At 57.4% G+C, this 57,671-nt stretch carries 43 protein-coding genes (2 of these 43 cut by a window edge); 26 read left to right on the plus strand and 17 right to left on the minus strand.

Annotated features, from left to right (window positions below):
- Positions 1–538, plus strand: the 3' portion of a protein-coding gene (locus EP166_RS18265; protein ID WP_127559760.1) for a GGDEF domain-containing protein. It extends 416 nt beyond the left edge of the window; 538 of the gene's 954 nt are visible here — the last part of the coding sequence; the start codon falls outside the window, past its left edge; it ends in the stop codon at positions 536–538.
- On the opposite strand, the gene EP166_RS18270 is transcribed toward EP166_RS18265, so the two are convergent.
- The 5 genes from EP166_RS18270 to gshB are packed head-to-tail and all read right to left on the minus strand — an operon-like array spanning position 525 to position 6,747.
- Positions 525–2,816 carry an ATP-dependent DNA helicase gene (locus EP166_RS18270; RefSeq protein WP_127559762.1) on the minus strand — a complete coding sequence of 764 codons (2,292 nt, stop codon included), beginning with the start codon at positions 2,814–2,816 and terminating at the stop codon, positions 525–527. The genes EP166_RS18265 and EP166_RS18270 overlap by 14 nt on opposite strands.
- Positions 2,813–4,474 (minus strand): VRR-NUC domain-containing protein, encoded by a 1,662-nt coding sequence (locus EP166_RS18275; protein ID WP_127559764.1) that lies wholly within the window; start codon positions 4,472–4,474, stop codon positions 2,813–2,815. Before EP166_RS18275 ends, EP166_RS18270 begins: the two co-directional genes overlap by 4 nt.
- Positions 4,475–4,481: 7 nt before the next feature.
- Positions 4,482–4,910 (minus strand): Holliday junction resolvase RuvX, encoded by a 429-nt coding sequence (gene ruvX, locus EP166_RS18280; RefSeq protein ID WP_127559766.1) that lies wholly within the window; start codon positions 4,908–4,910, stop codon positions 4,482–4,484.
- The gene (locus tag EP166_RS18285; protein ID WP_127559768.1) at positions 4,907–5,794 is read right to left on the minus strand and encodes an energy transducer TonB; all 888 of its coding nucleotides are present in this window, start codon (positions 5,792–5,794) and stop codon (positions 4,907–4,909) included. Before EP166_RS18285 ends, ruvX begins: the two co-directional genes overlap by 4 nt.
- On the minus strand, positions 5,794–6,747 hold the full coding sequence (gene gshB, locus EP166_RS18290) for a glutathione synthase (protein WP_127559770.1): 954 nt from the start codon (positions 6,745–6,747) through the stop codon (positions 5,794–5,796). Before gshB ends, EP166_RS18285 begins: the two co-directional genes overlap by 1 nt.
- A gap of 384 nt (positions 6,748–7,131) precedes the next feature.
- Between gshB and pilG the strand changes: the two genes are divergently transcribed.
- The 8 genes from pilG (at position 7,132) to EP166_RS18330 (ending at position 19,898) form a co-directional block, all read left to right on the plus strand.
- The gene (pilG, locus tag EP166_RS18295) at positions 7,132–7,512 is read left to right on the plus strand and encodes a twitching motility response regulator PilG (RefSeq protein ID WP_028671183.1); all 381 of its coding nucleotides are present in this window, start codon (positions 7,132–7,134) and stop codon (positions 7,510–7,512) included.
- A gap of 68 nt (positions 7,513–7,580) precedes the next feature.
- Positions 7,581–7,958, plus strand: a complete 378-nt coding sequence (gene pilH / locus EP166_RS18300; protein WP_028671182.1) for a twitching motility response regulator PilH — start codon at positions 7,581–7,583, stop codon at positions 7,956–7,958.
- A 10-nt stretch (positions 7,959–7,968) separates the two neighbouring features.
- Complete coding sequence (locus tag EP166_RS18305) at positions 7,969–8,505, plus strand: chemotaxis protein CheW (RefSeq protein ID WP_127559772.1); 537 nt, start codon at positions 7,969–7,971, stop codon at positions 8,503–8,505.
- Between the two features lie 221 nt (positions 8,506–8,726).
- Positions 8,727–10,817: a methyl-accepting chemotaxis protein gene (locus EP166_RS18310; protein ID WP_127559774.1), complete on the plus strand. Its 2,091-nt coding sequence runs from the start codon at positions 8,727–8,729 to the stop codon at positions 10,815–10,817.
- 94 nt (positions 10,818–10,911) lie between these two features.
- On the plus strand, positions 10,912–11,766 hold the full coding sequence (locus EP166_RS18315) for a CheR family methyltransferase (protein WP_246026344.1): 855 nt from the start codon (positions 10,912–10,914) through the stop codon (positions 11,764–11,766).
- A gap of 18 nt (positions 11,767–11,784) precedes the next feature.
- Entirely contained in the window at positions 11,785–18,333 is a 6,549-nt protein-coding gene (locus EP166_RS18320) for an Hpt domain-containing protein (RefSeq protein WP_127559776.1), read from the plus strand.
- Positions 18,334–18,340: 7 nt separating this feature from the next.
- Positions 18,341–19,390 (plus strand): chemotaxis protein CheB, encoded by a 1,050-nt coding sequence (locus EP166_RS18325; RefSeq protein ID WP_127559778.1) that lies wholly within the window; start codon positions 18,341–18,343, stop codon positions 19,388–19,390.
- A 37-nt stretch (positions 19,391–19,427) separates the two neighbouring features.
- Positions 19,428–19,898: a chemotaxis protein CheW gene (locus EP166_RS18330; RefSeq protein ID WP_127559780.1), complete on the plus strand. Its 471-nt coding sequence runs from the start codon at positions 19,428–19,430 to the stop codon at positions 19,896–19,898.
- Between the two features lie 283 nt (positions 19,899–20,181).
- Here EP166_RS18330 and EP166_RS18335 read toward each other — a convergent pair whose 3' ends face one another.
- Complete coding sequence (locus EP166_RS18335) at positions 20,182–23,034, minus strand: class I adenylate cyclase (RefSeq protein ID WP_127559782.1); 2,853 nt, start codon at positions 23,032–23,034, stop codon at positions 20,182–20,184.
- A 333-nt stretch (positions 23,035–23,367) separates the two neighbouring features.
- On the opposite strand from EP166_RS18335, the gene EP166_RS18340 reads away from it, so the two are divergent.
- From EP166_RS18340 to cdd, 4 genes are all read left to right on the plus strand, one after another.
- A complete protein-coding gene (locus EP166_RS18340) occupies positions 23,368–24,102 on the plus strand; it encodes a response regulator (protein WP_127559784.1) in 735 nt (244 codons plus the stop codon).
- Entirely contained in the window at positions 24,102–25,538 is a 1,437-nt protein-coding gene (locus tag EP166_RS18345) for an ATP-binding protein (protein WP_127559786.1), read from the plus strand. Before EP166_RS18340 ends, EP166_RS18345 begins: the two co-directional genes overlap by 1 nt.
- A 91-nt stretch (positions 25,539–25,629) precedes the next feature.
- The gene (gene deoD, locus EP166_RS18350; RefSeq protein ID WP_127559788.1) at positions 25,630–26,346 is read left to right on the plus strand and encodes a purine-nucleoside phosphorylase; all 717 of its coding nucleotides are present in this window, start codon (positions 25,630–25,632) and stop codon (positions 26,344–26,346) included.
- A complete protein-coding gene (cdd, locus tag EP166_RS18355) occupies positions 26,343–26,747 on the plus strand; it encodes a cytidine deaminase (protein ID WP_127559790.1) in 405 nt (134 codons plus the stop codon). The genes deoD and cdd overlap by 4 nt, the downstream gene beginning before the upstream one ends.
- 127 nt (positions 26,748–26,874) lie before the next feature.
- On the opposite strand, the gene EP166_RS18360 is transcribed toward cdd, so the two are convergent.
- From EP166_RS18360 to EP166_RS18405, 10 genes are all read right to left on the minus strand, one after another.
- A complete protein-coding gene (locus EP166_RS18360) occupies positions 26,875–27,621 on the minus strand; it encodes a TrmB family transcriptional regulator (RefSeq protein WP_127559792.1) in 747 nt (248 codons plus the stop codon).
- On the minus strand, positions 27,618–28,337 hold the full coding sequence (locus tag EP166_RS18365; RefSeq protein WP_127559794.1) for a ferredoxin reductase domain-containing protein: 720 nt from the start codon (positions 28,335–28,337) through the stop codon (positions 27,618–27,620). Before EP166_RS18365 ends, EP166_RS18360 begins: the two co-directional genes overlap by 4 nt.
- 71 nt (positions 28,338–28,408) lie before the next feature.
- A complete protein-coding gene (locus EP166_RS18370; protein WP_127559796.1) occupies positions 28,409–28,831 on the minus strand; it encodes a YgjV family protein in 423 nt (140 codons plus the stop codon).
- Between the two features lie 104 nt (positions 28,832–28,935).
- Positions 28,936–30,399, minus strand: coding sequence for a 4-hydroxy-3-polyprenylbenzoate decarboxylase (ubiD, locus tag EP166_RS18375; protein WP_127559799.1), 1,464 nt, complete (start codon positions 30,397–30,399; stop codon positions 28,936–28,938).
- 486 nt (positions 30,400–30,885) lie between these two features.
- Positions 30,886–31,266, minus strand: a complete 381-nt coding sequence (locus EP166_RS18380; RefSeq protein WP_127559801.1) for a gamma-butyrobetaine hydroxylase family protein — start codon at positions 31,264–31,266, stop codon at positions 30,886–30,888.
- A 45-nt stretch (positions 31,267–31,311) separates the two neighbouring features.
- Positions 31,312–32,655 carry an ATP-dependent protease ATPase subunit HslU gene (hslU, locus tag EP166_RS18385; RefSeq protein WP_127559803.1) on the minus strand — a complete coding sequence of 448 codons (1,344 nt, stop codon included), beginning with the start codon at positions 32,653–32,655 and terminating at the stop codon, positions 31,312–31,314.
- An 11-nt stretch (positions 32,656–32,666) separates the two neighbouring features.
- Positions 32,667–33,185 carry an ATP-dependent protease subunit HslV gene (hslV, locus tag EP166_RS18390; RefSeq protein ID WP_127559805.1) on the minus strand — a complete coding sequence of 173 codons (519 nt, stop codon included), beginning with the start codon at positions 33,183–33,185 and terminating at the stop codon, positions 32,667–32,669.
- Positions 33,186–33,334: 149 nt separating this feature from the next.
- Positions 33,335–33,973 carry an SPOR domain-containing protein gene (locus EP166_RS18395; protein ID WP_127559807.1) on the minus strand — a complete coding sequence of 213 codons (639 nt, stop codon included), beginning with the start codon at positions 33,971–33,973 and terminating at the stop codon, positions 33,335–33,337.
- Between the two features lie 2 nt (positions 33,974–33,975).
- Positions 33,976–35,661: an arginine--tRNA ligase gene (gene argS / locus EP166_RS18400; protein WP_127559809.1), complete on the minus strand. Its 1,686-nt coding sequence runs from the start codon at positions 35,659–35,661 to the stop codon at positions 33,976–33,978.
- Between the two features lie 351 nt (positions 35,662–36,012).
- A complete protein-coding gene (locus EP166_RS18405; protein ID WP_164744007.1) occupies positions 36,013–38,217 on the minus strand; it encodes a primosomal protein N' in 2,205 nt (734 codons plus the stop codon).
- A gap of 178 nt (positions 38,218–38,395) precedes the next feature.
- On the opposite strand from EP166_RS18405, the gene rpmE reads away from it, so the two are divergent.
- Together rpmE and EP166_RS18415 are read left to right on the plus strand one after the other, a co-directional pair.
- Positions 38,396–38,611, plus strand: coding sequence for a 50S ribosomal protein L31 (rpmE, locus tag EP166_RS18410; RefSeq protein ID WP_127559813.1), 216 nt, complete (start codon positions 38,396–38,398; stop codon positions 38,609–38,611).
- Between the two features lie 219 nt (positions 38,612–38,830).
- The gene (locus tag EP166_RS18415; RefSeq protein WP_127559815.1) at positions 38,831–40,078 is read left to right on the plus strand and encodes a malic enzyme-like NAD(P)-binding protein; all 1,248 of its coding nucleotides are present in this window, start codon (positions 38,831–38,833) and stop codon (positions 40,076–40,078) included.
- An 84-nt stretch (positions 40,079–40,162) separates the two neighbouring features.
- Here the strand turns inward: EP166_RS18415 and EP166_RS18420 are convergent, their stop codons facing one another.
- Positions 40,163–42,550, minus strand: a complete 2,388-nt coding sequence (locus EP166_RS18420) for a penicillin-binding protein 1A (RefSeq protein ID WP_164744008.1) — start codon at positions 42,548–42,550, stop codon at positions 40,163–40,165.
- A gap of 321 nt (positions 42,551–42,871) precedes the next feature.
- Here EP166_RS18420 and EP166_RS18425 point away from each other — a divergent pair, with 321 nt between their 5' ends.
- From EP166_RS18425 to EP166_RS18475, 11 genes are all read left to right on the plus strand, one after another.
- Positions 42,872–43,948 carry a pilus assembly protein PilM gene (locus EP166_RS18425; protein WP_127559819.1) on the plus strand — a complete coding sequence of 359 codons (1,077 nt, stop codon included), beginning with the start codon at positions 42,872–42,874 and terminating at the stop codon, positions 43,946–43,948.
- Positions 43,935–44,498 carry a PilN domain-containing protein gene (locus EP166_RS18430; RefSeq protein WP_127559821.1) on the plus strand — a complete coding sequence of 188 codons (564 nt, stop codon included), beginning with the start codon at positions 43,935–43,937 and terminating at the stop codon, positions 44,496–44,498. Before EP166_RS18425 ends, EP166_RS18430 begins: the two co-directional genes overlap by 14 nt.
- On the plus strand, positions 44,495–45,139 hold the full coding sequence (locus EP166_RS18435) for a type IV pilus inner membrane component PilO (protein ID WP_127559823.1): 645 nt from the start codon (positions 44,495–44,497) through the stop codon (positions 45,137–45,139). Before EP166_RS18430 ends, EP166_RS18435 begins: the two co-directional genes overlap by 4 nt.
- Positions 45,136–45,678: a pilus assembly protein PilP gene (locus tag EP166_RS18440; protein WP_127559825.1), complete on the plus strand. Its 543-nt coding sequence runs from the start codon at positions 45,136–45,138 to the stop codon at positions 45,676–45,678. Before EP166_RS18435 ends, EP166_RS18440 begins: the two co-directional genes overlap by 4 nt.
- Positions 45,679–45,705: 27 nt before the next feature.
- A complete protein-coding gene (locus EP166_RS18445; RefSeq protein ID WP_220432633.1) occupies positions 45,706–47,910 on the plus strand; it encodes a type IV pilus secretin PilQ in 2,205 nt (734 codons plus the stop codon).
- A 9-nt stretch (positions 47,911–47,919) separates the two neighbouring features.
- Complete coding sequence (gene aroK, locus EP166_RS18450) at positions 47,920–48,459, plus strand: shikimate kinase AroK (protein WP_127559826.1); 540 nt, start codon at positions 47,920–47,922, stop codon at positions 48,457–48,459.
- Positions 48,443–49,534, plus strand: coding sequence for a 3-dehydroquinate synthase (aroB, locus tag EP166_RS18455; protein ID WP_127559828.1), 1,092 nt, complete (start codon positions 48,443–48,445; stop codon positions 49,532–49,534). Before aroK ends, aroB begins: the two co-directional genes overlap by 17 nt.
- A gap of 82 nt (positions 49,535–49,616) precedes the next feature.
- Complete coding sequence (locus EP166_RS18460; RefSeq protein ID WP_127559830.1) at positions 49,617–51,107, plus strand: hypothetical protein; 1,491 nt, start codon at positions 49,617–49,619, stop codon at positions 51,105–51,107.
- 291 nt (positions 51,108–51,398) lie between these two features.
- Complete coding sequence (gene gltB, locus EP166_RS18465) at positions 51,399–55,898, plus strand: glutamate synthase large subunit (RefSeq protein WP_127559832.1); 4,500 nt, start codon at positions 51,399–51,401, stop codon at positions 55,896–55,898.
- Positions 55,899–55,915: 17 nt separating this feature from the next.
- A complete protein-coding gene (locus tag EP166_RS18470; protein ID WP_127559834.1) occupies positions 55,916–57,334 on the plus strand; it encodes an FAD-dependent oxidoreductase in 1,419 nt (472 codons plus the stop codon).
- Positions 57,335–57,453: 119 nt separating this feature from the next.
- Positions 57,454–57,671: the start of a hypothetical protein gene (locus EP166_RS18475; protein ID WP_127559836.1), read on the plus strand. 1,576 nt of this gene lie beyond the right edge of the window; only the first 218 of its 1,794 coding nucleotides appear in the window; it begins with the start codon at positions 57,454–57,456; its stop codon lies off the right edge, out of view.

Consider the following 57,671-nt stretch of genomic DNA (forward strand, 5'->3'; position numbering starts at 1 on the left):
GGTGAGTAAGATTGAATTGCAAAAAGCCAATCAGCGGCTGAAGGAGTTTTCGCGCAAGGATGGTCTGACGGGCTTGTTCAACCGTGGCTACTGGGAGCACCAGTTGTTGCAGGAGTTCAAACGTCAGCAACGGGCCCAGCAACCGACTTCGTTGATCATGATGGACATCGACCATTTCAAGGCCGTCAATGACACACACGGGCACACTATTGGCGACGATGTGATTCGCATGGTCGCCTCGGTGATTCGCGATACATTGCGCGCAACGGACCTGGCCGGGCGTTACGGTGGCGAGGAGTTTGCGGTCATTCTGCCTGATACCACTGGTGAGGATGCGGTTATTCTGGCCGAGCGGTTGCGGGTGCATGTTGAGGAGCAGGTGCTGAAATCTGAAGACATGAACTTGCAGGTGACCATTAGCCTCGGCGTCGCCAGCTGGAACGCTGAGCTTTCATCACACTCCGAATGGATCAGCCTGGCCGATCAGGCGCTGTATCAGTCAAAAGATCTGGGCCGCAACCGCGTCAGTCTGGCGTAACCTCTAACACCTCCTCGCGCCGCCGCATCACCACCAGCCAGTGCGGCGGTAACCAGCCGTTGCGGTAGTACTCAGCGAATCGGTCATCTAACAGCCAGATATCCCCCTGATCCGTTTCGGTGCGCACACAGCGACCAGCCGCTTGCAACACTTTGTGCAGGCCGGGGTAGCGGTAGGCAAAATCGAAGCCGGGCTGGCCCTGCCGGTCCAGGGCGTGGCGAATGCGATTATTGAGCTCGTTGACCTGTGGCAGGCCGGGGCCTACGACCATAACGCCGGTCAGTGCATCGCCGGGTAGGTCGATGCCTTCCCCCAATACCCCGCCCAGGGGCGCCATGACCATCAAACCCTGTTCATTTCGTAGCCGGTCGAGTAACGCCAGTCGCTCCAGTAAAGTGGCATCGCGGGTGGGCGCCATCACGGTGGGGTCATCAGCGAACGCCTCGAATACGCCGGCCATCTGCTGGTAGCTGGAGAAAAAGACCAGTGCATTGCCTCGGGTCTGGCGACGGAATTGCCGGACCAGGGGGAGGACGGTGTCTTTCAGGCCAGCGCGGTCGCGATAGCGCGTGGACACATCGGTAATCAGCGTGACTCTGAATTGCTGTGGCTGAAACGGCGAGGGCAGCGTCAGCGGCACGGCATTGGCGAGGCCGGTCATGGCCAGACTGTAAGGCCAGGGGGTCAGGGTGGCGCTGAAGCCGGTAACCGAGTTAACCAGGTCGTGCTTTTGGGTCAGCAAGCGCGATGGGTTCAGGCACAGTATCTCTATGCGTTTGTCGTCGATAGCGCGGCTCTCACCGCCCTGGTAGCGCCAGCAGAAATCCTCTGGCTGGGCCAGTTCATCAATACGGGTGAAGCGACCCGCCTCAAAGATCAACGCTTCCCAGGCGGGCCCCGGCTCCCAGAACGGTGCCTCCCGAAGCAGACGAGCACTGGCCTGCAGCCAGGTGCGCAGAGCCAGGACCAGCGCCTCGGGCCGTCGCTCGCAGAGGCCATTCTGATCATTCAGGCAGCGTTGCAACGCCCGCCGCACCGGCTTCAACGCCGCTTTCACGTTCGCCGGGGCTGCGTCATTCAAGGCCGCTAGAGAACGGCCGGAAAAGGCGGCGCTGAACATGGCCCGGCCACGGTCGATCAGGTTGTGGCTTTCATCAATCAACACCGCGACCTGGTTGTCCACTTCCCGGAGCAGATAGGGCTGAACGGCAGTGGTGTCGTACAGGTAATTGACGTCACCGACTACCAGATCCGCCCAGACGGCCCAGTCCTGGCTCAGGTAATAGGGGCAGATCTGATGTTCCTCTCCCAGGCTGGTCAACGTTGCCTGATCCCAGATACCCTGCTCCAGCAGCGCCGGGCGCAAGCGCTGGCGTTTGTCGAAGTAGCCACGGGCGTAGGGGCAGACCGATCCGTCGCAGGGTGTAGTAGGGCTAAGGCACAGGCGCTCCTTGGCCTGCAGGTTCAAGGTAATCAGGTCGGTAGTGTCGAGGTTCAGCGCCCGAATGCTGTCGAGCACCAGGGGCTGGCCGGTGTTTTTCATGGTCAGGTAATACACGCCCTGGTGATGCCCCTCACCCAGTGCTTTCAGGCTGGGAAAGAGCGCTGCCAGTGTTTTGCCGGTACCGGTAGGGGCTTCGATCAGGGCATTGCGCTGCAACGCCTGGGCCTTGTAGACGGTTTCGGCCATGCTGCGTTGTGCCGCGCGCATCTGGCTGAAGGGAAACCGGGCCCGGGCCAGGGCAAGATCCCGGCGTTGCCGGTGTTCGTGCAGTTGTTGCAACCAGTGATCGTAGCGGGCCAGGTGCCCGGTCAACCGGTCGAGCAGGGCCTCCCGCGTCCAGTGTTCATCCTCATGCCATTCTTGTTGTGTCTGACTGTGCACGTAGCATAGCCGCACCGTCCATTGCGCCTGTTCGGGGCGGGGCAGTGCCCAGAGCGCCGCGTAAATTTGTGCCTGGCGCTGATTCAACGCCCGTGCCGAATCGGGTAGCTCTTCCGGCGAAATGCGCAGTGTTTTGATTTCTTCTATGCCGCTGATCCAGGCGCCATCAATACGGCCGCTGAGGGTCAGATCAAAGTCCGGGTGTTGCCAGTCGAGGCTGACGGCTTGCTCGGGTCGATAGCCTGGTGTGCGGCGTGCCTGGGTTAGCTGATGGGTTTCCCGGCCTTCGAGTGCACTGGGGCTGGCGCGGAAGCTGCTGACCAGATCGCCTTCGTCCAGGCAGAACTCGGCCAGGGCACGAACCGAGATGCGAAAGTGGGGCCTTGGGGTCATGGGGTTGTGTCATCCGCAGGCGTTTCCGGTTCGGCGCCGGTGGTGTACTCGACGTACCAGACTTCGGCGGGAATACCCGCTTGGCTGAACACCCCCAGCCAGTCCCGCTGGTTATCCTGCAGACGATCACCCGGCCCTTTGATTTCGATAAAACGATAGCCGTCCGAAAGGAACTGAAACAGGTCGGGAAAGCCGGAACGGTGACGCTTCAGGTCGAGCCAGAGGTGCTGGAATATCGGGACCCAGTGGTTCCAGGGAACCACATCGAAGCATCGCAGTAACAACTCTGAACTCAGCCCGCCCCAGCCAAAGAAGGGATTTTGCAGGCCGGTTTTATTCTGGCTGTAGAGCACCAAGTGCCGGCGTGCCCGGGTTTGAGTCAGGGTCTGGTACAGGTGGTGCCGGTCTGTGCCCCGACGTTGTAGAAAGTCTGGTTGGTAGAGGTCGGCCGGGCCCGATTGAAACGGGTGGTGAAAGGCGCCGGGTACATCGGCAAACAGCCATGGCCAGTGCACCAGCGTGAAGATGGCCAGTGGCAGCTGATTTTCCAGCCAGACGGCATCCTCGAGTTGAGTACAGGCCAGTTGCTCGACACTCATGGCAGCCGGTGGCCATTGGACGCGGTTTTCGATGACAGTGGGTGCTAACACACTCAGCACCGGTCGTTTGAGTTTGCGCGCCAGGCGCGGCTGAAAGCGGGGTCCAAAGCGGGCTTCGCTGGCATCCTGCGGGGCGTCCAGAATCGGCTGCAAGGCGTCCCAGCAATCTGTGTAGCGCTCCTGTTTGTACAGCAGGCGGCACCGACGCTCGCGCGCCGGGGGTGTTTCGTTGGTGTTAAACAGCGCGAGGGCCAGCGACCAGTGCCCGGCTTGCTCAAGCCGATAGCCGAGCTGGTTCATCAGCCGAAAGGCCCGGTCCTGAACCCGGGGCCGCCAATCGGTGGCTAGGCAGGCCTGGGCAATCGCGGGTAATGGATCTGTTGACTTGGTTTCGGTGGCCTCGTAGTACTGGTCGCGCAGGTCCATCAGATGCAGTGTCTGGTCGATGTCGGCCGGGTCCTGAAACCAGCGCTGGGCGCGGTTAAGCGGGTAGCGTTCGTAACGGAAGACGCCGAGATCCGACAGCACAAAGTCGGTCAGGCTCTGGCGGCCATTGCCAAAGTACATCAGTTGCAAACGGCGCAGGGTGGCATCGTGGCAGCGGGCCACCAGAGGCTCGGCCAGCTGCCAGTCGTCTGGCGAGCCGGAATCGGGCATTTTGGCGAGATGTTCAAGCAAGGCCGCCTTGTTGAGGCGCGGGTCCGGGCACCAGGGTAATTGCCTGAGATCGGGCAGGGTTAGCAAGCGGGCGATGTCCAGTGCGGTAAGCAGGGGCGCTGGATCCAGCAGGCCGGTCTGAACCAGCTCGGCGACGGCCGGTTCAATGGGGCCTACGTCCGCGTAGCTCAGCCGATTGACCCTGAATACCGGCCCCTTGCGCGTGTACAATCGCACCAGCAAACGGGCGGCCGGCTCGCTCAGTTCACGGAAACGGGTTAAAAAGCTCTGGTCGGCCGGCTCCAGCAGGTCGGGGTAGCGTTCGCTGACGGTGCTGACCAGTTGGCGGAAGTTGTCTAGATAGTAGCCCTCGGGCAGATCGATTTGCTCGGTCACAGGCATACTGGCATCACGTTGATTGGCTGAGAAAGGTTTCCAGAATCAGTTGAGCGGCCAGACTGTCGATGTCGGCCTGGCGCGCCCTGGACAGACTAGTCCCTTGCAAGCCCAGATGGCTTCGGGCTTCGCGACTGCTGAGCCGCTCATCCACGGCTTCTGCGGGCAAACCATAACGCCCGTGCAGCCGTTTGCGGAACTTGTTGGCGCGGGTGCCCATCTCGCTGTCGGTGCCGTCCATGTTGTACGGGATGCCGACGGCGAAGCCGACCGGGCGCCACTCGGCAACGAGTTTGTCGATGACAGGCCAGTCTGGAATGCCGTCGCGGGCGCGCAGGCTGGTGATCCCTGTGGCAGTGCCAGTGATGGTCTGGCCGGCAGCGACGCCGATCCAGGCCAGGCCAAAATCAAACCCCAGCCACTGACCGTCTGGCCGCGTCACGACGCTTCCCGGCTGAACTGATTGTCGGTGCGGAATTGCCAGGTGCGGATGATTTCCAACTGGTCGTATTCCTGCGCCATCTCGGTGCTGAAGGGTTCAAAGGGGGCTGCCATGTGGACGATGCGTTTGGCGGCCTGATCGAGCAGGGCATGGCCGGAACTCTGAGTGACCTCGACCGAGGCCAGGCTGCCATCGGCCCGCATCTTGACGGCCAGTCGGACACTGCCAGAAAGCCGCTCCTGACGGGCAGCCTGCGGGTAGTTCTGGTTGCCAACCCGCTCGACTTCTTCCAGCCAGTTAAAGACATAGGCGGCATCCAGCGATCGACGCGCCGAGACGGCGGTCAGGGTTCGGACACGGGGCCGCTTGGCGTAGGTTTGGCGGCTTTCATCGAGCATGGCCCGCAGGGTAGCGACGTCGTTGATCTGGCTGATCATCAGTGGGTCGTTACTGGCCAGTTCCTCAACCGGAGGGGCTTCTTCCTCGGCCCGGTCCAGAGCGGCGCGGCTGGTGTCAGTCCGGGTGGTCAGAATGCGCTTGCGCGCCGCTTCCAACTCGGCAAAATTCAGCTGCTGCACTTCCGGTGTGGTGCGAAACACCTGGTTGTCTTCGATCTCGGCCTGTTCGGTTGAGGTCAGGCGTGCCGCTTCATCCTGAGTACCGCTGCCTTGCTGATCGGCATCGGCCAGAAAGTCGGCTTCGTCGAGCGGTGTTGGCTCTGTGCGGCTGTGTTGTGCCAGCGTGACATCCAGGGTTGGCGGAATGGAACGTGCTTCGGGGGCAGAGAACCCGACCCCAAAGATCAACAGGGCATGCAAGCCAAGCGCCAGAAACAGCGTAAAGCTGAGTCGATCGACAGCGCCTACGCTAGCAACGGTCGCCATCAGGCCATTCCTCGTTTCCGGGCGATCAGATCCATCAGCTTGCCACCGATGTCGGTGTCGTACGCGGCATCGATCTCGCGTATGCAGGTCGGGCTGGTTACGTTGATTTCAGTCAGGTAATCGCCAATGACGTCAAGGCCAACAAACAGCAAGCCACGTTTCTTGAGCTCGGGGCCGACCTGGGCGGCAATCCAGCGGTCGCGCTCGGTCAGTGGCTGGGCACGGCCAGTGCCCCCGGCGGCCAGATTGCCGCGGGTTTCGCCCTTGGCCGGCAGGCGGGCCAGGCAATAGTCGACGGGCTCGCCGTCAATCAACAGAATGCGTTTGTCGCCATCCTTGATCTCTGGCAGGTATTTCTGGGCCATGGTTTGCGTCTTACCGTGTTCGGTCAGTGTTTCAATAATGACGGATACGTTGGAATCGTCGGGTTTCAGTCGAAAAATGGAACTGCCGCCCATGCCATCCAGAGGTTTGAAGATGACATCGCCATGCTCTGCGTGAAAGGCTTTAAGCAAGCCGGCGTTGCGAGTCACCAGGTGTGGCGGTGAACAGTCCGGAAAGGCCGTGGCAAATAACTTTTCGTTACAATCGCGCAGCGCCTGCGGCTTGTTGACGATCAGCGTGCCCGCCTGCTCGGCCCGTTCCAGCAAATAGGTGGCATAGGTGTATTCGTTGTCGAATGGCGGATCCTTGCGCATCAGAATAACATCAAGATTCGCTAATGGCGCGGCTTCGGACGTTCCGAGCTCATAAAAGTGATCTGGGTCACGAAATACGCTTAAGGGCCGCATCAGGCCCTTGGCTTGGCTGTTCTCCAGAAAAAGGTCGGCCGGGGTCATGTAAAACAGCTCCCAGCCCCGGTCCTGCGCGGCCCAGAGCATGGCAAGTGAGCTGTCTTTTTTATAGGTGACGGTCTCTATCGGGTCCATCACGATGCCGATCGTTAATTTCATGTCTAGCCTCGGGTTATCATTGGCTGGTATGGTAATAGATGATTGGTATAGCAAAAACAACTTTCTTTACAGCCGTTTATAGCGGATAGCTAGATTCTGTGATAAAAGTTCTAGCCACAGTATTAGACAGCCAGTAACAGAGCGTCCGGGCATGACAGTGGTCGACGATACACCCCGATTTTGGCTGTCGGGGTGGGAGCGTCGTGTTAGCAGGGGCGGTTTTTGCTACGCAGCAGGTTACAGGTAACCTGGCCTGCGAGCGTTAAACAGCACATCAGTGCCAGCATGGGCCAGACATGCGGGCTCAATCACTGGTACGCTAACTGCAGCCCGGTACCCGATATACTGGTACTCAAAATATAGCTTTCAACCCTGGGATGACCTATGGAAAACAGCTTTGAAAGCCTCAAGGTGATGGTCATTGACGACTCCAAAACCATCCGGCGCACAGCGGAGACGCTGTTAAAGAAAGTCGGTTGTGAGGTGATCACCGCGACGGACGGCTTCGACGCACTCGCTAAAATAGCCGATACCAAACCGGACATTATTTTTGTGGATATCATGATGCCCCGACTCGACGGGTATCAAACCTGCGCACTGATCAAGAACAACAGTGCCTTTAAAGAAACGCCGGTTATCATGCTGTCCAGTAAGGATGGCCTGTTTGATAAGGCGAAAGGCCGCATTGTCGGCAGCGATCAGTATCTGACCAAGCCGTTTGGCAAGGAAGAGTTACTGGGCGCAATTCGGGATTACGTAAAATAATGATCGCATGCTTCGGCTGAGCGGTTTGTTGTTGTTGATTTACTGATTAAAAAATAAACGGGTGGACCATGGCACGGATTCTGATTGTAGACGACTCTCCTACTGAGACCTACGCGTTTCAGGGCATGCTTGAAAAGCATGGTCATGAAGTATTGACGGCTGATAATGGAGCCGATGGAGTCGCTCTGGCACGTCAGGAGTTGCCGGACATTGTGTTGATGGACATTGTAATGCCTGGTCTGAATGGCTTTCAGGCGACCCGGCAGCTGACCAAAGGCGCCGATACCGCCCACATTCCAGTGGTGATTGTCACCACCAAAGATCAGGAAACTGACCGGGTTTGGGGTCGTCGGCAGGGTGCCAGTGGTTACCTGGTCAAGCCGGTCGCCGAAGATCAACTGTTGTCGACCGTCGAGGCTGTACTCGCCGGCAACCTCCAGGACTGACGGCACACTCATGGCCGACATGACTCCGATTCAGCTACTGCGGGACATCGCGCTGCGCTGTCGTACCCAGGCCGCAGGCCTGCCCGAGCAGCAGGAAGTGCGGGAAACCTGGAGCGGCATCGGGTTTCGACTGGGTGATCACTACTTCGTCGCGGCTATGGATGAAATTACCGAAATCCTGAATGTCCCTTCAGTAACCCGCCTGCCAAACGTCAAACCTTGGGTTCAGGGCGTATCCAATGTCCGCGGCCGACTGATCCCGGTGATTGACCTGGACCTATTTTTCGAGACGCCCAGCCAGGAATCCATGCGTAACCGTCGGATCCTGGTGATCGAGCAACATGACCAGATCGACGGTCTGATTGTGGATTCGGTAGAAGGCATGCAGTACTTTCCGGTGGATGATTTTTCCGGCGATGTCCCGTCATTACCCGAGACAATAAAACCCTTTGTGCGGGGCCACTACGTCCGCGACAGCCAGATCTGGACAGTGATCAGCATGGAGGATCTTTATGAACACGACGTTTTTCAGGAAGTGGCGGTCTGACCGTCACCGGGTGTACGGATGCTGCCAGCGCGATTCAGGCCGCACGCCCCGGGGAAAGTTGGGCTGGAAGGGGGTCGCTTGAGCACCGTTCCGCAAGCCTGTACTTACGATACATGCAGTTACGAAGCATCATGTAATTACGAAACTGATAATTACACGACTCACAATCAGAACGATTTTATTTCAGAAGCACAGCCTGAGGCCGAACTGGAGTTCGAACGATGAAACAAAGAGCCGGAAATTTACTAACCATCCTGGGCACCAACCGCCTGCTCAGTATTCTGCTGGCCGCGCTGCTGGTCGTGGTACTGGGCCTTTTTGCCGTGGTGTACCAGAATTTCAGATTGGGCGCCTTCGACCAGGAGTTGCTCGAGCACGCAGGTGAGATGCGAGTACTGTCGCAGGAAATCGCGAAGAACTCCTCGGAAGCTTCAGGCGGTCAGGAGCAGGCCTTTGGGCTGCTGCAGCGTTCACGTGCCGAATTCGAGGTGCGTTTTAACTATGTGCAACAGGGCAATTCCATTACCGGTACACCGGCTCTGGCACAGCACGCTCCGCAAGTCGATATCAGCAGTCTTTCGCGTATCTGGAGTCGTGTGAGCCAGAATTCGGATTTGATCGTTGAATCCCAGGAAACCATTCTTGATTTGCACGAAACCGCCAACACCCTGTCCGAGCGGATTCCCGAGTTGCAGGTTGAATACGACGAAGTCGTTGAAATTTTGCTGGAAACCGATGCCGGTGCGGGCCAGGTTGCCGTAGCCCAGCGTCAGGCCTGGCTGGCTGAACGGATTGTCCGGTCGATTAACCGGGTTCTGGTGGGTGGTGAAGGTGCTGTGATGGCGGCCGACTCCTTCGAACGCGACGCGGCACTGTTCCAGCGCGTTCTGGACGGCATGCTGAACGGTAACGCCAACCTCGATATTGAGCGTGTAGACGACATTGAAGCGCGTGAAGCGCTGGATGAAATTGCCAATCTGTTCCAGATCGTATCCGGCTCGGTCACACAGATCATGGCAACGTCTCCCGAGTTGTTCCAGGTGCGTGAAGCAGCCTCCAACATTTTCACCGACTCTCAGGTATTGCTTGAGCAGGCGTCTACCCTGGCTGGCCAGATTCAACAATCGGCCGATACCCGGCCACTCAGCAACGCCCTGGTGATTTACGCCCTGGGTGCGCTGGCACTGGTGCTGATTGCCATTGCGGTATTCGTGGTAATTCGCGATACGCAGAAAGACTTGCGTGAAACCGCCGAAACCAATGAGCAAAACCAGAACGCCATTTTGCGACTGCTGGATGAGCTGGCCGACCTTGCTGACGGTGACCTGACCACACAGGCGACGGTAACCGAAGACTTTACGGGCGCCATTGCCGACTCCATTAACTTCGCGATCGACCAGATGCGTCAGTTGGTATCGGCCATTAACTCGACGGCGGTTCAGGTATCGTCGGCCGCCCAGGAAACGCAGGCTACGGCCATGCACCTGGCTGAAGCCTCCGAGCACCAGGCGCAGGAAATTGCCGGTGCCTCGGCGGCGGTGAACGAAATGGCGGTGTCCATTGACCAGGTATCTGCCAACGCTGCTGAATCAGCCGCGGTGGCCGAGCGGTCGGTTGCGATCGCCAAGAAAGGTGCCGACGTGGTGCAATCGACCATCAACGGCATGGATAACATTCGTGAACAGATTCAGGAAACGTCGAAGCGTATTAAACGACTCGGTGAATCCTCGCAGGAAATTGGTGACATCGTATCGCTGATTAACGACATTGCCGACCAAACCAACATTCTGGCTTTGAACGCCGCCATTCAGGCCTCCATGGCCGGTGATGCGGGTCGGGGCTTTGCGGTGGTAGCGGACGAAGTACAGCGCCTTGCAGAACGGTCCTCAGCGGCAACGAAACAGATTGAGGCGCTGGTAAAAACCATTCAGAACGACACCAACGAAGCCGTTATCTCGATGGAGCAAACGGTGGCCGAGGTGGTCCGGGGCGCGCGCCTGGCACAGGATGCGGGTGTTGCCCTGGAAGAAATCGAATCGGTATCGAAGAACCTGGCCGACCTGATTCAGAACATTTCCAACGCGGCCCGTCAGCAGGCTTCATCAGCTGGTCACATTTCCAATACGATGAATGTTATTCAGGAAATTACCTCACAAACCTCAGCCGGTACCACTGCAACGGCGAAGTCGATTGGTAACCTTGCTCAGCTCGCGAACGACCTGCGCTCCTCGGTGGCCGGTTTCAAACTGCCGGACAGCGACGACGATCTGGACATGCTGGGTGCCCCGGAACTGGACGATGAGGTCGCTTAACGGCGGCCAAATCGGGTTCCCAGGGGCATCGGGACGCGTGGCTGTGTTTATGGCCATGCAGCGATGCACCGCTGATTGTGAATGAGGCTGTAACGTGGTGACCCAGAGCGCGTCCGTACATCAGGCTCCTGAATTAAGTGACCGTGCCTTCTTCACCTGGCAGGAGTTGCTTGAGGAGCGTCTCGGGTTGCAGTTGTCGGAACAACGACGCAGCTTTCTGAAGACCAGTCTGGCTATTCGCATGCGTGAGCTGGGGTTCACTGATTATCTGGATTACTACCGCTATATTCGCAGTGGTGATGCCGGGCTGATTGAATGGAATTGCCTGATCGACCGGGTAACGGTTCAGGAAACCCGTTTCTTCAGAGACCCGGCGGCGTTCGCATTGGCCCGTGATTTTCTGACGCGTCGCGTCCATGAAGTCACCCGGCCGCTGAGTATCTGGAGTGTTGGTTGTTCCACCGGTGAGGAAACCTACAGCCTGGCGATGATGACAGCCGATCTGTTGCGGCGTGAATGTGATCAGATCCGGCATTTTGGCGTGACCGGAACCGATGTGTCCTCCCGGGCCCTGGAAACAGCCCGTCAGGGTGTGTACCCGGCCCGGCGGGTTGAAATGTTGGATAAGCGCCTGATCGAGCGGTTTTTTTCGCCTCAGGTAGGGCAATACCGGGTGGCGCCAGCGTTGCAGGAAAGGGTGTGCTTTACGCGCCTGAATGTACTGGAGCTGTCTCGCTCACCAATGAAAGAGCTGGACCTGATTTATTGCCAGAATATGCTGATTTATTTTCGCAAGTGGCGCCGCAAGGAAATCGTGTCTGAACTGGCCAAACGACTGGCCAAAGGCGGCATGCTGGTGCTGGGCCTGGGTGAAGTTGTGGACTGGAAGATGCCTGAACTGACGCGCGTACCCGGTGAACGGGCGTTGGCCTACTTGAAACACAAATGAATACAAAGGGGTACAGGCATGGCAGAACGCCGTGATTATGTTGCACTGGAATGGGTCAAGGGAGAGATCTTCGATACGCTGAAACAGGCGCGTCAAGCCCTGGAAGCGTTCGTTGATACGCCCGAAGATACCACTCGTCTTCAGTTTAGCCTGGCCTACATCCATCAGGTAAACGGCACCTTGCAGATGGTCGAATTCTTCGGTGCAGCCTTGCTGGCCGAAGAAATGGAGCGTCTGAATCAGTCGATTGTGGACGGTGATATCCCACCCAGCCAGGATAACCTGGCATTGCTGATGCAAGCCATTCTGCAATTGCCGAATTATCTCGAGAAACTCAAGCGCGGCCAGAGTGATCTGCCCGTGGTCATTTTGCCGTTGCTGAATGATTTGCGTGCGGCACGAGGCGAGCCCTTACTCTCGGAAACGGCTCTGTTTACGCCGGATCTGTCCGCCTCACGCCGCTTTGTTGGTGAGCCGGATACTCAGAGCATTGGCCAGTCGAGTGTGGTTCAACTGCTGCGTAAATTGCGCCAGATGTACCAGCTGGCATTGCTCGGGTGGTTGCGCAACGAGGATGCTGACAACAACCTTGAATACCTGGGTAAGTCGGTTCATCGGCTGGTCGGTTTAACCGAGCGCACTCCCATGGGCGCGTTGTGGCAAGTGGCGGACGCCTTTATTGCCGCGATGAAAGCCGGGCGTATTGAACGGTCTGCGGCCATTACTCTCATTTTGCGGCATCTCGACGGTGCCATGAAGCGATTGCTTGCCGACCCCAGTGGTGTGGCCGGGCAATACCCGCATGAAGATCAGCTTAAAAACCTGCTGTATTACCTGGCCAAGATAGACGCCACGGGTCTCAGCCGGGTGCAACATATACAGGACAGCTATCACCTCAGTCAGGCTTTACCCAACGAAGCGGAAATTGAAACGCAACGCCAACGTCTGTCAGGGCCCGATCGTGAAACGGTGGGCAGTGTGGTTTCGGCCCTGCTTGAAGAGCTGGCAAGGCTGAAAGATTCACTGGATCTGATGGTGCGCACCCGGGTTACCGAGTCGCGTCGTTTGTCCGAGCTGGAGCCCGGCATCAAGCAAATGGCCGATACCATGGCGGTATTGGGCCTAGGCAATCCGCGTCGGGTGTTGAATGAACAGCTTGACCTGATCAAATCCACGCAGCAGGACCCTGAGCTGAAAGACGACGGTGTGCTGATGGACATCGCCGGAGCACTGCTTTACGTAGAAGCCAGCCTGTCCGGCATTGCCAGTGACGCCAGTTTTGAGCGCGACGAATACGATGACGGCCTCGATGGTGCTCAGGAGGCGGTAGTTCGCGAAGCGCGCAATGGCCTGGAGCAGGTTAAAGACGCCATTGTCGAATTCATCGGGTCGCACTGGGATCACAGCAAGCTGGAAGCGGTACCTCGGGAATTGAGCGGCATTCGTGGCGGTCTGGTGATGATACCGCTGGAGCAGGCGGCTACGGTTCTCAAATACGCACAGGACTACGTTGAAGACCAGTTGCTGGGGAACAAGCGCACGCCGGAATGGCATGAGCTGGACGCTCTGGCCGATGCCATTATGGGTGTCGAATATTACCTTGAACGCTTGTCCCGTGATGGCAGTGGCACCAATCTGGATATTCTGCAGCGTGCTGCTGATTCAATTGCCAAGCTGGGTTACACCGTAAATCTATTTCCCGAAGTTGACCCCGCCCATGAAATCAGTGCCGATGACGCGGAGGGTCCCGCCGACGCCGACGACGACTTCCCTGATTTGTCCCTGCAGGAACTGGAACTGGGTGATACGGGCGACGCTGCCGATGACGAGCTCGACATTGAGGCGATCGACGACTTCGAGACCCTGACCGACTGGGACGACGATATCGAAGCCAGGCCGGCAACTGAAGATGCTTTGCCTACGGCTGAAGTTGAATCCGGTGACTGGTTGTCACTGGAGGAAGACGAGGAACTGACCGAGCCCGACGATAACGCCATTGCCGACAGCGGTGTACCGGAAAGCCCGGCAGAGGCAAACCCGGTCGAAGCCGGGGCACAGGAAGCCGACGACGATGATCTGATAGACGACGACATCCTCGAGATTTTCATTGAGGAAGCCGCTGAAGTTCTGGAAGCCATTCATGAGTTCTTCCCACGGTATAAGGCCGATCCTTCCGACAGTGCCGCACTGACTGAGTTCCGCCGTGCCTTTCATACCCTTAAGGGCAGTGGCCGTATGGTCGGCGCCAGTGTGGTCGGAGAAACCGCCTGGTCGATCGAGAATATGCTCAACCGCCTGATCGAGGGCAGCATTTCCCATTCGGATGACCTGGTACGGGTGATCGAAGAGATCACCGATGAAATCCCGGCGCTGATGACGGCGTTTGAAAAGAAACTCAAACCGGATACGACCCGGGCTGACTATCTTGCGGCCATCGCTGATGCGCTGGCCAAAGGTCAGCCGGTAAGCTGGGGCGAGGCGTCTGCCGAAACGCCTGAGTCGGCCGAACCGGTCGACGTTGACGTTGAAATAGAATTGCCACAGGCCGATGTAGCCGACGCGTCAGACGATGAGTCACAGTGGACCGATTTTGACGAACTGCCAGTGGCCGAGCTTGAGGAGACCGACCTCGAAGACCTCGATTCTGACCGCTTTGAAATTGAAAACAGTGACGCCAGCACCGATACACTTCTGGAGATATTTCAGGCTGAGCTTGCGAGTCATCTCGACTACATCGATCAGTACATCGAAGAGGCGGAATCGGCCTCTGTGCTACCGGATTCGCTGCAGCGGGCCCTGCACACCATTAAGGGGTCAGCGCACATGGCCAGCGTTGAACCGGTGGCGGTGCTGGTACAACCGCTCGAACAGCTGGTTCGGGACATGCAGGAACGCGCCAAAGTCGCCGATGGCGGTTTCCTGTCATTGCTGAGCGACGGCGTTGCACTGATTCGCCAGGCCTCTTTGGGTGAGCCGGTCGACACGGCGGGCTTTGAAGCCCAGGTGCAGGATGTTTATAACCGGGTGCTGCGTCTGGACCCCAGCCAGGAACCGGATGATCCGGCCCTGATGTCCATTTTCATGTCCGACAGCATGGACCTGGTGTTGGGTGCCGAGACAATTCTGAACCGCTGGCGCGATACCGGAGAGCCGGATGCCGACGTTGATGCGCTGATTCGGGAGCTCAATACCCTGGCACTGGCGTCTCAGGCTGTGGATCTGATGCCGGTAGCCGATCTCAGTCATAATTTGGCGCAACTGGTTGAGGGTGCCCGGAGCGAAGCCTGCGAGGCTGACGAACGTTTCTTTGAACTGGCCAATACGGGCCTGGAATCGCTGATTTCCATGATGGACCGTCTCGCGGCGGGCCAGAGTATTCGTCAGGATGCGTTGTTTGTAGAACGGCTGCACCAGTTGTTGCCCGATGCAGAAACATCCCCACTAGAGTCGGCCGTTTCCAATAAAGATCAGGTCGATTCCATGATCCGCCAGGACCTTGAGTCCGCGGCTGAATCAGCGCCTGCGCCCATGCCAGATTTCGAGGCGGCACAGCGCTACCGGGTGGAAGGTGATGCCGAGCTGGTGGACATCTTCCTGGAAGAAGCGAACGACATTCTCGACAGCATTCAATCATCGCTCGAAAAATGGCGGGAAGACACCGATAACACCCTCGAAGTGGAAAGCCTGCAACGCGATCTGCACACCCTAAAAGGGGGTGCGCGTATGGCCGAGATTTCACCGTTGGGTGACCTGGCGCATGAACTCGAGTTTTTGTACGAGGGGTTGGCGCAAGGCAAGTATCAGGCCTCGGAAGGTCTGCTGGAATTGATTCAGCAGTGCCACGACCGCCTGGCGGTTATGGTCCAGGACATTGAATCGAGCATGAGCTGCGAGTCGGCTCCGGATCTGGTTGCGGCCATTAATCATTTCCGCAAGCATCCGGGAGCCCCCGCACAGCCTGTCGACATGACACAGGCCCGGCCCGAGAGCAAACCGGAACCCGAGCCCGAACCGCCGATGCCGGATAATGAGCCGGATGAAGTCCTGCACATCGAACCGGAAGGGCCTGAAGCCGAATCCGAGGTACCCGCTCCGGCACCCGTGGCGGAACTGGACGCCGATGTCGATCTCGACATATTGGAAATCTTCATCGATGAAGCGGGCGAGTTACTGAACGAGCTCGAACAGGCCATTGAAGACTGGCAGGCGGAGCCCGGCAACGAAACCCATGCGGATGAAATGAAGCGCGTATTGCATACGCTCAAAGGCGGCGCCCGTCTGGCTCGACTGAAAGAGCTGGGCGACCAGAGTCACGAATTCGAAACCTTTATTGTTCGTGCCCAGCAAAACAAGGACGCCCTCGACGAAACCTTCTTCAACAACATACTGTCCCGTCAGGACCAGTTGGTTCAGGGCGTCGAAGCCATGAACGCGCTGCTTGATGGCCATTCGAACAGTGGAGCCGGGTTTGGCCCCAGTGTGATTCAGATGGCCCGGGACCTTGAGGAAGATGGCTGGGATGATCCCGATCACCCCATTGTCGGTGACAGCGCTGAACTCCCTGAATCCGAAGTGCCAGCCGTGACGGAGCCCTCGTCGGAAGGCAATACACTGCCCGCCACCGACAGCCGTGAATCGAGCACCAATGTACTGCCTTTCAAGCGAAAGGAAGCTGAACGCAAGGCAGATAGTCGGCGCGCCCAGCCACAGGAAACCGTTAAGGTTAATGCCAACTTGCTCGAAGGGCTGGTGAACCTTGCCGGTGAGACCTCCATTGCCCGTGCGCGTCTTGAGCAGGAAGTCAGTGACTTTGGTTTCACTCTGGGGGAAATGGATTCGACCATTGACCGCCTGCGTGAGCAGGTCCGTCGACTCGATATGGAAACTGAAGCCCAGATTCTGTTTCGCCAGGAGCGGGCCGAGGAAACCAACTACGAAGATTTCGACCCTCTGGAAATGGACCGCTACTCCCAGATCCAGCAGTTGTCGCGCTCGTTAATGGAAGCGACCTACGACCTGACCGAGCTGAAAGGCTCACTGACCGACAAAACCCGGGATGCGGAAACCCTTTTATTGCAGCAAAGCCGTATTAACACGGAACTGCAGGAAGGCCTGATGCAAACCCGCATGGTGCCGTTCAACCGGCTGGTACCCAGGTTGCGCCGTATTGTTCGCCAGGTTGCCGGTGAACTGGGCAAACAGGTCGACTTTATCGTCGGCAATGCCGAAGGCGAAGTAGACCGGACGGTTCTGGAGCGGATGATTTCACCGCTCGAACACATGTTGCGCAACGCGGTTGACCATGGCATTGAGGAAGCGGACCAGCGTCTGCAATCCGGTAAAACGGTGAAGGGCTCGGTGCGACTGGATTTGTCTCGCGAAGGCGGCGACATCGTCTTGCGACTGTCTGACGACGGCGCCGGCATGAACGTTGACCGCATTCGCAGCAAGGCCATTGAGCGGGGCCTGATGGCGGCCGATGCCGACCTGAATGACCGTGAAATTCTGCAGTACATTCTCGAAGCCGGCTTCAGTACGGCCGAGAAAGTCACCCAGATTTCAGGCCGCGGTGTCGGTATGGACGTGGTCAACTCGGAAGTCAAACAGCTCGGTGGCAACATGGCCATCGATTCCCGCCTGGGTGAAGGCTCTCAGTTCACCATCCGCCTGCCGTTTACCGTGTCGGTGAACCGTGCACTGATGGTCAACATTGAAGAAGACCACTACGCCATTCCGCTCAGCTCGATCGAGGGCATTGTGCGGGTCACGCCGAAGCAGCTGGCGGAATACTACCGGCCCGATGCACCGCTGTTTGAATATGCCGGAGGCCGCTACCGCCTGGAATACATGGGTGGTCTGTTGCGAACCGGAGCCACGCCCAACGTCGAGGGTCTGACTGCACCGGTACCACTGGTGCTGGTGAAAGGCAGCGATGAACACCACTCTATGGCGCTGCATGTTGACCGCCTGATGGGCAGCCGTGAAATCGTGGTAAAAACTCTGGGGCCGCAGTTCAGTACAGTGCCCGGGGTATCCGGTGCCACCATTCTCGGTGATGGCTCCGTGGTGGTGATTCTGGACCTGGCGGCTCTGATTCGTAGCTCGCTGGCCATTGAGCACTCCCGGGTCACTGCGTTGCCGACCCCCAAATCAGCCATTTCGGCACCGGAAAAACCGGTCCGCGATAAAGACAGCCCTTACACCGTCATGGTGGTGGATGATTCAGTGACAGTGCGTAAAGTGACCAGTCGCCTGCTGGAGCGCCAGGGCATGGAAGTGATTCTGGCCAAGCACGGGGCGGATGCTGTTGCCCAGTTGCAGGATAGGGTGCCGGATATCATGCTGCTCGACATCGAGATGCCCTATATGGATGGCTTTGAAGTGGCGTCGAGAGTGCGTCACGACAGCCGCCTAAAGCAGATTCCGATCATCATGATTACCTCCCGGACCGGTGCCAAACACCGCGAGCGAGCGCTGTCGATTGGGGTGAACGAGTACATGGGCAAGCCTTTCCAGGAAGGCCCACTGGTCGATGCCATCAAGCGTTTGCTGGGCATAGAGGCGTGAACAGACCATGAGTGCGGTGGCGGCGACCGGGGCAACCTCCCAGCATAGCCGGGTCGGCATCATCGCCGACACCCCCCTGGTCCAGCATCTGTTGCAGGATGTTGTGGTCGGGGCCGGTTATGACGTTGCCGTCAACACCGACCCGGATCGACTGAAACCCGCCCTGATGCATAACGAAACCATCCGAGTCTGGGTGGTGGAGCTGGAAAACCACGATCAGTGGGACGACTTCGTGCAGTCGCTGCTGGAAAGTACCGAGTCGCCCATTCTGTTTGGCGACGGAGTGATTCCCGCCCGCACCCATGAAGACTACCCGCGCTGGCAGCGACGCATGCAGGAAAAATTGCAGGCGCTGGCACCGGCTGCCCAGCCAGCGGCAGAAGCTCCGATATTTGATCTGGAGCGATTGCGTGCTACCCGGCCACCACCGGTATACTCTTTGCCGGAGTCACTGCAACAGGCACCCAAAACGGAGCTTGGGCCCATTTGGGTGCTGTGCGCTTCGTTGGGCGGACCCGAGGCGGTTAAACAGTTTCTGGATGTGCTGCCAGCTGAAGTACCGGCGAGTTTCCTGTATGCACAGCACATCGATGCGGGCTGTGTTGATGCATTGCAGCATTCGATTGGCCGTCACACACAATTGAGTCTGGTGCATGCCGAGCATGGCCGGCAACTGGAAAACGGGCATGTCTATCTGGTCCCAGTGAATCATGAGATCCGGTTTACCGATAACCATGGCATTGTCTGGCAAAATAATCCCTGGTCTGGGCCTTACGGCCCCAGCCTGGATCACTTGCTGACCAATGTTGCCGCACAATTTGGCGCACGCGCGCATGCGATCGTTTTCAGCGGCATGGGCAGCGATGGTGCCATCGGTGCGGCCGATATCCGCGCAGCCGGTGGCACTGTCTGGGTGCAATCTGCCGACAGTTGCGTACAAAGTTCGATGCCCGACTCTGTGCAGCAGGTCGGCGCTGCCGATGACCGGGGAACCCCGGTGGAACTGGCCGAAAAACTATTGATCTGGCTGGCTGAGCGTGTAACTCAGGTAGCCTGAAGACAGTGCCGCAGGCGTGGCAACAAGGTGAATAACGATGAAAACAGTAGCGCAAACCGATCAGGACGCCATTGTCGCCAGTCTTCTGGTGCCCATGCAGCAAAAGAATCTGCTGGTACCGAACGTCTCCATTGCGGAAGTGGTGCCGCGCTCCGAACTGGAACAGGCTGACAATGCGCCGCCCTGGCATCTGGGGCATCTGCACTGGCGTGGCGAACGTGTACCGGTGATCAGTTTCGAAGTCGCCAACAGCCAGGTTCGCGGGCAGGATGTGCGCGATGCCCGTATCGCCGTATTCAACGCGGTATCGAACCAGGCTAAAAGCCGGTTTTTTGGCATGCTGATTCAGGGTATTCCGCGCATGGTCAAGCTCGGTGATGCCGATGTCCGCGAAGACGGCCAGGCAACCAAAGCCCAGGCGGAAAAAATGGCCGTAATCACCCAGCTGGGTAAAGCCAGCATTCCCGATCTGGAATACCTGGAAAGCCTGGTGGCGCGGGTTAACTAATCAGCTTGAGTTTCGAAGGGCGGGTTTTATTGGGAGGCAATGGTCCACAGCGGCCACCGCGGATGTCCCTGTGGGGTCGGCGTAGATCCTTCCCTGGAGCCTAGACCGCATGATATGAATCCCCTCCCTGGGATTCACCCTTCGGGCTCGCTGCGCTCATGCTAAAACGCTCCTGGCTTTTTAGTCCCTGCTGCGGACTTCCCCGCAGGAACATCCCCGGCAGCCGCTGCTTATCGTCTTTGGTTCATCCAATAATTAAGCGATTGCCAAGCCGTCACGGCCATTAGAGCAGTTTCATTGCATCGTTAATGCGCTGTTCCAGGCGCAGTTTGGCGCGCACATAATGCAGCGTCTGCGCCTGTCCATAGAGCAGGCCCGCAATAATCCGGTCGGATAGGGCGAGGTCGGTGATGTACATGGGGTAGCGCAGCCCCTGGGCTCGCAACCCGACAATGTAAGACGCGACGGCGGTGTAAAACCGGTCGCCCAGTTCCAGGGTACTGAACTCCTCCTCGTTGCAGATCATCTGGTATTCGTACTGTCCCTCACCGTGCCGGTCCATAAACGCCTGAATGTTGATGAAGCGGTTTTCCTGCAGTAGCCCCTGCAGGCGCTGGCGCTTTAGTACCGGCAGCTTGCTGCCTTCCTGGGTAATTTCAAAACAACTGATGCTACGCTGATTCAGGTGAATGGCGTCTTCTTCACTGCGCTGGCGGTGCTCCGATATTTTCAGAAAGCGCAGCAAGGGTGCCAGCAGCGTTGACGCATTAAAATAGGGCTGGGTGAACCGCAGTACGGACGCCTGTTCATCGAGTAGATAGACCGTCGCCTGGCGGCCCGTGACCTGAAACACCACCAACAGACCTCCATCGGCTGGCTGGGCCGACAAGACAACTTTCAAATGATTGCGATGCGTTTCAAACAAGCGGTCCGGGTAGATTGGGCAGCGTTCGACCTGCTCGGTTCCCAGCCAGTCGATCAGGGCAGTTTCGGTATCGAAACTGACGGGTCTTAGTTGTTTGTCGCCCAGTTGCATGCCCTGAAACTGGTCGCCCAGATTAAACAGAAATCTGAGGCTGGGGCCATGGTGAGCGCGGTCAGCGGCTGTGATGGCATCGTCAAACAGATCCTGGACCCGTTTGCCAATTGACTGGGGGCGAGTCTGGTTGTGGCAATAGGCCCGAATCTCGGGGCGCCGGTTGATCTTCTGCTTGGTCAGGCGCGTCAGCAGGAACTGCAGTGCCTGGGTTAGTGCATCGGCCTGGGCAAAGCGTTCGACGGTGATTTCTCCCCAGGAGTTTTCAACCACCACATCCAGAGTACCTACCAGATTCTCGCGCAGTGCGCTGAAGTCGAGGCTGTTGCTGCGTTCGGATATTTTTTGCAGACCCCGGCGAGTCAGATGTTGCAGCGGGTCGTAACCCAGGTTGATAAAGAGGAGAACCCGATCAATCTGCGCCGGTTGCGAGTAGGTATGGTGGGGCTTGTCGAGGCTAGCCTTGGGCAAAACCTGGCGCAGGGTGGCCAGGGTTTTGCGCACTTCGAATTCCGTTGCCTGGCCCTTCTGGCTGAAGATGGGAATGTGCAGATGGGCGTCGAGCAGGCCGTTGAGATGGCACCATAGCAAGGCTTCAAGAAGGCCGGGCGCTGACTTCAGAGGTGTTTCCTGGTCTATATCCGAGTCTGGCTCGCGTGTGTAGACGGCCCAGAAGTTGTCACCCTCGGGACGCTGGCTCGGGCGTTCGTAGATGCGCACTTTCTCATAGCTGAAGTCGACGTCCTGGCCGAAGCGTATGAAGTCGATCTTGCCGCGACGCCGGTCAAAAGCAGCGTGCAACTTGCGGCTGATGATCAGCAGATCCTGTTGGCTCATCAGGTGATTGCTCTGATGCTCAGCGGCAAACTGAGTCAGAAAACGGTAGCTGTGGGTCAGTTCGCTGACAAGAAGTTTGCGCTCACGCATCACATCGGTCACCGACCAGTTTCGGTGCGAATCGAGATGCGCTACTTCAGCGCCGGTCCAGCCCCATTCATTGATCAACTGTTGCATCAGTTGGCGTCGCCAATTCTGTACCCGGGCCGGTCGGCTCAGCGCGATGCCGACCTTGAAATAGAAACAACGGCGCACAAGAGCCAGACGATCATTCTCTCCCCGTTCTCTCAAATAGGTTTCAATGCGCCGATAGAGTTGAATATAAGGGTCGAGGTCATTCAGCGTCAGAAAGTTGTTGTAGATCGCAGACTTGAACTGATGCGCCAGGCTGGTGACCGTTGGGAACTCCCGCGCGTAGATTTCCAACAGCAACAGCTTCAGCACAGATTTGTGCGGTGATTCGATGCCTTTGTACAGTTGCCACATGCCCGCACCAATAAACTCGCCCGGTGGCAGCGAGGGTAGAGCGCCGAGGTTGATCTGTTCGTCGCGGCGAATCAGGTTTTTCGACTGATAGTGCTCAAGCAGGGCCTCATGATCGGCCTCTCGATCACTGGGTACCAGCCACCAGGCGGGCAGGGCGCCGGCTAGCCATTGGCCGGTGCGGTAGAATTCGTCGAGCAGCAAAAAGTGCTGGGTTGAACCGCAGTTCTCCCCGGTCAGGGATCGCTGATCACTGCCCTGAAAGCGCTGGGCGTTCATCAGAAAAATGTGGACTTCCAGGTTGAAGCCTTCCGCCCAGGCGCTGATCGCACGGGCTTTTTCTTCCAGCAAGAGGATCTGGCTGCGATCCAGGTCGGGTTTGTAACACAGCCAGAGATCGAGATCCGAGGTGGTCGACTGGGCTATGCTGCCACTGGAGCCCATCAGGTAGAGACCCATCAGCTGAGCGCTGTAGTTACGCAACTGAGAGGCCTTCAGGGTTCGGTTAAAGGCCAGCGCCAGCGTAACCGCAGCGTTCGAGGGTTGGTATTGCACCAGTCCTGATGGAACCGACGGGTCTTCTAGGTAGCCGGGCAGACCGGGCAGATGTGTGTGAAACAGTACCGGCAGCAAGTCGAGACATTGTTGCTGGCGCACCTGAAGGCTGTCACGCAGGCGGGCAAGGCGACCTTCATTCACCGTCAGAAAGCGGCGCTGTGTTTCAAGCAAGGCTTCACGGGTGGCATTGTCAGGCGTCAGAACGGTACTGGTTTCGGTCACGGAGTTGGGCTCTGCAGCAAGGCACGGGTCGGCTCATTGGGTTTGGAAAGCCGATAACGGAAATGCTTCCATTGAGTTATCGGCAGAACGTGAATTACTTCAACAATCAGTGTAGCCGAAACCCGGTGTTATCCTAAAGTGGTGGGCAGCAGTTTGTCGTCTAGGGAGCCCCGGGGGAGTTATTCAGAGGCTCCCTTGCTGTTATACTTTGTTACAAAGGCGACTAGGCTGAGGGAGTACACTCTGGCCTGCGTCAGCCATCGCCGATGCGTGGCGACCGTGATTCGGTGGCGCATTGATCGAACCCAGTCTTGCCAGTGAAGTGGATCAGAGATGCAGACAGAACAACAAAAGCGCATCCTGGTTGTGGACGATGATGAAGACATCCGCGACCTGTTGAAAGAATACCTTGAGAAAAACGGTTTCTCGGTCATAACAGCGGCTGATGGTCAGGCCATGCGTCAGTTCTGGCCCGCCCAGCGGCTCGATTTGATCGTGCTGGACATCATGATGCCCGGTGACGACGGTTTTACTCTGTGCAAGGAGATTCGCGCCCGTTCCCGCATTCCCATCATCATGCTGACCGCCGGTTCAGACGAAACCGACCGCATCATCGGTCTTGAACTGGGCGCTGATGATTACGTGGGCAAGCCTTTTAACCCCCGCGAGTTGCTGGCCCGCATCAAGGCCGTACTGCGGCGCTATGAGGAAGGTGCCGAGCACCGAACAGGCTTGGATGGCCAGCAGCGGCTGCGATTTGGTAGCTGGACACTGGATGTGACCAACCGCGAGCTGACCAGCCCGGAAGGTGATGTTCAATCGTTGAACGGTGCCGATTACAATTTACTTCAGCTGTTTTTATCACGCCCGGGCGAAGTGCTCAGCCGGGATGACCTCAGTCTGCATCTGCGTGGTCGGGATGCCAGCCCCTTTGACCGCTCCATCGACGTGCAAATCAGCCGTCTGCGCGGGCGTCTGAATGACGATGGCAAATCCCCTCAAGTGATCAAGACCGTGCGGGGCGCGGGCTACATTCTTACCGTGCCGGTCGTCGTGGACAACGGTTAATGCTGCGTTTTACGTCTCTGTACAGCCGATTACTGGTGCTGATGGTGCTGGGGCTGATCAGCGCGTTTGCCATCAGTAACTATGTCTGGCTGTATTACCTCGAACATCAGCGCGAATCCCAGGCCGAATCCATGGCCCGTGATCTGGCCTTTTCCATGGGCTCTACGATCGAATTCATTCGTGCCTACCCAACCGAGTACCGGCACCTGATCATCAATCAGCTCCGGGACATGGGCGGGTCGAGGTTTCTGGTATCGGTCAACGAATCCTTTATTGACGTAAGCCCGGTGCGACCCTCTGGCGCCAAAGACCGATTTCTGGCCACCTTCAATCTGGCGATTGAAGAGAAGCTGGGTCAGCGCTTATCGGGTTTGCATGTCACCTTTGCCGACCCGCGCCTGTTGAATGTCTACAAGAACGATGTGTTGCTGGTCGATTTGCCACCCCGATGGGCCCAGAACACTCTGATACTGGAGCCTGACCCGCCGCAGGTGGTTGTCGCCCAGGTTCCCATCGGTGAAGACGAATGGCTGTACCTGGCCGGTTTGCTGCCGGATCCGTTCTTTTTCGACCAGACCGAATACCTGGATCGCGGGCAACTGCTGTTTCTGGTGATTCTGATGTTAATTCTGGTGGTGATTCTCTGGGTCGTGGTGCGCTGGCTGACGCGTCCGCTGTCGAATCTGGCCGCTGCCGCTCGGGAGCTGGGCACCGATATTCATCTGGCGCCTCTGGCTGAAACCGGTACCCGCGAAGTGAAGCAGACCGCTCGGGCCTTTAACCTGATGCAGGAGCGCGTGCTTCGCTTTGTGGACGACCGGGAGCGGATGTTTTCGGCTATCTCCCACGACCTAAAAACCCCCATTACCCGGTTGCGCTTGCGCGCGGAAATGATGGAAGAGTCGGATGCCAAACCCCGGATGATCAAAGATCTCGATGAGCTGGAAGCCATGGTCAAGGGGGCTCTGGATCTCGGGCGCAGCACCGACGTGCATGAAGACACCCAGCCAATCGACATTAATCAGCTGGTACGCGAGCTGGCTGAAGACCTTGAGTTGCTCGGGTACGACCCGGAAATTCGCGGCGAAGCCCGGCGCCCCTATTTCGGCAAACCTCTGGCCTTGAAGCGGTGCTTGTCCAACCTGGCGCATAATGCGGCTTTTTATGGGACTCAGGTGGGTATTGATATTGTCGACAGCCGCCACGAACTGAAGCTGTACATCGTGGACAATGGTCCGGGCATTCCCGAAGAAAAACTGGACAGCGTATTCGAGCCCTATGTGCGCCTGGAGACCTCCCGCAACCGCAATACCGGCGGGGCAGGACTGGGCTTGAGCATTGCCCGCAACATCGCTCACGCTCATGGTGGCCAGCTGCGTCTGCGCAATCGCATCGGTTCGGGTCTGGAAGCGGCCGTGTTGCTGCCACGGCGTTAGTGGGACAAGCCTGAACACGGGCTTGGCTTGACGGCGTCAATTGGCTATAGTCACAGAACTTGAACGATTGGTCAGATTACAAGAGGTGCTCATGTCCACTCCCCACATCAATGCCAAACCCGGCGATTTCGCTGAAACCCTGCTGATGCCGGGTGACCCGCTGCGCGCGCAGTACATCGCCGAGACCTTTCTGGACGATGCACGCCGGGTAGCGGATGTCCGTAACATGTATGGCTATACCGGCACCTATAAAGGCAAGGCGATCTCCATCATGGGGTCCGGCATGGGCGTACCATCGATGTCGATTTACGCCAAGGAGCTGATTACCGACTACGGCGTGAAAAACATCATTCGCGTCGGCACCTGTGGCGGGGTAGCGGCAGACATCAAACTGCGCGACGTCATCATCGCCATGGGTGCCAGCACCGATTCAGGCGTTAACCGACTGCGCCTGCGCGGCTTCGATTTCGCCGCCCTGGCCGATTTTGGGCTGATGGAAAAGGCCGTTGCGGCAGCCCGTGCTGCCAGCATTCCGGTGCGCGTTGGTAACGTATTCACCTCGGACCTCTTTTACTCACCCGACAGCGAACTGATGCCAGCGCTGGAAAAGATGAATATTCTCGCCGTCGATATGGAAGCGGCCGGTCTCTATGGTGTAGCCGCCGAATATGGCGCGAAAGCCCTGACGGTCATGACCGTCAGCGATCACATCATTCGCGGTGAAGCGACGTCAGCGGAAGAACGCCAGACCACCTTCAACGACATGATCAAACTGACGCTGGAAGCAACGCTGAGCATTGATGAATGAGCCAACCCGAGACTGAATTGAAGGCGGCTGCGAAAGCCGTAGCGGCCAACGCGTACGTACCTTACAGCCAGTTTCCGGTGGGTGCGGCCCTGCGAACCCGCAGTGGCGAGGTATTTTCAGGCTGCAATATCGAAAATCGCTCTTATCCACTGGGTATGTGTGGTGAACGCAACGCCATTAACACGGCCGCGGCTACCGGTGTACGCCCCGGTGAGATTACCGAGTTGGTGGTCTTTATGCCGGGCGAGCATTTGTTCTCGCCCTGCGGTGGCTGCCGCCAGGTAATCGCCGAATTCATGCCAGCCGATGGTGTGGTTTGGGCGACCAATGATGGCGAAGCCTATAAGCGCTGGACGGTGGCGGAACTGTTGCCGGATGGGTTTAGTTTCGAGGGGTTGTGAAGCCGGCTTGGGGCTGTCACTCAAGTTTCGGAGTTTGGGTCGCCTTAGAGGTGTTAGCACACCCGGCGACCGTCGCTAATTCCCAGGCGAACTCCGAAACTTGAGTGACATCAATAGCCTGTCGACTCTACAAACTTTCCCACAATGTATTAAAAATAACCTGCTGCGTATTGGCGATGGTCGGCGAATTGATGACCACGGCCGTCGGCAAGTCACCATGACTCAGTGAGATCATCGCCACCTTGGGCGGGTAGATGGCAATGTAACTGCCGGCCCGGTCACTGGAGGGTTCGTTGATCCACTTCCGGTCGGCCAGTGCCGCTTCTTCACCGCCTTCACCAATGGCGATTACCTTGACCTTGATGCCCATCTTGACCCGCTGGCGGGTGTAATTGGGGAATGGGCGATACAGGTATTTCCGGATCGCTTTGGCTGAATAGATGCAGTAGCTGCGATTGTCCTGTTCGCTGACGGTGGAGAGGATGTCTTTCAGCACGAGTTCGATGCCGTCATCCCCTTCGTAATAGTGCACATCGGCATTACCGGTGGCCGGACGCAAATGGCTCAGTTCGGGAATGACTTTGTCGTCCAGCAACTCCAGCGCTTCCGTCACCTGCTGCTGGTGATTGAGGGCCAGTTCCCTGAGGCGTTGTGGCGGCTCGGCACTGAAATGCCGGCGTTTGCCCTTGGGAAAGTAGCTGACCACGCCCTTCTGCTGCATGCGTTTAAGCAGCTCATGCGTTGTTCCCCGATTGATGCCAGCGCGATCGGCGATGTCACGGATCGAGGCCGGACCCGATTGCAGCAGTGCCAGATACAACCGGGTTTCCCGGGGCTCCAGTCCGAAGATCTGCAGGACTTCGGCCGTGTTCATTGAGCCTCCCTCGGGGCGAACATAAAGACGTCGCTGAGCATGGCATCGCGACGAAAACCTTTGCTGCATAGGCTATCGAGCACGGTATAGACCATGGCGGGCGAGCCGCAGCATATCGCCTGGCACTGGTTAAGATCGCTGTGGTCGCCCAGAATGCTGTGCACCAGCATCTGGTGTTTGTCGTCCCAGTGGCTGTGTTCGGAGATCAGCGCAGAAACGTGAATGTTATCGTGCAGGTCGGCCCAATTCTCCGCTTTTTGCAGCATGTATAGCTGACTCAGCCGGTGCCCCGACCAGTACAGATGGATGGTGCGTCGGGTGTGCTGTGCGAGAAGGTCTTCAACAATGGATTTAACTTGGCTGAAGCCGGTTCCTGAAGCGATCAGTAACAGAGGGCCGTTTTCCTCCGGCAATACCTCGAGCCGGCAATCGCCACCCGCGGGGGCGAGTTCAACGGAGTCGGTATCTTTCAAATGGTCAATCAGGGCATCCGCCTGATCGGTACCCGTTTGAATATGCAGTTCCACACAGGGGCTGCTCGGGCTGCTGGCGATGGTGTAATACAGCGAGGTGAAACCGGGAACCATGAGCTCGGTAAATTGACCGGCGCAATAGGAATAGGAGGTGAGCGGCTTAAGTTGAACCATCCAGACACCGCCGCTGAGTTTTTTCAGGTCATGCAGGGTGGCAGTCGTGGTCGCGGACGCTTGAGACACTGGGCGGCTCCGTTTGGTTAATGTCAATGGACATTATACACAACTGAGCAAGCCCGGTGGAACCCTGGCTGTCAGGCCGCCAGGCGGTGTTCTGTCGCCGTCTCTTTCTGGTCGATCAGGGTAAATGCCTTTGGTTGAGCACCCCCGAATTCGACGAGAATCTGCTGGGTCTTGTTCAATGTCAGTAGTTGCGGCCAGATATCAGCCAGAACCGTCTGCACATAGGTATCACCAGCGGCAAACTCAACGGAGCGGCTCACGGTAGTTTGCCGCGACAGTTGCCACAGGTGCACCACATCGATCAGCACGATAAAGCCGTTCAGAATCGCCACCGGCCAGGAGCCAATCAGCAGACCATAGCTGGCAAAGGAGCCCGCGCCGACCAGATTGATCCAGCGCAGCTTGCGAATGTCGCTCATCATCAGGGAAATGGCGATCAACGCCGAGCCCAGGTAGCCGTAGAGCTCCAGCCAGTTCAGTTCCAAACCGTTCATCAATGTGCCTTGAGTTATAAAGTTGACTTAATGGTCAGGATTATAGGGGCAGATGATGTGCGATCCAAGAGGTCAGGTTGAAACACTGTGTTCAATAGTTGGCACTAAAACCCCAATTCCTGCATCAGAGTGTCAACCCGGGCAGACACTTGCGGGTCTTTAACGATGGCCCGACCCCATTCCCGGTCGGTTTCGCCCGGCCATTTGTTGGTTGCGTCCATGCCCATTTTGGACCCGAGGCCCGCCACCGGGCTGGCAAAATCCAGGTAGTCGATCGGTGTGTTGTTGATCATCACCGTATCGCGACTCGGATCCATGCGGGTGGTAATCGCCCAGATCACATCGTTCCAGTCCCGGGCATTCACATCGTCGTCCACCACGATCACGTACTTGGTGTACATAAACTGACGCAGGAAAGACCAGGCACCCATCATCACCCGCTTGGCGTGGCCGGGGTACTGCTTCTTCATGCTGATGATCGCCATGCGGTAAGAGCAGCCCTCGGGCGGTAGATAGAAGTCGACTATTTCCGGAAACTGCTTCTGCAGAATCGGCACGAACACTTCATTCAATGCCACGCCCAACACCGCCGGTTCATCGGGTGGCCGGCCGGTGAAGGTGCTGTGATAGATCGGGTCGGTACGGTGCGTCAGCCGCTCAACGGTAAACACCGGGAAGCGTTCCACTTCGTTGTAATAACCGGTGTGGTCACCGTAGGGCCCTTCATCGGCCATCTCATCGGGGTGCAAATAGCCTTCGAGAATAATCTCAGCGCTGGCAGGCACCATCAGATCGTGCGTCTTGCATTTGACCAGCTCGGTTCGGCTGTCGCGCAGCAAACCGGCAAAGGCGTATTCGGACAGAGAGTCCGGTACCGGCGTCACCGCCCCCAGAATGGTCGCAGGGTCAGCCCCCAGCGCCACGGCAATCGGAAACGGCTCGCCGGGCCGCTCTTTCTTCCAGGCCTGAAAATCAAGCGCCCCACCGCGATGCGACAACCAGCGCATGATCAGTTTGTTCTTGCCAATCACCTGCTGACGATAGATCCCCAGATTGGTACGGCCGCCGTTGGGGCCCTGGGTAATCACCAGCGGCCAGGTCACCAGCGGCGCGGCGTCTTCCGGCCAGCACGTCCAGATAGGCCATTGCGACAGGTCCACATCAGGCCCTTCGAGCACCACGTCCTGGCATACCGCTTTACGCACGGTCTTAGGCGCCATTGACAGCACTTTTTTAACCAGCGGCAGTTTATCCCAGGCGTCTTTCAACCCCTTGGGCGGATCAGGCTCTTTCAGATAGGCGAGTACCTTGCCGATTTCACGTAAGTCGGCCAGCGATTCAGCCCCCATACCCATGGCCACCCGTTCGGGCGTACCAAATAGATTACCCAATACCGGAATGGTGTAACCCGTCGGGTTCTCGAACAGCAGTGCCGGGCCTTGCTGACGCAAAACCCGATCGCACAGATCGGTCATTTCAAGATGAGGGCTGACCGGCTGAGTCACGCGGCGCAATTCACCGCGCGCTTCCAGCCCGGCGAGGAAGTCTCGGAGGTCTCGGTATTTCATCGGGTCCGGTATACCTGCTAAAAAAAGGAAAGACCGAATGCTAATGCATTGGCGGCAATATGACGAATGTGATGGGGGTGTCGTGTTCTGAGTTAGAAATTCGGTGATCAACTGTCTTCTTCGTCAACTCATAGTGTTGTGCCGGGAGGGCCACCGGGTGCGTCTACTGACGGCACGCCGTAAACCCTTCCCTGGGGGCTCGGAGACCGCATCCCTGCGGTCTAACGGCCGTCAGTAGACGCACCCGGCAGCCCTTTGATCACCTAGGGTTGAATCATCACGAATTTCTAACACAGAACACTTACTTGGGAGGTTGCACAAAACTTAGTGACGGGTAGCGGGTACACCTATCCGGGGAAGTCTGAGGCATGGATGCCGAAGCCTAGGCCCCATGGACGGGTTTACGCCGGCCCCGGATAGGTGTACCTGGTGCCTGGCACGGACGACCGGCACCCAACCCAGCCAAACGTTCAACCCGGGGGATAACTAGAGCTGCTTGGCCTGGATGAACTGTGGCTCGCGACTGGCACCGGCCTTACTGAGCCTGTCGAGGTAGGCTTGCCAGTAAGCACCCTGGTCGTCGCCCAGTTTGCGCAGATAGGCCCAGTCGTAGAGGCCGGAGTCGTGGCCGTCGTCGAAGGAGATTTTGACGGCGTAGCGGCCGGTGGGTTCTATGCCGGTGATGGTGACGTAGCGCTTGCCGACTTGCAGGACCTCCTGGCCGACGCCGTGGCCGCGGACTTCGGCTGAGGGGGAGTGGACTCGAAGGTACTCAGCGCTCAGGCGATGGGTGGTGCCATCGGCCCAGCCGAGTTCAAGTTCGGCGGCGTCTTTGTGGTAGGTGATGCGTTTGGGGGCCGTACTCATGGCGGGGTCTCCATGGCGGCGGAGTGGGGCTCCGCCGCCGGCCGGTTAGAGGATGAAGCGGCTCAGATCTTCGTTTTTCGACAGCTCGCCCAGGTACTTGTCGACATAGGCGGCGTCGATAGTGACCTTTTCGCCCCCCATTTCGCTGGCACGGTAGGAAAGATCCTCGAACAACCGTTCCATGATGGTGTGCAGCCGACGGGCACCGATGTTCTCGGTGTTCTCGTTGACCTGGAACGCCGTGTTGGCCAGGGCTTCAATGGCATCGTCGGTGAACTCGATGTTCAGGCCTTCGGCCTGCATCAGCTCTTTGTATTGCTCGGTGATGCAGTAGTCCGGTTCCGTCAGGATGCGTTTGAAATCGTCTGGCGTCAGAGCATTCAGTTCAACCCGAATCGGCAATCGGCCCTGAAGTTCCGGAATCAGATCGCTGGGTTTGGCGAAGTGAAAGGCACCGCTGCCGATGAACAGGATGTGATCGGTTCGGATCATGCCGTACTTGGTGGTGACGGTGCTGCCTTCGATCAGTGGCAATAAATCGCGCTGAACACCTTCGCGGCTGACATCACCGCCGCCCCGATTTTCAGTTTTGGCGATTTTGTCGATTTCATCGAGGAAGACGATGCCGTTCTGTTCGACGGCCTGTACCGCCTGCTGGCGCAGTTCGTCTTCGTTAACCAGTTTGGCGGCCTCTTCATCCGTCAGCACCCGCATGGCGTCTTTCAGCTTCATCTTGCGCTTCTTGGTGCGTTGCTTGCCCATGTTGGAGAACATGTTCTGCAACTGACTGGTCATCTCCTCCATGCCCGGAGGCGCCATGATTTCCACGCCGCCCGATTGCTCGGCGACTTCCAGCTCAATTTCCTTGTCGTCCAGTTCGCCCTGGCGAATCTTCTTGCGGAAGATTTGGCGGGTGCTGGAATCGGTTTTCGGGGCGTCGTTCTCTTCGTTGTCTTCGCTGTAACCGTTCCGTGCAGGGGGCAGCAGAATGTCGAGAATGCGATCTTCTGCGGCGTCTTCAGCGCGCGGACGGGCACTGAGCATGGCCTGTTCGCGGAACATTTTGATGCCGGTCTCGGCCAGGTCGCGGACAATGCTCTCTACATCACGGCCGACGTAACCGACTTCGGTGAACTTGGTGGCTTCAACTTTAATGAAGGGTGCATTGGCCAGCTTGGCCAGACGACGGGCAATTTCGGTTTTACCGACACCGGTGGGGCCGATCATCAGAATGTTTTTCGGGGAAATCTCTTCGCGCATGCGCTCGTCGAGCTGCATTCGGCGCCAGCGGTTGCGCAGAGCAATGGCTACTGAACGTTTTGCCTGGTCCTGGCCGATGATGTATTTGTCCAGTTCATGGACGATCTCGCGCGGGGTCATGGTTGACATCAGCTACCTCGTTAAAGCGCTTCAAAAACGGCGTTGTGATTGGTGAACACGCAGATATCGGCTGCGATATCCAACGCTCTCCGCGCGATGGCGTCAGCGTCCAGTTCGGTGTTTTCGTGCAGGGCTCGCGCCGCCGCCAAGGCGTAGTTGCCGCCAGAGCCAATGGCGACGATGCCATGCTCCGGTTCAACTACATCGCCGGTACCGGAGATTACCAGTGTGGTGTCTTTGTCGGCCACCACCAGCATGGCTTCCAGGCGGCGCAGGGCACGGTCGCTGCGCCATTCTTTGGCCAGTTCAACAGCAGAACGGGTCAGGTGGCCACTGTGCTGTTGCAGGTGGCCTTCGAATTTTTCAAAGAGGGTGAAGGCATCGGCGGTGCCACCGGCAAAGCCGGCGATCACTTTTTCGTGATACAGGCGGCGTACTTTGCGGGCGTTGCCTTTCATTACGGTGTTGCCCAGGGAAACCTGGCCGTCGCCACCGATCACTACGGTGTTGTCGCGACGCACGGAAACAATCGTCGTCATCTCTACATCCATTGAGGCTTTGTCGGATATGTGGGGGCGGGCGGCAAATTTCAAAGTGTTGGCGGGGCGTAAAGGCGAATGGGGCCGGTCGATGCCAGAGAGATCGTCGACCCCAATGACATCGGGGTCGTTGTTTTAACGTGCAAGCGTCAGTCGGCGTTACGTACCATTACTTCATGGTCGAGTTCAGCCAGAACGTCCTGGGCCCGGTTCAGGCGCGAACGATTGTCGAAGGGGCCGACCATCACGCGGTGGAAGGTGCCCCGGTCGCCAAGGTCGACGGTGCTCAGATGCGCTTCGGTCAGGCCGTTGATGATCAGCTCGGCGCGTAAGCGATCTGCGTCCGCCACTTTACTGAACGAGGCAACCTGAATGATCCAGCGCTCACCTCCAGCAGGTGTTGTCGGTGCCTGGGTGCCGGCTGGCGCATCGACGGTGCCTGGCGGTGTATTCGTTTCTGGCCGGGTCAGTTGAATCGGTACTTCATCGTCGCGCAACAGCCGATAGAACTCGAACGCCTGCTCCAGGGAGGGCTTCGAGGCTTCTTCTTCCGGTTCCGCGATCGGTTCAGGGTCTGTTTCCGCTGAAGAGCGCGATGGAATCTGAATTTGCTGCACTCGGTCGCGCACCGCCTGAGCACCCTGATCATCGGCCGGAATCTGGCTGAGGTAGGTTAGAAACCCGACAAAAGCCACCGACGCCAGGGTAGTAAACACCCACACCCAGCGCGGAATGCGGCTGCGTTCCGGTGGGGGCGGTGGTGGTTTGTTGGCGAAGTCACGCGCCATGGTTACATGCTCTCCGGTGCGCTGACGCCCAGCAGGTCGAGGCCATTGGCCAGTACCTGACCAACGGCGACAGCCAGGGCGACCCGGCCATTTCGCAGTTCGGCGTCATCAACCAGCATGCGGTTGTTGTTGTAATAGGCATGGAACTGGCTGGCCAGATCTTTCAGAAAGGTGGCTATGCCTGCCGGCTCCAGTGACTGGCCGGCATGGGCCACAGCCTCCGGGTAACGGCGCAACTGGGTCATCAGTGCCCGTTCGTCGTCCAGCTCCAGCTTACTCAGAGCGTCGATGCCCTGTTGTTGATCGTAGCGGTGACCTTCCTGTTCGAGCTTGCGCAGCAACGCATGTACCCGGGCATGGGCGTACTGTATGTAGTAGACCGGGTTATCGTTGCTCTGGCTGCGCGCCAGGTCAATATCGAACGTCAGCTGCGAATCGGCACGGCGGGATACCAGGAAGTACCGGGTGGCGTCGCTGCCGACTTCATCGATGAGATCACGCAGGGTGACATAGTCGCCCGCTCGCTTGGAAATTTTAACTTCTTCACCGCCTTTGGTAACCATCACCATCTGGTGCAGCACATAGTCCGGATAGCCTTCCGGAATACCCAGTTGCAGTGCTTGCAGGCCGGCACGTACCCGGGTGACGGTGCTGTGATGGTCTGCGCCCTGCTCGTTGATTACTCGCTTGAAGCCGCGGTCGAACTTGTCTTTGTGGTAGGCAACATCCGGCAGGAAGTAGGTATAGCCGCCATCCCGCTTGCGCATGACACGGTCTTTATCGTCACCAAATTCGGTGGTTTTCAGCCAAAGGGCGTCATCCGATTCATAGGTGAAGCCTTGCTCGATCAGGCGCTGCACCGTCGCTTCCACCTTGCCATCGTCGTACAGCGAGGATTCCAGAAAGAAGACATCGAACCGCACGCCAAAGGCTTTTAGATCCAGGTCCTGCTCACGGCGGAGGTAGGCGACGGCGAACTGTTGAATGGCATCAAAGTTGTCGGCATCAGCAACACCGGTTACGTGCCGGTCATCGGCATCAATGGTGTCACCGTTCATGTAGCTATTGGCGACATCGGTGATGTAGTTGCCCCGGTAGCCATCGGCGGGCCAGCCGCTGTCATCCGGGCCCATGCCCTTGGCACGGGCCTGAACAGACAGAGTAAGATTCTTGATTTGGGCGCCGGCGTCGTTGTAATAAAACTCCCGGGTCACGTCCCAGCCATTGGCCGCCAGTAACCGGCACAACGAATCACCAACGGCGGCACCGCGACCGTGACCGACGTGCAATGGGCCGGTCGGGTTGGCTGACACAAATTCGACCTGGACTTTCTCCCCCTGGCCAGTGGTGTTGCGACCAAAGGCGGCACCCTGGCTGAGAATATCGGCGACAATTTCCGCACTGGAAGCGCCTGCCAGAAACACGTTAATAAATCCGGGTCCGGCAATCTCGACTTTGCTGATCAGGGAGTTTTCAGGCAATGCGGCAATGATCTGTTCGGCCATGGCGCGTGGTGGCTGCCCGCAGGGTTTGGCCAGAGTCAGGGCAATGTTGCTGGCCAGGTCGCCATGTGACTTGTCGCGCGTGTTGTCGACCATGATGCGCACCGGATGTTGCTCGGGGATAACACCGCTGGACTTCAACTGGCTGACAGCCTGGTTCAGTAACTCGGCAACCTGATCTTTCATTGTGTGTGAAACTCCCGTTTATAGCGTAGGCGGAACAGAGGGCGCTCACCCGACTGGGCGGTGGAGGCTGTTTGAATGCTGGGCATTATCCATGAAACCCCTGTCGGACTCCACCGCTTAGGGCGGCTTGAGTAAGGGCCGCAGGTTGCAATTCAAGTTTCGGAGTTCGAGTCCGCATAGGTGGCGGTGGTCCGCGCCGGATACCGGGTGTGCCTCTGTCGGGTCGGCGTAGATCCGTCCATGGAGCCTAGGCCGCAGCCGAGGCGTCGGACCGATCCATACTGCGGACTACCCCACAGAGGCACACCCGGCACCCGCCGCTGGTCGCCTTAGCGAACTCCGATACTTGAGTTACATTAGATCAATCGGGTCAATGTCCAGATGCCAGCTGACATGGCGTTGCTGGCGTGGGTAGTCGGCTACCAGCGGTTGCAGCGCTGTGTGCAGGCGGCTGCGCTGATCGCTCTGCACCAGCAGGGTAAAACGGTGCTTCCCGGCGCGTCGTGACAGCAGGGCGGGCAGTGGACCGAATACCCGGATGCCCGGTTCGGCCAGCAGTCGCCCGGCCATTTCTTTTAACAGCTGTTCTGCCCGTTGCGGGTAGGCACTGTCGCTGCGCAGGCAGGCCAGATAGCCAAAGGGCGGTAGTCCTGAGCGCTGACGTTCTGCCAACAGTTGTGTCGCGAAGGCAGGATAATCCTGCTCCAGCAGGGGTGTAAAGAAGGGGTGGTCCGGGTGAAAGGTCTGCAGCACCACCTCGCCTGCCAGGTCGCCCCGGCCCGAGCGGCCGGATACCTGAACCAGAAGTTGGCCCATGCGTTCGCGGGCGCGGAAGTCGGCACTGAACAGGCCTGCGTCCATATCGATGATGCCGACCAGCGTTACGCGCTCGAAATGGTGACCCTTTGCCAGCATCTGGGTACCAACCAGTATGGCGGGGCCATCTGCCTGGGCGCGGTTCAGTTGTTGCTCGAGGTCACGCGCATTGGCGACCGAGTCGCGATCAAAGCGAATAATGGGGGTGTCCGGAAACCAGGTTGCCAGTGCTTCTTCAGCGCGTTCAGTACCGGCGCCCAGAGGGGTCAGGTCGGTTGAGCCGCAATCAGGGCATTGTTGTTGCGGTCGCTCCTGATGGCCGCAGTGATGACACAGCATCTGGTGACGGCCGCGATGATAGGTTAGGCGGGCATCGCAAAACGGGCAATCCGACATCCAGCCGCACTGACGACAGAACCAGGAAGGCGCATAACCGCGCCGGTTTAGAAACAACAATACCTGGTTGCCGCCTTCAAGGTGCTGGCGAACCCGGTGCAGCAGGCGTTCCGAGACGCCGTGCTCCTGGCGCTGCTTGCGCATGTCGATGGTTTCCAGCCGGGCTCGCGTCTGACCCTGGGCCCGTTGCTGCAGTTGCTGGTGTTGGTAGCGGCCTTGCTGGGCGTTGTGCAGGGATTCCAGTGACGGCGTCGCCGAGCCCAGCATAACCGGTATGTTCAGCAGGCGGGCCCGGTAAATGGCCAGGTCCCGGGCGTGGTAGCGCAGGGTGTCTTGTTGCTTGTAGGAGGCATCATGCTCCTCATCGACGACAATCAGCCCCAGGTCCGGTATGGGCGTCAGGATGGCAGAACGGGTCCCCAGAATGATGCTGGCCTCACCCGCCTGGGCCCGCAACCAGGCGTTGTTGCGCTGTTTGTCGGTCATACCGCTGTGAAGGGCCACCAGGTTGTCCTGAAAGCGTTGCTGGAACCGGGCCAGTGTTTGTGGCGTCAGGCCTATTTCCGGAACCAACACCAGGACGCGCTTGCCGCGTTCCAGCGCGCGTTGCATGGCCTGCAAATAGACTTCGGTCTTGCCACTGCCGGTGACCCCTTCGAGCAGTTGTACGGCAAAGCCTTCGACTGGCAGAGTCGACAATGCGGCTGCCTGGTCCGGGTTCAGTGCCAGCGCTTGCTGCCGCAGTGCCCCCGTGGGGCTGGCTGGCAGCAGCTGGGCCGGGCGTTGCTTGAGCAGGCGCTTGTCGATGAGGCCCTTCCAATGGGTGCGGTCGACACCCTTGCCTCTCAGTAGTGCCGGCGTGCAGACCTGCCCGGCTTTAGTCAGCGACTGGAGCAAGGCAAGCGCCTCACGCTGGCGACGGCCTTTGAGTTTGTCGGGGTCAAGATGTTCACCGGAGACCGTCAATTCAAGCTGTGGCTCGTCATTCAACTCGGCTGGCTCGCCAGACCGGAGTGCGGCTGGAAAGGCCAGCATGTAGGCCGGGTAGGCGTCGTATAAGTAGTAGCGGCTGACCCACTGCGCCAGTTGCAGCACATCGGGGCTGAGCAGGGGGGCGTCATCAAGTACGTCGGTTATGCTTTTCAGGGTGTTACTGTCGCCAGGCTGTGCCGGGCGAACAGCGGTCACCATGCCGACCACTTGGCGCGATCGCAGCGGCACTGTGCACCGACAGCCGGGAACCGGCATCTGGCCCGGCTCGATCCGGTAGCTTAGCGGGCCTGCGAAAGGGCCTGGTACGGTGATATCAGCGATGCGCAGCGGGTCTTTGGAAGTGGTTGTCAATCGATCAGACTCTGGTATGATTGCGCTCCCATTTTTGGGGCATTGGTCTTGCTAGCGGCTCGTCAACAGTGACTACTGGAGACAGCAGCGAACAGGCATTGTGCCCTGAACCTGTTTCTTTCGTCAAAGTGCGGTGCCCGGCAATAATGACCGGGTGGCGGCGCAACAGAGGTGACCCATGAAAGCTGATATACATCCGAACTATGTGGAACTGACGGCCAACTGCTCCTGCGGTAACGTCATCAAGACTCGCTCAACCCGTGGCGGTGAAATGCACCTCGACGTTTGCTCCGCTTGCCACCCTTTCTATACCGGCAAGCAGAAGATTGTTGACTCAGGCGGCCGTATCGATCGCTTCAAGTCACGTTTCTCTGCACGCAAGATCGGCAAATAAGCTCTATTTGTCCGTCTATACGCAGTGCAATGAAAAAGCCCGGCTCCGCCGGGCTTTTTTGTATCTGGTGGCCGTGAATACGGCATTCGAAGATTTCTTGCGTAGTCAGCAAGACAGTCGTGCACTATCCTCTGGCTCGATTGCTTGAGCGACCCGAAGCGCTTCGTTATGCTTTGCGGGCTTTCCTACCTATCTGCACAATAATAATGGACACCGATCATGTCAGACGAGTTAAAGCGCGACGCGCTTGAATACCACGCCATGCCCCGCCCGGGTAAGCTCAGTATCGAAATCACCACGCCCGCCGAAACCTCACGACACCTTTCCCTGGCCTACAGCCCGGGTGTTGCAGAGCCGGTGCGCGCCATTGCCGAAGATCCGGAAAATGCTTTCAAATACACCATGAAAGGCAACCTGGTCGCTGTTATTTCCAACGGTACCGCTATTCTTGGCCTCGGAAACCTGGGATCGCTGGCCAGTAAGCCAGTGATGGAAGGCAAGGCTTTGCTGTTCAAGCGTTTTGCCAACATCGACTCGATCGACATTGAACTCGATACTGAAAACGTAGATGAAATCGTTATGGCCGTTTCGTTGATGGCTGAAACCTTTGGCGGCATCAATCTTGAAGACATCAAAGCGCCGGAGTGTTTTGAAGTCGAGCGCCGGCTGATTGAAAAGTGCAAGGTGCCGATTTTCCACGATGACCAGCACGGCACGGCCATTGTGACGGTCGCAGGCATGCTCAACGCCCTTGAGATTCAGGGTAAATCGCTGGCGACTGCCAAACTGGTCGTCCTGGGTGCCGGTGCAGCGGCCATTTCCTGTTCGCGCCTGCTGGTGTCGGCTGGCCTGCCGCTGGAAAACCTGTTGATGATCGACCGCAAGGGTGTCATCCACACCGGACGGGATGATTTGAATCAGTACAAGCGCGAATTCGCCAATCCGGTCACCACTGCGCGCACGCTGGACGATGCCATCGATGGCGCGGATATGTTCCTGGGGCTTTCAGGGCCGGACATGCTCAGCGCCGAGCAATTAAAGAAAATGGCACCCAACCCCATCGTGTTTGCCTGTGCCAACCCGGACCCGGAAATCAAGCCAGAACTGGCCCTGGCCACCCGGGATGACCTGATTATGGCTACCGGCCGGTCCGACTATCCGAACCAGGTCAACAACGTGCTTGGCTTCCCCTTTGTATTTCGGGGAGCGCTTGATGTGCGCGCAACGGCCATCAACGAAGAAATGAAGCTGGCCGCTGCCTACGCGATCAAGGAGCTTGCTCGTGAAGAGGTTCTGCCGGAAGTGGTGGCGGCCTATGGCGGCGAGCAATGGTCTTTCGGCCGCAACTACATTATTCCCAAGGCACTCGATTCACGCCTGTTGAACCGGGTTGCCGGTGCGGTTGCGCGAGCTGCGGTGGAGACTGGCGTCGCCCGATTGCCATTGCCGGATGAATACAAACTCTGAGCAGTCTCTTTACCGGACTACCCATAAAAAAGGCCCTTACAGGGCCTTTTTTTTTATGTTTGACGAGCCCCGAACAGGGGCTTGTCAGAACAGCATTTCGGGCGAGATGGCATCATTGCCAGTGCTGCTGTCGCCGTTGCCGTCCGAGGAAAAGTCGATCGTTACATCTTCGCGGCTGACTTCAGTCGGTGCTGTCCCCTCCCTGAATATCTCGAACACGGCATTTGGCTGATTGGGCCGGGCCAGCAAGCCCGTTGCCGGGTCGATGCGAATACGCTCTATGCCAACCGGCTGCGACAGGGAGTTACTGCTCTGACCTTCCAGGGCGGCTTGCATGAAGGTAATCCAGGCCGGCAAGGCAGCCTTGCCACCAAACTCGGCTTGCCCCAAACCCCGATTGTCGTCAAAGCCGATCCAGGCAGCCGTCACGACATCTCCGTTGTAACCACTGAACCAGGCATCGACTGCATTGTTGGTGGTCCCGGTTTTGCCGGCCAGGTCATCGCGACCCATGGACGAATAGGCAACGCGCCCGGTACCGCGGCGTACCACGTCTTTCAGCATGGAATCCATCAGATAAGCGGTTTGCTCCGACATGACCTGGGGGGCATAGCGTGGCTGGGCCGGCCCGGCGGTGGTCTCGGCGGTCGGATCGTCTTCGAGGTTCAGTGCTATCGGGGCGACATCGACCGCTTTTGTCTCGGCCTGGGCAGCGGTGGATTCGTCACCGGTCTCCAGTTCAAAGGGGCGAGGGGTTTCCGGGCAGTTTTTACACACAACAGCCGGGTTGGCATCAAAAATGATATTGCCATTAGCATCGGCGATGCTGTCGATGAAGTAAGGCTCAATCAGATAGCCCCCGTTGGCAAAGACCGCATAGGCCCGGGCGATGTCCATGGGGGACGCCGCCGTGCTCCCCAGGACAAGCGTCATGTCCCGTGCCAGGTTGTTCTGATCGAAACCGAACCGTTCCGCATAACGACGGGCATAGTCGACCCCGATGTCCTCGAGGATGCGGATTCCGGATAAATTGCGCGACTGATAGAGGGCCTGACGCAGTGGGATTGGACCCAGATACCGGTCACCGGAATTACGCGGTCGCCAAACGTCTTCGAGCAGCGAGTCGGATCGTACGATGGGGGCATCGTTCACAATCGTCGCTGGCGTAAAGCCTTTATCCAGTGCTGCGGCATACACAAAAGGCTTGAAGACAGATCCGGGTTGTCGGCTGGACTGAACGGCCCGGTTGTATTTTGACAACAGGAAGTCGAAGCCGCCGACCAGCGCGTTAACGCTGCCGTCGCTCGGGTTCAGTGACACCAGAGCGCCTTGAGCCCAGGGTACCTGAGTCAGTTGCCATTGGTCGTCGATTTGAACCACGCGCACCAGGTCACCGGGTTCAGCGATGTCCGCAGCCGTTTCGGGCGCCGGGCCCATGCTGTCTTCGGTGATGTAGGGGCGTGCCCACTGCAGTTCCGTCAGAGGGATATCAACCGGTTCACTGCCGCGTGGCATGACGCGCAACGCTTCATCGGTAGCCGCGATGACCACCGCTGGTGTCAGGCCGCCGTAGCGTGGTGTACGATCGATCAGTTCGCGCCAGCGTGTCAGGGCTTCTTCTTCAGACAAGCCTTCCACATCATAGTGGTCTTCGGGGCCGTGATAGCCGTGACGGCGGCTGTAGTCGGTCAGCGCCTGGCGAATCCCCCGATTGGCCGCCGCTTGCAAGCGGGTGTTCAGTGTGGTGTGTACGGTGTAGCCATCGGTATAGGCAGCCTCGCCATACTGTTGAACCATGTGGTCGCGTACCATCTCTGCCAGGTAGGAGGCTTCGATCTGCGGCCGGCTACCACTGAAGCCTGCTGTGAGCGGTGACTGAACGGCCGCTTCATAGGTTGCCTGTGGAATGAAGCCCAGTTCCGCCATCCGGCCCAGGACCATGTCACGCCGGCGCTTGGCCCGGTCGGGGTTGATCAGGGGGTTGGCGGCCGACGGGGCCTGGTGCAGGCCAGCAATCATCGCCAGTTCCGGTAGGGTCAGGTCGTTAACATCACGGTCGTAATACACATCGGCAGCGGCCTGAATGCCGTAGGCGCGATAGCCTAGAAAGTGCTTGTTCGCATAGAGCTCGAAGATCTCCTGCTTGCTGAGTTCCCGCTCCATCTGGAACGCGAGCAGAATTTCTGTGAATTTCCGGGTGATGGTCTTGTCGCGTGTCAGGAAGAAGTTACGGGCCACCTGTTGCGTCAGGGTCGAGCCCCCGGGGCCATCGGTTTCACCAGTCATCAGTACCGTCAGTACCGCCCGGGTAAACCCTGACGGATCCACGCCCAGGTGATCCTCAAAGTGTTGATCTTCAATGGCGATCAGGGCCTTGACGAACAAGGGTGGAATCTCGTCGAACTGAATCGGGTTGCGACGCTGTTCACCGAACTCGGCAATAAGCTCGTTATCGGCGCTTACGACGCGCATGGGAGTTTGCAGCTGAATGTCTCTTAAAGTCTGTACGTCGGGTAAAGACGGGCTAAGATACAGATAGACACTGGCTGAAATGAGAACCAGGGCACAAATCAAAGAGAAGATTGCCCACAGAATAGCGCTTGCTGATTTGACCAAATACTTCATGTTTTCCCAATTAAATGAAGGGGTTAGCTGAAAACCGCCGTAAAAGGCCGTCATTATAGGCAGAAATGATGCTTTTTATACATTGCGGATTGGTCTATTGTGTTATGTAATACTTAATGTAAAACCTATAAAACGTTCGTAAGTGCGTGTCGTTCAAGGGAAACATTCGTGGCCTCGCTATTCAAAAAGAAGCAAAAAAGGCTGTTGGGTATCGACATCAGTTCCACTTCCGTCAAGTTGATGGAGCTGAGTCAGTTGTCCAATGGTTACCGAGTAGAAGCTTACGCTGTTGAGCCTCTGCCTGAAAATGCCGTTGTTGAAAAAAACATCAACGACATTGAGGGGGTGGGGGAAGCCATCAGCAAGCTTGTTACAAAGTCGCGCTCCAAGCTGAAACAGGCTGCGGTGGCGGTGTCCGGCTCTTCTGTGATTACCAAGTCGATTCAAATGACGGCCGGGTTGTCGGATGAAGAGATGGAAAACCAGATCCAGGTGGAGGCAGACCAATACATCCCTTACCCGCTCGATGAGGTCGCGATCGATTTCGACGTCATCGGCCCGTCCGAGAAAGGCGACGGTCTGGTGGACGTGCTGCTGGCGGCCTGCCGGCGCGAAAACGTCGAACTACGGGAAGACGCACTTGAGTTGGGTGGTTTGGAATCCCGTGCGGTCGATGTGGAGGCCTTTTCTCTTGAGCGGGCCTTTCAGTTGCTGATCCCCGAGCTGGAGCCCTCCGAAGAGGGTCTGACCGTCGCAGTGGTGGACATAGGTCACACTATGACAACGCTCAGCGTGCTTAACGAGGGTAAAACCATTTACACTCGCGAGCAGCTGTTCGGCGGCAAGCAACTGACTGAAGAAATCATGCGCCGCTATGGCATGACCCAGGCAGAAGCCGGGCTTGCCAAAAAGCAGGGCGGGTTGCCGGATGACTACGCCAGTGAAGTGCTTGAGCCCTTTAAGGAAGCCGTTGTTCAACAAGTTACCCGCTCACTGCAGTTTTTCTTTGCTGCGTCCCCTTATAACGATGTCGACTATATTCTGTTGGCAGGTGGGACGGCGTCGATCCCGGGGCTGGCGCAAATGGTTAAGGAAAAGATCGGGACCAACACCATGGTTGCGAACCCTTTCGCCAGCATGACGCTGTCGAATAAGGTAAATGCCAGCAATCTGACCAATGACGCACCGGCCCTTATGATTGCCTGCGGTCTGGCATTGAGGAGTTTCGAACGTGGCAAATATTGATTTAAGGCCCTGGCGCGAGGAGCGCCGCAAGGAGCGACAGAAGCAGTTTATTCTGATTCTGATGCTGGTTGTGGTTGCCGCCGGTGCTGCTGGCTGGAGTTGGGACCAACAGGTTGCCAGTCAGATCGCCTTCCAGGACCAGCGCAATACTTTTCTGGAACGACGCATCAGCGATCTTGATCAGAAAATCGTCGAAATCCAGTCGTTGCGACAGCAGCGTGAGCAGTTGGTTGAGCGGATGGAAGTGATTCAGAGCCTGCAGGGTGATCGGCCGATCATCGTGCATGTGTTTGATGAAATGGTTAAGGCGACCCCTGAAGGTGTGTATTTCAATACCATGACCAGCCAGGGTACAACGATTAACATTTCGGGTAATGCAGATCGCCCGCTGAGTATTTCGGACTTTCTGCGGAATCTGGATCGTTCGGCCTGGTTTAAGAACGCTTTTCTGATCAACGTTCAGTCAGTAACAGATGGATCGGAAGTCGTGGGTAATACCTTTAGTATTCGGGTTGAGCGGGCAAATCCGAATGAGGAGTCTGAATCATGACTTTCCAGGAATTTGCTGACGGCTTTCGCCGTTTTGACTATAACAATCCCGATTTTGAGAACATGGGGTCCTGGCCATTCGGCATTAAGCTGATAATGCTGCTGATACTGTCGGGTGCGATCGTTTTTGGTTTTTACTGGTTTGCAATCAAGGATTCATACGCCGAACTGGAGAGGGCGACTGCCCGGGAGCCAAACCTGAAGCAAGAATATCAGTCAAAGGCGTTTCGGGTAGCTAATCTGGACTCTTTTAAAGCCCAGTTGGCTGAAATGGAAGAGTCTTTTGGCGCCTTGTTGAATCAGTTGCCGGACGAAACGGAAATGCCGGGTTTATTGGACGATATCAGCACGACCGGTACACAGAGTGGTTTGGAAATCGACCGAATTACTCCCAACAACGACGTTGTCAAAGAGTTCTACATAGAAACACCCATCGCCATTCAGGTTCGTGGTACTTATCACGAGATGGGTACGTTCGTGAGTGCAATGTCGGCTATCCCGCGAATCGTTACGTTACACGATTTCAATATGACCGCTGCGAACCGCCAGCGCGGTGCTGAATCCGAAGCTGAAATGGAATCGCCTTTGAGCATGACCATTAATGCACGAACCTACCGCTACAACCCAGGAGGTGCGCAGTGAGAAACAGTGCATTTCTGACAGTTATTGTGGGTTTGGTTTTGGTTGGTTGTGTTCAGGAAGATCCTCTGGTCGACTTGAGAGACTATGTGGCGGAAATTGACTCCCGGCCGAGTGGCAGCATTCCGCCACCCCCCGAATTTGCGACGTTTGAATTTGTATCCTACACGGCCAGTGGTGAGCGTTCCCCTTTCGAGGCTCCGCGACCGGTTGAACTTGAAACCGAAGAAGCAGAAGCGCCGCGCAGTAACGTGCGCCCGGATCCGGATAGGGTTCCTGAATTTCTGGAGTCTTATCGGGTCGAGAATTTAACTATGGTGGGTACTTTGGCTGGTCTTCAAGAGGGCGATCTTTGGGGGCTGATACGAGATGGTGACGGTGAAATTCACCGGGTTCAGGTTGGAAACTACATGGGCCGTAACCATGGCGAAATTATTAGCATCAGCGAAACGCAGATAGATTTAATCGAAATCGTACCGTCGGGTCAGGACAACTGGGTTGAGCGACCCAGGGCTATAGTTCTCTCGGGTCTCGACAATTAAGGCTGGGAGAGCGATAAGGTGAAACCAATGAATTTGAAAAATATTATTATGAAGTACACATTACCGCTGGTTCTGATGACCTGGTGCAGCAGCGCTCTGGCTGTATCACTTACAGATTTTCAGGCCCTGGCATTGTCCGGGGACCGAACTCAACTGGAGTTGACGTTCGATGGTCCGGCACCCACACCGGTCGGTTACAGCATTGAAAATCCTGCAAGAATTTCTTTGGATTTCCGGGACACAGACAGCTTACTGGACAGTCGTTATGTTCAGATAGGTACCGGTAATACTCGAAATGCTGCCATCGTTTCTTCGGGTGGACGTACCCGTATTGTGCTGAGCCTGTCGTCCCTGGTGCCTTACGCTACTGCGGTATCAGGCAATACGGTACAGATTGTTGTGGGTGAAGGTGCTGAAAGTGTGCTTGGGTCTGCCTCAAGTCAGTCGAGCAACAGTTCTGCGCGGCCACTAGCAAGTGCTCAGCCTGCGTCAACTACGAACAGCGCTTCTGTTACCCAAACCAGCCGCACCACTAACAACGAGCAGTCCGAACTGGTCAACGTTGATTTTCGCCGGTCGGAAGAGGGTACCGGACAGGTTATTCTTGAATTTTCAAACAGCAATGCGCGCACCGATATCATTGAACGCGGCGGGTCGATTGTTGTAGAACTCGAAGATTTCGAAGTTCCCCGTGAATTGCGTCGTCGCCTTGATGTGGTCGATTTTGCAACATCGGTTCACTATATCAATGTCTACCGTGACGATGAAAATGGCATCGTAGAGCTGGAGTTGGATGGTGCCTTTGATTATCTTGCCTACCAAACCGATAACCGTATGACGATTGATGTCCAAACGGTAACCCCGGCTGAGGCGCAGGCACGACAGGAAGCACAGTTCCCGTATAGTGGTGATCGTTTGTCGCTGAGCTTTCAGGATATTGAAGTTCGAAATGTCCTGCAGCTGATTGCTGATTACGTTGGTCTGAATCTGGTCGCTTCTGATTCCATCTCCGGGAACATTACCCTGCGATTGCAAAATGTTCCCTGGGACCAGGCGCTTGACTTGGTATTGAAAACCAAAGGCCTCGACAAGCGTCAGACAGGCAATGTCCTACTGGTCGGCCCTGCTCAGGAAATCGCCGAGCGCGAACGACTTGAGCTTGAGTCACAGCAACAGGCTGAGCAACTGGCGCCGCTGGTAACCGAGTTCGTTCAAATCAATTACGCCCGGGCAGCTGACATTCTTGAAGTGTTGCGAACCGGTGCCGGTGGCGCAGGCGCTGATTCGGTAGACACCACCGAGGAAGGCGATACTGCTACTTCTCAAGGTGGGTCCGGGTCTTCTTCCGGGTTTTTATCCAGCCGGGGTTCTGCATCGGCCGATACACGTACGAACACGCTGATCATTCGTGATACTGCCAGTAATCTTGACCGCATGCGCGAAGCCATCGAAATTTTTGATCGTCCAGTTCGTCAGGTGTTGATCGAGGCACGTGTGGTAGCTGCCCGAACCTCGGTTGGTAAGGAATTGGGTATTCGCTGGGGTGGTAACGTGAATTCGGGTGGTAACTTCCCTCCCGTGGTTGCTTCCGGATCACTCGATTCAACCAGCAGCATCAGTGAAGATCTGTTTAACTCTGATGGCACGTCCTATACCCAATCGTATCCGGACGCGTTGGCGGTTAACCTGCCAGCCGGCGGTAATGCCAGCTCATTCGCCATCGGTGTGGCCGCCTTTGACTATGCACTCGATCTGGAGTTATCGGCGCTGGAAACCCGGGGTTCGGCAGAGGTTGTGTCGCAGCCGAAAATTGTGACCTCAGACGGACAAGAAGCCTACATTATTTCCGGTCAATCCATTCCGTTCCAGGGCGCTGAGGGTGAAACCATATTCCGGGACGCCGGTCTGTCATTACGAGTAACGCCACAAATCACACCGGACAACCGCGTCGTACTGGATCTGGTTGTTACTCAGGATTCTCTGGCAGCGGGCGGTAATGCCATCGATACTAACTCGGTGACGACACAGGTACTGGTCAATAACGGAGATACGCTTGTGCTGGGCGGTGTATACCGGACGGAAAGTGTTACCACGATTGACAAGACGCCATTGCTGGGTGACTTGCCAGTATTGGGTACGCTGTTTAAGCGAACCAGTACGTCCGAAGAAAAAACCGAATTGTTGATCTTTATTACGCCGAAGCTGGTGCAAGAAGGATTGGCCGCTAACTGATGTGAATTGATGTCATCTGGAAGAGTCATTCTTATCGGGCCGATGGGCGCTGGAAAGAGCACCATCGGCCGTTTGCTGTCTGAGCAACTGGGCCTGGCCTTTGTTGATTCCGACAAAGAAATTGAAGAGCGCTCCGGAGCCAATATCCCCTGGATATTTGACTTGGAGGGAGAGGCTGGCTTTCGCGATCGGGAAAGCCAGGTTCTGGCCGACTTGGTTGCAGAGCCGCCACAGGTTCTGGCGACGGGTGGCGGTGCAATCCTCAGAGAAGAGAACCGGTCATTGTTGCGTTCAGCCGGTGTTGTGGTCTACTTAAAAACGTCGGTCGCCCAGCAACTGGTGCGCACTGCAAAAGACCGGAATCGCCCTTTATTGCAGAACGCCAACCCCCGTCAGGTCCTCAAACACATGGCGCAGCTGCGCAACCCTCTCTACGAAGCAACAGCGCACATCATGGTCGACACCAATGGGCACAGTACACGCTCAGTCGTGCGCGATATCCTTCGACAACTGAAAGCACTGGATACAGCCTATGAAACTAACCGTTGAGCTGGGTGATCGCAGTTACCCGATTCTGATTCAACCTGGTTGCCTGCAAGACGCCTCGGTTTGGAGCGAGTGCGTTGCGCATACTGAGGTGGTCATTGTTACCAACGACGTTGTCGCGCCGCTATACCTTGAAGCCGTGAAGGCGGGCCTCGACAAGCCAGGGCGACGGCTGCTTTCCCTGATATTGCCAGATGGTGAAGCTCACAAAAACCAGGCGACCTTAACCCGGATCTATGATTTCCTGCTGCAGAACAACCTCAGTCGAAAAGTGGTGTTGGTGGCGCTCGGAGGGGGGGTTATTGGTGATATGACGGGGTATGCTGCCGCGACTTATCAGCGCGGTGTTGATTTTGTCCAGGTGCCTACCACGCTGTTGTCACAGGTCGACTCTTCGGTGGGTGGCAAAACTGGCATTAATCATCCGCTCGGAAAAAACATGATCGGTGCCTTCAAGCAGCCTGTTGCCGTTCTCATTGATCCGACGGTACTGATAACTTTGCCCGGGCGGGAGTTGTCGGCTGGCCTGGCTGAAGTGATCAAGTATGGGTTGATTGGCGACGCCGACTTCTTTGGCTGGCTCGAACGGTCCATGCCAGACCTGATGGCGAATGATGCTGCAGCCATCAGTGAAGCGATCTATCGGTCTTGCGCAGCAAAAGCTCGCATTGTAGCCGCGGATGAGACCGAGCAGGGGCTACGCGCAACGCTGAACCTTGGTCATACTTTTGGTCATGCTATCGAAGCGGAAATGGGGTATGGGACCTGGTTACATGGTGAAGCCGTGGGCACAGGTATGGTGATGGCTTGCTCGATGAGCAGACGGTTGGGCTGGATCCGTGACGATGTCTACACGCGTGCGCTAGTGCTCATTGGCCAAGCTGGCTTGCCGGTTGAGGTGCCTGCAAAAATGACCCCGGATTCATTCATGACACATATGGGTCGTGACAAGAAGGTCGAGTCGGGTCAGCTTCGTCTGGTGCTGCTGACTGGCCTGGGCCAGGCTGTAGTAACCGCGGATTTTGCACCAAAAGCTCTCACTGAAACGTTAAGGGAGGCCTGTGGCGGTGTAGCCTGAACGATTGCGGTCAGACTTGCCGAAAGGCGTTATCGCTGAGGCTTTACAAAGTCGCTGGACAGTGCTGAAGTGAGTCGGTTTAATGAAGGAACGCTCAGGACCGGTACCCTTTATGCAGGATATGCCCGATCAAACCCAACGCATGCTCGACTACTATGGGTTAGCACGAGATCCGTTCGGCGAGGATGTCGATGCAGCCGTGTTCAGCGGTGTCGCTGAACGCTCCGATACTGTTGAACAGCTCAAACACCTTCTGACCTTCAGTCCACAGGACTGCCTGATGATGGCGCCAGCCGAGGGCGGTAAGCGGCATCTGGCGCGTGAAGTGCTGCGCCGCTTTGACGATGAGTGGCGTGTTGCCTGGCTGGATGCAGGCAGTGCCAGTCAGTTAGACCTTATTTGCCGTGAATTGATTGGTCAGCTTGGGTTGGGTTTGCGGGTCGATTCCGATACCGCCTCATTGTTTCGCAATATTGCCGATGCCGTCGCCCAGCGCACTGCGGATGGCGAAAATTTTCTGATGATCGTTGAACACGCTGATCGCTGGAGCGGAGAAGTGCAATCCTGGGTGCAGTCATTGCACACCCTGGCGACACAGCCAGACCTGCGCATGCGTCAATTGTGGCTGGCTGAGTCGGCAACGGCTATAGAGCAGGCCGGAAACGATGAACTTTGGTTTGTAATGGTGCTTGAGGCGTTTTCTGAGACCGATGCCGCCGGGTATTTGAGAGACCGCTTTGCCGCCGCCGGTCATCTCGACGCGGTTCCGATCGATACTCGCGATATTGCCCGGTTGAACGATCTGGCGCACGGCCTGCCCGGACACTTGAATCAAGTGGTGAGTGATTACCTGATTGCAGGCACCTTCAAGACCACGGAACGTCAGCATGGGTTCCCCTTGACACATCTGATTGCCGGCACAGCGGTCGTCAGTCTGTTGGTGCTGGTGTTTCTCTACAGCCGGGGAGGGGACGAGCCTCTGCAGGAGGAGATGCTAAGAGAGCCCGACACCCAGGTTGCAGCGGTAAACTCCGAGGTGCAACAGCGATTGGCCGAGGCGGTAGCGCGAGTTGAAGCCCGGCAGCAGAACGCGACCGAAAGCGGAAATGACACACCGGCACCTGCCGACGAACCGCCTGAGCCTCCGGCTGCCCCTGCCCCGGAAGAACCACCGGTTGAGCCGGACAGTACCCCTGAACCAGAGGACAACACTCCGGCGCCTGAGCCCGCCCCGGAACCGGCTGCACCGGAGCCCGCCATTGCGGCAGCCACAGACGCACTGCCCAATTGGCTGGCTGCGGCCAGTGACACCCAGTATTCATTGCAATTACTGGGTGTTCGGGACCGCAGCGCCATTGTGCGCCTGATTGAAGACCAGGCAGATCCCGACCAGTTCGGTATTGTAACCACTCAACTGGATAACCGGCCCTGGCATGTGCTGGTTTACGGGTTGTATCCGGATTCAGCAACGGCGAGGGCAGATATTCCCAACCTCCCAGACGATTTTTCCGACCAGTCTCCCTGGGCGAGAAACGTGGCCGATTTGAAAGCAACCGCCATTCAAAGCAACTAATTTTCAAGCTTTGCATCGCTTCTTTCACTGGAGCGACTGATTTACCCTCATATTATACCGTTATAGTTTGTGAAGTCGCTTTGGCTCAGTAGACTCAGCCGCAGATTCAGTCGTTCATAAGGCGGGTTGAAGGCTGGCAGGGGTCGATAAAGTGACCTGTCGTTTGCCAAAGCCGGGCAACCCTCCCAGAGCAGATCAGCATGAACACCGGCATAGCCAGCCGTGTAGGTGGGAATCATCTCGATTTCTCGCCTCTGATGGCCGGTGTTCCCCGATAAAAAGAGAGTCACTATGAAACAGGGTCTCCATCGTACAGACAGTCCTTCACTGCCTGACCGTCTCGAACGCCCCACCGGTCTTTATCAGCCTGATGAATTCCGTGATAACTGCGGCTTTGGCCTAATTGCCCACATGCAGGGGCAGGCCAGCCACGAGTTGCTGCAAACCGCCATCGAATCTCTGACCTGTATGACGCACCGTGGTGGTATTGCTGCCGATGGCAAAACCGGCGATGGCTGTGGCCTGTTGCTGCAAATGCCCGATGCCTTTGTCCGTGAGCAGGCCGATGCCCTGTTTCAGGCCGATTTGGGTCAGCACTACGCCGTTGGCATGATCTTCCTGAATGCCGACGACGCCCGGGCAGCCTCTGGCCGTACCGCGTTGGAAACAGCCCTTGCCAACGAAGGCCTGGAACTGGTTGGCTGGCGTACTGTGCCGACCGATACCCGAGTCTGCGGCCCCATGGCGCTCGATTGCCTGCCGGTGATCGAGCAGGTGTTCGTTAAAGCGGAATCGCCTGATGGTCTCGCCGTGAAACTCTACAGCGCCCGCCGCAAGGCAGAATTGGCCATGCAGGATGATGATGAGTTCTATATCTGCTCGTTGTCCGACACGGTGCTGTCGTATAAAGGCCTGGTCATGCCGGAAGACTTGCCGCGTTTCTATCTGGACCTGGCGAGCGAATCCATGGAAACCGGAATTTGCGTGTTCCACCAGCGCTTCTCCACCAACACCATGCCCAAGTGGCCGCTGGCCCAGCCGTTCCGCCTGCTGGCACACAACGGTGAGATCAACACCATTCAGGGCAACCGCAACTGGGCAAGAGCCCGTGCGAGCAAGTTCGAATCTCCGCACTTGCCGAACCTGGAAGAACTGCAACCAGTGGTCAACACGACCGGTTCGGACTCCTCCAGCATGGACAACATGCTCGAACTGATGCTGCTGGGCGGTATGGACCTGTTTCGTGCCTGCCGCACCATGATTCCGCCCGCCTGGCACAACGTCGAGAACATTGATGGTGAGCTTAAAGCCTTCTACGAATTCAACTCCATGCACATGGAACCCTGGGATGGCCCGGCCGGCATCGTACTGACCGATGGTCGCTACGCCGTCTGCATGCTCGACCGTAATGGACTGCGCCCTGCCCGCTGGGTCATCACCAAAAACGGCTTTATCACCCTGGCGTCGGAAATTGGCACCTTCCAGTACAAGCCGGAAGATGTGGTGGCCAAGGGCCGGGTTGGCCCAGGTCGCATCGTCGCCGTGGATACTCACACCGGTGAGTTCCTGCAAACCGAAGAAATCGATAACCGGTTGAAGAAAACCCACCCATACAAGGATTGGCTGAAAAACAACGCCGTACGCCTGCGCAGCAAGCTTGAACTGGCCGAAGAAGTGGACGGCTCGTCGCTGTCGCCTGAGCAACTGCTGGCCTACCAGAAAATGTTCCAGGTCTCTTTTGAAGAGCGCGACCAGGTGCTGCGCCCGCTGGCCGAGAGTGGCCAGGAAGCCGTCGGTTCCATGGGTGACGATACCCCCATGGCCGTGCTGTCACAGCACATTCGCCCAGTGACGGATTATTTCCGCCAGCAATTTGCACAGGTGACCAACCCGCCGATCGACCCCTTGCGCGAAGCGGTGGTCATGTCGCTGGAAACTTGCCTGGGTCCGGAGCGGAACCTGTTTGAACCCACGGCAGATCACGCCAAGCGTTTGATTCTCACATCACCTGTGCTGTCGCCACTGAAATTCCAGAATTTCCTGCATCAGGAAGCACCGGAGTTCCGCCACCAGGTATTGCCATTAGCGTACCCGGCCGACGGCGACCTGGAGCAGGCACTGGATCGCTTGTGCAAAACGGCGGCTGAAGCCAGCCGCGAAGGCGTCAAGATTGTTGTGCTCTCAGACCGCGACCTGAAAGCCGGCCAGCTGGTCATTCCAGCGGTTATGGCTACCGGAGCGGTGCACCACCACCTGGTTGATCACGGCTTGCGTTGCGATACCAACATCGTGCTCGATACCGGCGCCATTCGTGATCCACACCAGATTGCCGTAGCCATTGGTTTTGGTGCGACGGCGGTCTATCCCTATCTGGTGTACGAAGTCCTGGATGACATGATTCGCACCAACGAATTGCAGGGTGACCCGCGCCAGTTACACAAGAACTACCGCAAGGGCGTTAACAAGGGGCTGTTCAAGATCATGTCCAAGATGGGCATCTCCACCATTGCCTCCTATCGGGGTGCCCAGTTGTTTGAAGCTGTGGGCCTGGCCGATGAAGTGGTTAATCTTTGTTTCAAGGGCGTACCCAGCCGCATTCAGGGCGCCGGGTTCAGGCACTTTCATGAAGAGCTGCAGGCGCTTGGCAAAACCGCCTGGAAACCGCGCAAGTCGATTCAGCAGGGCGGTTACCTCAAGTACGTTCACGGTGGCGAATACCACGGCTATAACCCGGACGTAGTCACCAGCCTGCAAGATGCTGTGCAGAACGGTGATGAATCCCGTTATCGTGACTACGCCAACTACGTGAACAGCCGCCCGGTCGCGACCATTCGCGACCTGTTCGAACTGACATCGGATCGCAAGGCGATCCCGATGTCGGAAGTGGAACCGGCTGAAGCGCTGTTCAAGCGGTTCGATTCCGCCGCCATGTCGCTCGGTGCCCTGTCGCCGGAAGCGCACGAAGCCCTGGCCATAGCCATGAATGAATTAGGTGGTCGCAGCAATTCGGGCGAAGGCGGTGAAGATCCCAAGCGTTATGGCACGAATCGCCGTTCCAAGATCAAGCAGGTGGCCTCAGGTCGGTTTGGGGTAACCCCGGCCTATCTGATGAGCGCCGATGTGCTGCAAATCAAAGTCGCCCAGGGCGCCAAACCCGGTGAGGGCGGCCAGTTACCCGGTGGCAAGGTCAATAAACTGATCGCTGAGCTGCGCTTTTCAGTGCCCGGCGTGACGCTGATTTCGCCACCGCCGCACCACGACATCTATTCCATTGAGGACCTGGCGCAGCTGATTTTCGATCTGAAGGAAATCAACCCGGATGCCCTGGTCTCCGTCAAACTCGTGTCTGAACCCGGCGTTGGAACCATTGCAGCCGGCGTAGCCAAGGCCTATGCCGATCTGATCACCATTTCCGGTTACGATGGCGGCACCGCGGCCAGCCCGTTAACCTCGATCAAGCACGCGGGCTCCCCGTGGGAGCTGGGCTTGGCCGAAGTTCAGCAAACGCTGCGCGGCAACGACCTGCGTGGCAAGATTCGCCTGCAGACGGACGGTGGTCTGAAGACCGGGCTGGACGTGGTCAAAGCGGCCATGCTCGGCGCCGAAAGCTATGGCTTCGGTACTGCGCCCATGGTCGCACTGGGCTGCAAATACCTGCGGATCTGCCACCTGAATAACTGCGCCACCGGCGTGGCGACCCAGGACGATCATCTGCGCGACCAGCACTTCCGCGGCACAGTCGAAATGGTGAAAAACTATTTCCGCTTTGTGGCAGAAGAAGTGCGCGAACACCTGGCCATGCTGGGCTACCGTAGCCTGGGTGAGGTGATTGGTCGTACGGATTTGATCACCGTTAAAAAAGGCCAGACCGACAAACAGAATTGCCTGGATTTGTCGAACATCCTGTTCAGCGATCAGGTGCCGGCCGACAAGCCGCAGCAGTGCGAAATTGAGCGCAACGTGCCGTTCGACAAAGGCACTAAGCAGCGCGAAATATTCGACGCCATTCTGCCGGCCATCGAGAACAAGACCGGTGGTGACTTTGACTTCACCATCGGTAACTGCGACCGGTCTATCGGCGCACGGGCCTCTGGCGAGATCGCCAAGCGCTATGGCAACCAGGGCATGAGTGACCGGCCAATCACTCTGAACCTTTCCGGCATTGCCGGGCAAAGCTTCGGGGTGTGGAACGCGGGCGGCCTGAACCTGGTGCTCGATGGGGATGCCAACGACTACGTCGGTAAAGGCATGACAGGCGGTAAGATCGTTATCCGGCCGCCCAAAGGCAGCGCCTTTGAAACGCAGAAAACCTCGATCATGGGCAACACCTGCCTCTACGGCGCTACCGGCGGTACCCTGTTCGCCGCCGGTTCGGCCGGTGAACGCTTCGCGGTGCGCAACTCCGGTTGTGTGGCCGTGATCGAAGGCGCTGGCGACCACTGCTGTGAATACATGACCGGCGGTATGGTCGCGGTGCTGGGGTATGTGGGTGGTAACTTCGGCGCAGGTATGACTGGCGGTTTTGCCTACGTGCTGGACCTGGAGAACACCTTTCCGGACAAGTACAACCGTGAACTGGTGGACATTCACCGCATCGGTACCGAAAGTATGGAAACCTACCGGGATCACCTCTTTGGTGTGATCGGTCGCTTCGTTGACGACACCAAGAGCGCTTGGGGCGCCGAGCTGCTGGATAACTACGACGACTACGTCAGCCGCTTCTGGCTGGTGAAGCCGAAGGCCGCCAGCCTGTCCGATTTGTTGTCCAACACCCGGGCCCGCCCTGAGTAATCCGACGGAGAATGGTTATGACACAGCGTTTGAACAACGATTTTCAATTTGTCGATGTCGGCCGTCGCGAGCCTGCCAAGAAAGACATCCACACCCGCAAGCACGAGTTTGTGGAAATCTACGAGCCTTTTGGCCAGAAGCAGGCGGCCGAGCAATCGCACCGCTGCCTCGAATGCGGTAACCCCTACTGTGAGTGGAAGTGCCCGGTACATAACTTCATTCCCAACTGGCTGAAGCTGGTCAGTGAGGGGAATGTGCTTGAAGCGGTCGAAATGTGCCACCAGACCAATTCCCTGCCTGAAGTGTGTGGACGGGTCTGCCCGCAGGATCGTCTCTGCGAAGGTGCCTGCACGCTGAACGACGGCTTTGGCGCGGTGACCATCGGCAATGCCGAAAAGTACATTACCGACACCGCCTTCGCCATGGGCTGGAAGCCCGACCTGTCGAAAGTGACCCAGACCAACAAAAAGGTGGCGGTCATAGGCGCCGGCCCGGCCGGGCTCGGCTGTGCCGACGTACTGGCACGCAATGGCGTAAAAGCCGTGGTGTTCGACAAATACCCCGAAATCGGCGGTCTGCTGACCTTCGGCATTCCGGAATTCAAGCTGGAAAAGTCCATCATGGCCAAGCGCCGTGATGTGTTTGAAGACATGGGTATCGAATTCCGCCTGAATACCGAGATCGGCGTCGATATCGACTTCGAACAGCTGTTGGCCGATTACGACGCCGTATTCATGGGCATGGGCACCTACAAGTACATGAAAGGCGGCTTCCCGGGTGAAGACCTCGACGGCGTGCACGAAGCGCTGCCGTTCCTGATCTCCAACGTCAACCACACCAAAGGCTGGGAAAAAGACCCGGCGGACTACATCAACCTGGAAGGCAAGCGGGTCGTGGTGCTCGGCGGTGGCGACACCGCCATGGATTGTAACCGCACCTCCATTCGCCAGCAGGCCGCCAAGGTGATTTGCGCCTACCGCCGTGATGAAGCCAACATGCCAGGCTCGCGCCGTGAGGTCGCCAACGCCAAAGAAGAAGGCGTCGAGTTCCTGTTTAACCGTCAGCCGGTCGAAATCGTCGGCGACGGCAAGGTGGAAGGCATCAAACTGGTCACCACTCAACTGGGTGAGCCGGATGAAAACGGCCGTCGCCGCCCGGAGGTGATCCCCGGCTCGGAAGAAATACTGGCCGCAGACGCCGTGATTGTAGCATTTGGCTTCCAGCCGAGCCCGGCCGAGTGGTTTGAGCCCAACAACATCAAACTGGACGACTGGCAGCGGGTCACCGCCGCCGAACATCAGGAATACCCTTTCCAGACCAGCCACGAGAAGATCTTCGCCGGTGGCGATATGGTACGCGGCTCGGATCTGGTGGTAACCGCCATTTATGAAGGCCGCAAGGCCGCAGAAGGGATATTGGATTACCTCGAAGTGTGACCTGAGTCTTAAATCTGGAAAAAACGGCGTTTTACGCCGTTTTTTTTTGATTGCAGCGCCCGGTAAGATTATCTTAGACCTTACAGTCACTATACAAAGCCCGAATGGGAGCTCGTCTGATGTTCGATAAAAAAGTAGGGATGGCCTTGCTGCTGTCATTAGCCCTGGTTGCCTGTGATGGCGATGGATATGGAAGTGATGATGGCGACGGTGATACTGGTGGTGACACCGGAGGCGATACTGGCGGCGGTACAGGGGGGGACTCCGATAGCGGTCCCGTTACGCTTGATGTTGGCTCAGGTGTTGGTGGTAGCTTCGAGTCAGGTCAATTGAGTAT

The organism is Saccharospirillum alexandrii (genome assembly GCF_004000275.1).
Classification (GTDB): domain Bacteria; phylum Pseudomonadota; class Gammaproteobacteria; order Pseudomonadales; family Natronospirillaceae; genus Saccharospirillum; species Saccharospirillum alexandrii.

Coding starts and splice junctions, on each gene's coding strand:
- EP166_RS18270 (WP_127559762.1), bottom strand. CDS start 2,816: ATGACCCCAAGGCCCCACTTTCGCATCTCGGTTCGTGCCCTGGCCGAG.
- EP166_RS18275 (WP_127559764.1), bottom strand. CDS start 4,474: ATGCCTGTGACCGAGCAAATCGATCTGCCCGAGGGCTACTATCTAGAC.
- EP166_RS18285 (WP_127559768.1), bottom strand. CDS start 5,794: ATGGCGACCGTTGCTAGCGTAGGCGCTGTCGATCGACTCAGCTTTACG.
- gshB (WP_127559770.1), bottom strand. CDS start 6,747: ATGAAATTAACGATCGGCATCGTGATGGACCCGATAGAGACCGTCACC.
- pilG (WP_028671183.1), top strand. CDS start 7,132: ATGGAAAACAGCTTTGAAAGCCTCAAGGTGATGGTCATTGACGACTCC.
- pilH (WP_028671182.1), top strand. CDS start 7,581: ATGGCACGGATTCTGATTGTAGACGACTCTCCTACTGAGACCTACGCG.
- EP166_RS18305 (WP_127559772.1), top strand. CDS start 7,969: ATGGCCGACATGACTCCGATTCAGCTACTGCGGGACATCGCGCTGCGC.
- EP166_RS18310 (WP_127559774.1), top strand. CDS start 8,727: ATGAAACAAAGAGCCGGAAATTTACTAACCATCCTGGGCACCAACCGC.
- EP166_RS18320 (WP_127559776.1), top strand. CDS start 11,785: ATGGCAGAACGCCGTGATTATGTTGCACTGGAATGGGTCAAGGGAGAG.
- EP166_RS18325 (WP_127559778.1), top strand. CDS start 18,341: ATGAGTGCGGTGGCGGCGACCGGGGCAACCTCCCAGCATAGCCGGGTC.
- EP166_RS18330 (WP_127559780.1), top strand. CDS start 19,428: ATGAAAACAGTAGCGCAAACCGATCAGGACGCCATTGTCGCCAGTCTT.
- EP166_RS18340 (WP_127559784.1), top strand. CDS start 23,368: ATGCAGACAGAACAACAAAAGCGCATCCTGGTTGTGGACGATGATGAA.
- EP166_RS18345 (WP_127559786.1), top strand. CDS start 24,102: ATGCTGCGTTTTACGTCTCTGTACAGCCGATTACTGGTGCTGATGGTG.
- deoD (WP_127559788.1), top strand. CDS start 25,630: ATGTCCACTCCCCACATCAATGCCAAACCCGGCGATTTCGCTGAAACC.
- cdd (WP_127559790.1), top strand. CDS start 26,343: ATGAGCCAACCCGAGACTGAATTGAAGGCGGCTGCGAAAGCCGTAGCG.
- EP166_RS18360 (WP_127559792.1), bottom strand. CDS start 27,621: ATGAACACGGCCGAAGTCCTGCAGATCTTCGGACTGGAGCCCCGGGAA.
- EP166_RS18370 (WP_127559796.1), bottom strand. CDS start 28,831: ATGAACGGTTTGGAACTGAACTGGCTGGAGCTCTACGGCTACCTGGGC.
- ubiD (WP_127559799.1), bottom strand. CDS start 30,399: ATGAAATACCGAGACCTCCGAGACTTCCTCGCCGGGCTGGAAGCGCGC.
- EP166_RS18380 (WP_127559801.1), bottom strand. CDS start 31,266: ATGAGTACGGCCCCCAAACGCATCACCTACCACAAAGACGCCGCCGAA.
- hslU (WP_127559803.1), bottom strand. CDS start 32,655: ATGTCAACCATGACCCCGCGCGAGATCGTCCATGAACTGGACAAATAC.
- hslV (WP_127559805.1), bottom strand. CDS start 33,185: ATGACGACGATTGTTTCCGTGCGTCGCGACAACACCGTAGTGATCGGT.
- EP166_RS18395 (WP_127559807.1), bottom strand. CDS start 33,973: ATGGCGCGTGACTTCGCCAACAAACCACCACCGCCCCCACCGGAACGC.
- argS (WP_127559809.1), bottom strand. CDS start 35,661: ATGAAAGATCAGGTTGCCGAGTTACTGAACCAGGCTGTCAGCCAGTTG.
- rpmE (WP_127559813.1), top strand. CDS start 38,396: ATGAAAGCTGATATACATCCGAACTATGTGGAACTGACGGCCAACTGC.
- EP166_RS18415 (WP_127559815.1), top strand. CDS start 38,831: ATGTCAGACGAGTTAAAGCGCGACGCGCTTGAATACCACGCCATGCCC.
- EP166_RS18420 (WP_164744008.1), bottom strand. CDS start 42,550: ATGCGCGTCGTAAGCGCCGATAACGAGCTTATTGCCGAGTTCGGTGAA.
- EP166_RS18435 (WP_127559823.1), top strand. CDS start 44,495: ATGACTTTCCAGGAATTTGCTGACGGCTTTCGCCGTTTTGACTATAAC.
- EP166_RS18445 (WP_220432633.1), top strand. CDS start 45,706: ATGAATTTGAAAAATATTATTATGAAGTACACATTACCGCTGGTTCTG.
- aroK (WP_127559826.1), top strand. CDS start 47,920: ATGTCATCTGGAAGAGTCATTCTTATCGGGCCGATGGGCGCTGGAAAG.
- aroB (WP_127559828.1), top strand. CDS start 48,443: ATGAAACTAACCGTTGAGCTGGGTGATCGCAGTTACCCGATTCTGATT.
- EP166_RS18460 (WP_127559830.1), top strand. CDS start 49,617: ATGAAGGAACGCTCAGGACCGGTACCCTTTATGCAGGATATGCCCGAT.
- gltB (WP_127559832.1), top strand. CDS start 51,399: ATGAAACAGGGTCTCCATCGTACAGACAGTCCTTCACTGCCTGACCGT.
- EP166_RS18470 (WP_127559834.1), top strand. CDS start 55,916: ATGACACAGCGTTTGAACAACGATTTTCAATTTGTCGATGTCGGCCGT.